51 protein-coding genes (2 of these 51 cut by a window edge) are annotated in these 56,518 nt (G+C 66.4%); 23 read left to right on the top strand and 28 right to left on the bottom strand.

Annotation, left to right across the window (positions count from 1 at the left end; translation table 11 throughout):
• Positions 1–260, bottom strand: partial view of a hypothetical protein gene (locus JHL17_RS25790; protein ID WP_200197543.1) — the beginning only. The gene continues 712 nt to the left of window position 1, outside the view; only the first 260 of its 972 coding nucleotides appear in the window; its start codon is at positions 258–260; the stop codon falls past the left edge of the window.
• 328 nt (positions 261–588) lie between these two features.
• On the opposite strand from JHL17_RS25790, the gene JHL17_RS25785 reads away from it, so the two are divergent.
• Together JHL17_RS25785 and JHL17_RS25780 are read left to right on the top strand one after the other, a co-directional pair.
• On the top strand, positions 589–2,892 hold the full coding sequence (locus tag JHL17_RS25785) for a type I secretion system permease/ATPase (protein ID WP_247893822.1): 2,304 nt from the start codon (positions 589–591) through the stop codon (positions 2,890–2,892).
• Positions 2,893–2,908: 16 nt separating this feature from the next.
• Positions 2,909–4,417, top strand: a complete 1,509-nt coding sequence (locus tag JHL17_RS25780; protein ID WP_200197542.1) for an HlyD family type I secretion periplasmic adaptor subunit — start codon at positions 2,909–2,911, stop codon at positions 4,415–4,417.
• A 124-nt stretch (positions 4,418–4,541) separates the two neighbouring features.
• Here the strand turns inward: JHL17_RS25780 and JHL17_RS37905 are convergent, their stop codons facing one another.
• The 3 genes from JHL17_RS37905 to JHL17_RS25765 form a co-directional block, all read right to left on the bottom strand.
• Positions 4,542–5,987, bottom strand: coding sequence for a carbohydrate-binding domain-containing protein (locus tag JHL17_RS37905; protein ID WP_200197541.1), 1,446 nt, complete (start codon positions 5,985–5,987; stop codon positions 4,542–4,544).
• A gap of 144 nt (positions 5,988–6,131) precedes the next feature.
• Positions 6,132–6,500 carry a helix-turn-helix domain-containing protein gene (locus JHL17_RS25770; RefSeq protein ID WP_200197540.1) on the bottom strand — a complete coding sequence of 123 codons (369 nt, stop codon included), beginning with the start codon at positions 6,498–6,500 and terminating at the stop codon, positions 6,132–6,134.
• On the bottom strand, positions 6,493–6,747 hold the full coding sequence (locus JHL17_RS25765; protein WP_200197539.1) for a type II toxin-antitoxin system RelE family toxin: 255 nt from the start codon (positions 6,745–6,747) through the stop codon (positions 6,493–6,495). Before JHL17_RS25765 ends, JHL17_RS25770 begins: the two co-directional genes overlap by 8 nt.
• Before the next feature lie 146 nt (positions 6,748–6,893).
• Here JHL17_RS25765 and JHL17_RS25760 point away from each other — a divergent pair, with 146 nt between their 5' ends.
• The 4 genes from JHL17_RS25760 to JHL17_RS25745 all read left to right on the top strand — a co-directional run bounded on the left by JHL17_RS25760 (position 6,894) and on the right by JHL17_RS25745 (position 13,612).
• Positions 6,894–7,952, top strand: coding sequence for a M23 family metallopeptidase (locus JHL17_RS25760; protein WP_345773878.1), 1,059 nt, complete (start codon positions 6,894–6,896; stop codon positions 7,950–7,952).
• Positions 7,953–8,133: 181 nt separating this feature from the next.
• Positions 8,134–10,854, top strand: a complete 2,721-nt coding sequence (locus tag JHL17_RS25755; protein ID WP_200197537.1) for a right-handed parallel beta-helix repeat-containing protein — start codon at positions 8,134–8,136, stop codon at positions 10,852–10,854.
• A gap of 131 nt (positions 10,855–10,985) precedes the next feature.
• Entirely contained in the window at positions 10,986–12,089 is a 1,104-nt protein-coding gene (locus JHL17_RS25750; protein ID WP_200197536.1) for a lysylphosphatidylglycerol synthase transmembrane domain-containing protein, read from the top strand.
• Positions 12,086–13,612, top strand: coding sequence for a glycosyltransferase (locus JHL17_RS25745; protein WP_200197535.1), 1,527 nt, complete (start codon positions 12,086–12,088; stop codon positions 13,610–13,612). Before JHL17_RS25750 ends, JHL17_RS25745 begins: the two co-directional genes overlap by 4 nt.
• 129 nt (positions 13,613–13,741) lie before the next feature.
• Here the strand turns inward: JHL17_RS25745 and JHL17_RS25740 are convergent, their stop codons facing one another.
• The 5 genes from JHL17_RS25740 to JHL17_RS25720 all read right to left on the bottom strand — a co-directional run bounded on the left by JHL17_RS25740 (position 13,742) and on the right by JHL17_RS25720 (position 17,561).
• Positions 13,742–13,963: a hypothetical protein gene (locus tag JHL17_RS25740; RefSeq protein ID WP_200197534.1), complete on the bottom strand. Its 222-nt coding sequence runs from the start codon at positions 13,961–13,963 to the stop codon at positions 13,742–13,744.
• A 59-nt stretch (positions 13,964–14,022) separates the two neighbouring features.
• Positions 14,023–14,256, bottom strand: coding sequence for a hypothetical protein (locus JHL17_RS25735; RefSeq protein ID WP_200197533.1), 234 nt, complete (start codon positions 14,254–14,256; stop codon positions 14,023–14,025).
• Positions 14,257–14,514: 258 nt separating this feature from the next.
• Entirely contained in the window at positions 14,515–16,443 is a 1,929-nt protein-coding gene (locus tag JHL17_RS25730; RefSeq protein ID WP_247893820.1) for a PhoX family protein, read from the bottom strand.
• Positions 16,444–16,629: 186 nt separating this feature from the next.
• On the bottom strand, positions 16,630–16,926 hold the full coding sequence (locus JHL17_RS25725; RefSeq protein ID WP_200197531.1) for a hypothetical protein: 297 nt from the start codon (positions 16,924–16,926) through the stop codon (positions 16,630–16,632).
• 11 nt (positions 16,927–16,937) lie between these two features.
• The gene (locus tag JHL17_RS25720) at positions 16,938–17,561 is read right to left on the bottom strand and encodes an NUDIX hydrolase (RefSeq protein WP_200197530.1); all 624 of its coding nucleotides are present in this window, start codon (positions 17,559–17,561) and stop codon (positions 16,938–16,940) included.
• Positions 17,562–17,891: 330 nt separating this feature from the next.
• Between JHL17_RS25720 and JHL17_RS25715 the strand changes: the two genes are divergently transcribed.
• The 6 genes from JHL17_RS25715 to JHL17_RS25690 all read left to right on the top strand — a co-directional run bounded on the left by JHL17_RS25715 (position 17,892) and on the right by JHL17_RS25690 (position 26,716).
• Positions 17,892–20,276, top strand: coding sequence for a glycosyltransferase (locus JHL17_RS25715; protein WP_200197529.1), 2,385 nt, complete (start codon positions 17,892–17,894; stop codon positions 20,274–20,276).
• A complete protein-coding gene (locus tag JHL17_RS25710; RefSeq protein WP_247893819.1) occupies positions 20,263–21,282 on the top strand; it encodes a glycosyltransferase family A protein in 1,020 nt (339 codons plus the stop codon). Before JHL17_RS25715 ends, JHL17_RS25710 begins: the two co-directional genes overlap by 14 nt.
• Before the next feature lie 74 nt (positions 21,283–21,356).
• On the top strand, positions 21,357–22,499 hold the full coding sequence (locus tag JHL17_RS25705) for a sialidase family protein (RefSeq protein WP_247893818.1): 1,143 nt from the start codon (positions 21,357–21,359) through the stop codon (positions 22,497–22,499).
• An 81-nt stretch (positions 22,500–22,580) separates the two neighbouring features.
• The gene (locus tag JHL17_RS25700; protein WP_200197527.1) at positions 22,581–23,699 is read left to right on the top strand and encodes an aromatic ring-hydroxylating oxygenase subunit alpha; all 1,119 of its coding nucleotides are present in this window, start codon (positions 22,581–22,583) and stop codon (positions 23,697–23,699) included.
• 94 nt (positions 23,700–23,793) lie between these two features.
• Positions 23,794–25,410, top strand: a complete 1,617-nt coding sequence (locus JHL17_RS25695) for a DUF1800 domain-containing protein (protein WP_200197526.1) — start codon at positions 23,794–23,796, stop codon at positions 25,408–25,410.
• Between the two features lie 13 nt (positions 25,411–25,423).
• The gene (locus JHL17_RS25690) at positions 25,424–26,716 is read left to right on the top strand and encodes a DUF1501 domain-containing protein (RefSeq protein ID WP_200197525.1); all 1,293 of its coding nucleotides are present in this window, start codon (positions 25,424–25,426) and stop codon (positions 26,714–26,716) included.
• A gap of 51 nt (positions 26,717–26,767) precedes the next feature.
• Here the strand turns inward: JHL17_RS25690 and JHL17_RS25685 are convergent, their stop codons facing one another.
• Genes JHL17_RS25685 through JHL17_RS25670 form a run of 4 tightly spaced genes read right to left on the bottom strand, consistent with a single transcriptional unit; the run spans position 26,768 to position 29,731 of the window.
• A complete protein-coding gene (locus JHL17_RS25685) occupies positions 26,768–27,331 on the bottom strand; it encodes a GNAT family N-acetyltransferase (RefSeq protein WP_200197524.1) in 564 nt (187 codons plus the stop codon).
• Positions 27,328–28,329 carry an RHO alpha subunit C-terminal catalytic domain-containing protein gene (locus tag JHL17_RS25680; RefSeq protein WP_200197523.1) on the bottom strand — a complete coding sequence of 334 codons (1,002 nt, stop codon included), beginning with the start codon at positions 28,327–28,329 and terminating at the stop codon, positions 27,328–27,330. The genes JHL17_RS25685 and JHL17_RS25680 overlap by 4 nt, the downstream gene beginning before the upstream one ends.
• Entirely contained in the window at positions 28,326–28,958 is a 633-nt protein-coding gene (locus JHL17_RS25675; RefSeq protein ID WP_200197522.1) for a Rieske 2Fe-2S domain-containing protein, read from the bottom strand. Before JHL17_RS25675 ends, JHL17_RS25680 begins: the two co-directional genes overlap by 4 nt.
• Positions 28,959–28,966: 8 nt before the next feature.
• On the bottom strand, positions 28,967–29,731 hold the full coding sequence (locus JHL17_RS25670) for an SDR family NAD(P)-dependent oxidoreductase (protein WP_200197521.1): 765 nt from the start codon (positions 29,729–29,731) through the stop codon (positions 28,967–28,969).
• 240 nt (positions 29,732–29,971) lie between these two features.
• Between JHL17_RS25670 and JHL17_RS25665 the strand changes: the two genes are divergently transcribed.
• Positions 29,972–31,066, top strand: a complete 1,095-nt coding sequence (locus JHL17_RS25665) for a 3-oxoacyl-ACP synthase III family protein (RefSeq protein WP_200197520.1) — start codon at positions 29,972–29,974, stop codon at positions 31,064–31,066.
• A 100-nt stretch (positions 31,067–31,166) separates the two neighbouring features.
• Here JHL17_RS25665 and JHL17_RS25660 read toward each other — a convergent pair whose 3' ends face one another.
• A complete protein-coding gene (locus JHL17_RS25660) occupies positions 31,167–32,312 on the bottom strand; it encodes a class I SAM-dependent methyltransferase (RefSeq protein ID WP_200197519.1) in 1,146 nt (381 codons plus the stop codon).
• Between the two features lie 227 nt (positions 32,313–32,539).
• On the opposite strand from JHL17_RS25660, the gene JHL17_RS25655 reads away from it, so the two are divergent.
• The 3 genes from JHL17_RS25655 to JHL17_RS25645 are packed head-to-tail and all read left to right on the top strand — an operon-like array spanning position 32,540 to position 35,374.
• Complete coding sequence (locus JHL17_RS25655; protein WP_200197518.1) at positions 32,540–34,210, top strand: AMP-binding protein; 1,671 nt, start codon at positions 32,540–32,542, stop codon at positions 34,208–34,210.
• Positions 34,188–34,445, top strand: a complete 258-nt coding sequence (locus JHL17_RS25650; protein WP_200197517.1) for an acyl carrier protein — start codon at positions 34,188–34,190, stop codon at positions 34,443–34,445. Before JHL17_RS25655 ends, JHL17_RS25650 begins: the two co-directional genes overlap by 23 nt.
• Before the next feature lie 56 nt (positions 34,446–34,501).
• On the top strand, positions 34,502–35,374 hold the full coding sequence (locus JHL17_RS25645; protein WP_200197516.1) for a WcbI family polysaccharide biosynthesis putative acetyltransferase: 873 nt from the start codon (positions 34,502–34,504) through the stop codon (positions 35,372–35,374).
• A gap of 41 nt (positions 35,375–35,415) precedes the next feature.
• Here the strand turns inward: JHL17_RS25645 and JHL17_RS25640 are convergent, their stop codons facing one another.
• The 14 genes from JHL17_RS25640 to JHL17_RS25580 form a co-directional block, all read right to left on the bottom strand.
• A complete protein-coding gene (locus JHL17_RS25640) occupies positions 35,416–36,774 on the bottom strand; it encodes a class I SAM-dependent methyltransferase (RefSeq protein ID WP_200197515.1) in 1,359 nt (452 codons plus the stop codon).
• Positions 36,775–36,834: 60 nt separating this feature from the next.
• Positions 36,835–38,076 (bottom strand): tetratricopeptide repeat protein, encoded by a 1,242-nt coding sequence (locus JHL17_RS25635; protein WP_200197514.1) that lies wholly within the window; start codon positions 38,074–38,076, stop codon positions 36,835–36,837.
• A 57-nt stretch (positions 38,077–38,133) separates the two neighbouring features.
• Positions 38,134–39,633 (bottom strand): glycosyltransferase, encoded by a 1,500-nt coding sequence (locus JHL17_RS25630; RefSeq protein ID WP_200197513.1) that lies wholly within the window; start codon positions 39,631–39,633, stop codon positions 38,134–38,136.
• Positions 39,630–40,412, bottom strand: a complete 783-nt coding sequence (locus tag JHL17_RS25625; RefSeq protein WP_200197512.1) for a class I SAM-dependent methyltransferase — start codon at positions 40,410–40,412, stop codon at positions 39,630–39,632. Before JHL17_RS25625 ends, JHL17_RS25630 begins: the two co-directional genes overlap by 4 nt.
• A gap of 24 nt (positions 40,413–40,436) precedes the next feature.
• Entirely contained in the window at positions 40,437–41,612 is a 1,176-nt protein-coding gene (locus JHL17_RS25620; protein WP_200197511.1) for a radical SAM protein, read from the bottom strand.
• 14 nt (positions 41,613–41,626) lie between these two features.
• Positions 41,627–42,442: a sulfotransferase family protein gene (locus tag JHL17_RS25615; protein WP_200197510.1), complete on the bottom strand. Its 816-nt coding sequence runs from the start codon at positions 42,440–42,442 to the stop codon at positions 41,627–41,629.
• A gap of 62 nt (positions 42,443–42,504) precedes the next feature.
• Complete coding sequence (locus JHL17_RS25610) at positions 42,505–43,497, bottom strand: GNAT family N-acetyltransferase (RefSeq protein ID WP_200197509.1); 993 nt, start codon at positions 43,495–43,497, stop codon at positions 42,505–42,507.
• A complete protein-coding gene (locus JHL17_RS25605; RefSeq protein WP_200197508.1) occupies positions 43,494–44,216 on the bottom strand; it encodes a class I SAM-dependent methyltransferase in 723 nt (240 codons plus the stop codon). Before JHL17_RS25605 ends, JHL17_RS25610 begins: the two co-directional genes overlap by 4 nt.
• A complete protein-coding gene (locus tag JHL17_RS25600) occupies positions 44,213–44,842 on the bottom strand; it encodes a class I SAM-dependent methyltransferase (protein WP_200197507.1) in 630 nt (209 codons plus the stop codon). Before JHL17_RS25600 ends, JHL17_RS25605 begins: the two co-directional genes overlap by 4 nt.
• A gap of 48 nt (positions 44,843–44,890) precedes the next feature.
• Positions 44,891–45,997, bottom strand: coding sequence for a DegT/DnrJ/EryC1/StrS family aminotransferase (locus tag JHL17_RS25595; RefSeq protein ID WP_200197506.1), 1,107 nt, complete (start codon positions 45,995–45,997; stop codon positions 44,891–44,893).
• Positions 45,994–47,721 (bottom strand): glycosyltransferase family protein, encoded by a 1,728-nt coding sequence (locus JHL17_RS25590; protein WP_200197505.1) that lies wholly within the window; start codon positions 47,719–47,721, stop codon positions 45,994–45,996. Before JHL17_RS25590 ends, JHL17_RS25595 begins: the two co-directional genes overlap by 4 nt.
• An 8-nt stretch (positions 47,722–47,729) precedes the next feature.
• A complete protein-coding gene (locus JHL17_RS37740; protein ID WP_282189363.1) occupies positions 47,730–47,861 on the bottom strand; it encodes a hypothetical protein in 132 nt (43 codons plus the stop codon).
• A gap of 195 nt (positions 47,862–48,056) precedes the next feature.
• Positions 48,057–49,169, bottom strand: a complete 1,113-nt coding sequence (locus JHL17_RS25585; RefSeq protein ID WP_247893817.1) for a radical SAM/SPASM domain-containing protein — start codon at positions 49,167–49,169, stop codon at positions 48,057–48,059.
• Entirely contained in the window at positions 49,136–49,837 is a 702-nt protein-coding gene (locus tag JHL17_RS25580) for a class I SAM-dependent methyltransferase (RefSeq protein ID WP_200197504.1), read from the bottom strand. Before JHL17_RS25580 ends, JHL17_RS25585 begins: the two co-directional genes overlap by 34 nt.
• Before the next feature lie 287 nt (positions 49,838–50,124).
• On the opposite strand from JHL17_RS25580, the gene JHL17_RS25575 reads away from it, so the two are divergent.
• From JHL17_RS25575 to JHL17_RS25545, 7 genes are all read left to right on the top strand, one after another.
• Positions 50,125–51,690, top strand: coding sequence for a PfkB family carbohydrate kinase (locus JHL17_RS25575; protein WP_200197503.1), 1,566 nt, complete (start codon positions 50,125–50,127; stop codon positions 51,688–51,690).
• Positions 51,691–51,820: 130 nt separating this feature from the next.
• Positions 51,821–52,309, top strand: coding sequence for an SIS domain-containing protein (locus tag JHL17_RS25570; protein WP_200197502.1), 489 nt, complete (start codon positions 51,821–51,823; stop codon positions 52,307–52,309).
• A 14-nt stretch (positions 52,310–52,323) separates the two neighbouring features.
• On the top strand, positions 52,324–52,956 hold the full coding sequence (locus tag JHL17_RS25565; RefSeq protein ID WP_200197501.1) for a hypothetical protein: 633 nt from the start codon (positions 52,324–52,326) through the stop codon (positions 52,954–52,956).
• Positions 52,916–54,013: an aminoglycoside phosphotransferase family protein gene (locus JHL17_RS25560; protein ID WP_200197500.1), complete on the top strand. Its 1,098-nt coding sequence runs from the start codon at positions 52,916–52,918 to the stop codon at positions 54,011–54,013. Before JHL17_RS25565 ends, JHL17_RS25560 begins: the two co-directional genes overlap by 41 nt.
• A 28-nt stretch (positions 54,014–54,041) precedes the next feature.
• Positions 54,042–54,848 (top strand): transketolase, encoded by an 807-nt coding sequence (locus JHL17_RS25555; protein WP_247893816.1) that lies wholly within the window; start codon positions 54,042–54,044, stop codon positions 54,846–54,848.
• Complete coding sequence (locus tag JHL17_RS25550) at positions 54,845–55,759, top strand: transketolase family protein (protein ID WP_200197498.1); 915 nt, start codon at positions 54,845–54,847, stop codon at positions 55,757–55,759. Before JHL17_RS25555 ends, JHL17_RS25550 begins: the two co-directional genes overlap by 4 nt.
• A gap of 63 nt (positions 55,760–55,822) precedes the next feature.
• Positions 55,823–56,518: the 5' portion of a sporadic carbohydrate cluster 2OG-Fe(II) oxygenase gene (locus JHL17_RS25545; RefSeq protein ID WP_200197497.1), read on the top strand. 138 nt of this gene lie beyond the right edge of the window; only the first 696 of its 834 coding nucleotides appear in the window; its start codon is at positions 55,823–55,825; its stop codon lies beyond the right edge, outside the window.

Genomic DNA, 56,518 nt, shown 5'->3' with positions numbered 1-56,518 from the left:
TGCCGGACGTAATGGGCATAGCCGCTGGAGATCTGCCCGTTGCGGACGGCGGCGGCGACGTCCGGGTTGGCGGCCAGATAGGCGCGCTCCCGCCAGCCGGTCTGCGGCGTCAGTGTGGCGTCGGCCTCCGGGGTGCGGCGCCAGTTGGACAGCAGCGAGGGCATCGACCCCTGCAGGCCCAGCCCTTCCACCGCCAGAGACAGCCAGAAGGGAGTCAGCAGCAGGAGCAGAAGGCGCAGGAGCTGGGAGATCGGCAACAATGCGGGTGGTGTCCGGCGAAAGGGAAAACGGCACCGGTCCCGGCGGTCCGGCCTTGGTCCCGCATGCCTACTCCCAAGCACCGCACCCGGTCCAGGAAAAGCCGCGGTCCGGGATCGGCCGCAGGGATCGCTTACGGGGATCGGCCATGGGGAGAGGCACTCTCTCCTGTCCACCCCCTTTGCCCACCCCGTTTGGTTGCCTCCTTTGTTCGCCAACGATGCGGGGTACCCCATCGTTCGGGTGGCCGCGGGGAGAGGCGATCCTCACCTTCGGAGTGCCGCAACCGTTCGGCGCCGCCCCTTAGAGTTTCGGAACCGGGAAGCCTTCATGGAACAGATGCGAGACGGATCGCCGGTCGATCCGGCGCGGGACCCCTCTCCCCCCCTCTCCTCCAAAGGTCAGCCGCAGGCCGAAGGCCCCCATCCAGCCCCGCCTCCCCAGGGTCCGCAAAGCGGCCCCAATCCCGGCCCCCGTCTCGATCCCGGCATCGCCGGGCTGGTTTCGGCGCTGCGCATCCTGGGCATTCCGGCCGACTACGACGGCGTGCGCCATGCCTGCGGCGGCGAATCCCCCGACCTGACCGGGCTGGTCCGCCAAGCCCACCGGCTGGGCGCCAAGGCCCGGGTGATGAAGACCAAATGGGAGCGGCTGGAGCGCACGCCGCTGCCGGCCCTGGTCCCCGGTCCCGACGGCGGCTTCCTGGTGCTGGCCAAGGCCGGCAACGACCGCGTCCTGGTGCATGACGCGGCGACCAACCAGACCCGCGTCCTCGACCGCGCCGCCTTCGAGCCGCTGTGGAGCGGCCGGCTGATCTGCCTGGGCCGCAAGGGCACGCTGGGCATGGGCCAGCCGCGCTTCGACGCCCGCTGGTTCGGCGGGGTCGCCTGGAAATACCGCGGCATCCTGGGCGAGGTGCTGCTCGCCTCCTTCTTCATCCAGCTGTTCGCGTTGGTGACGCCGCTGTTCTTCCAGGTGGTGGTCGACAAGGTGGTGGTCCATCGCAGCCTGGGCACGCTCGACGTGCTGATGGCCGGCATGCTGGCCGTCGTCCTGTTCGAGGCGGTGCTGGGGGGGCTGCGCACCTACACCTTCGCCCACACCGCCAACCGGCTGGACGTGGAGCTGGGGGCCAAGCTGTACCAGCGGCTGCTGTCGCTTCCCATGGGCTATTTCGCGACGCGCCGGGTCGGCGACAGCGTCGCCCGGGTGCGCGAGCTGGAGACGATCCGCAACTTCATGACCAGCTCCACCATCACGCTGGTGCTGGACCTGCTGTTCACCGTGGTCTTCCTCGGCGTGATGATGGTCTACAGCCCGATGCTGACGGCGATCGTCGCGGCATCCTTCCCCGTCTATGTCGCCATCAGCCTGGTGGCGACGCCGATCCTGCGCCGCCGGCTGGACGAGAAGTTCGCCCGCGGTTCCGAGAACCACAGCTTCCTGGTCGAGACGGTGTCGAGCATCGAGACGGTCAAGGCGATGGCGGTCGAGCCGCGCATGCAGCGGCGCTGGGAGGACCAGCTGTCCGGCTATGTCCGTGCCGGCTTCCGCGCCGGCAACCTGAACAACGTCGCCAGCCAGTCGGTGCAGTTCGTCTCCAAGATCTCGACCATGCTGGTGCTGTGGCTGGGGGCGAAGCTGGTGATCGAGGGCAGCCTGACGGTGGGCGAGCTGGTGGCCTTCAACATGTTCGCCGGCCGCGTCGTCCAGCCGGTGCTGCGCATCGCCCAGCTATGGCAGGATTTCCAGCAGGTGCGGCTGTCGATGCACCGCATCGGCGACATCCTGAACACCGCGCCGGAACCGCTGCAGAGCGCCGGCCGGGCCGCCATGCCGGCGATCCGGGGCGACCTGACCTTCGAGCACGTCACCTTCCGCTATCGCCATGACGGGCCGGAGACGCTGAGCGACGTGTCGCTGCACGTCCCGGCGGGACAGGTGGTCGGCATCGTCGGCACGTCGGGCTCGGGCAAGAGCACGCTGGCCAAGCTGCTCCAGCGCTTCCATGTGCCGGAGCGCGGCCGGGTGATGGTCGACGGCACCGATCTCTCCACCGCCGACGCGGTGTGGCTGCGCCGGCAGATCGGCGTGGTGCTGCAGGACAACGTGCTGTTCTCGGGATCCATCCGCGAGAACATCGCGCTCACCGACCCGACGATGGAGATGGTCCGCGTCGTCGCCGCGGCGAAGCTGGCCGGCGCCCACGACTTCATCGTCGAGCTGCCCGACGGCTACGACACCGTGGTGGGCGAGCGCGGCGCCAGCCTGTCGGGCGGGCAGCGGCAGCGCATCGCCATCGCCCGCGCGCTGGTCACCAACCCGCGCATCCTGATCTTCGACGAGGCGACCTCGGCGCTCGACCATGAATCCGAACGGATCATCCAGGCCAACATGCGCCGCATCTGCGCCGGCCGCACCGTGCTGATCATCGCCCACCGCCTGTCCACCGTCGCCGTCGCCGACCGCATCGTCACCATCGAGCGCGGCCGCATCGTCGAGGACGGCGCGCCGGACGAGCTTCTGCGCCGCGGCGGCCGCTACGCGACTCTGTTCCGCGGTCAGATGGGGCAGCTGCCGGGCGCGGGCGCCCTGCCCGCGGACGGGCTGATCGAACAGCGGGTCGCGGGCTAAAGGGGGAATGAACGCCATGAGCAAGACGACCGCCGCGGTGAAGACCATCCCCGCCACCCCTCCCGGCATCCAGCCGCCCGCCAACGCGCCGGGCACTCCCGGCGGTCCGCGTCCGCCCACCAAACTCCAGGGGCGGCCGCCGAAGCGCCGCCGCGACGAGATGGATTTTCTGCCCGACGCGCTGGAGATCCTGGAACGTCCGCCCTCGCCCACCGCGCGGACCTTCACCGCGGTCATCATGCTGGCCTTCACCGCGGCCTGCGCCTGGGCCTGGTTCGGCCATGTCGACGTGGTGGCGGTGGCGCAGGGCCGGGTGGTGCCGAGCGGCCGGACCAAGACCATCCAGCCGATGCAGACCGGCGTCGTCCGCGCCATCGACGTGGAGGACGGCCAGCTGGTCAAGGCCGGCCAGACCCTGATCGAGCTGGACCCGACCGAGGCCGCCGCCGACCGCGGCCGCATCCGCTCCGACCTGTCGGCGGCGCGGGCCGAGGCGGCACGGCTGCGGGCGGCGCTGGAGGTGGCGAACGGGACTCCCGGCGCCGCCCCGGACGGCAGCTTCGTCGCCCCGGCCGGGCTGTCGCCCGAACTGGCGCGGATGCAGAGCCAGCTCCTTGCCAGCCAGGTCGCCGAGCAGCGCGCCAAGCTGGCGGCGCTCGACCGCGAGCAGGCCCGGCGCGAGGCCGACCGCGCCACCGTGGTGCAGACCATCGCCAAGCTGAACGCCACCCTGCCGCTGATCCGCGAGCGGGCGGAGGCGCTGTACGACCTGTCGAAGCGCGGCACCTCGTCCCGCTTCCAGTATCTCCAGCTCCAGCAGGACCTGGTCGGGCAGGAGCAGGAGCTTCTGGTCCAGAAGATCAAGCTGACGGAGGCCGACGCCTCGATCGCCGCCACCGCCGAGCAGCGCCGCCAGACCGAGGCGGAGTTCCGCCGCCAGCTCTACACCAGCCTCGCCGAGGCCGAGCGCAAGGCCGCCTCGCTGGAGCAGGAGCTCGCCAAGGCCGAGCAGCAGGTCGATCTCTTGCGGCTGACGGCGCCGGTCGACGGCTATGTCCAGCAGCTGGCCGTGCACACGGTGGGCGGCGTGGTGACCACCGCCCAGCCGCTGATGGTCATCGTGCCGGAGGACAGCCGGCTGGAGGTCGAGGCCTTCATCCCCAACAAGGACATCGGCTTCGTCCAGACTGGACAGGTCGCCGAGGTCAAGGTGGAGGCCTTCTCCTTCACCAAATACGGGCTGATCCCCGGCCGCGTCGCCTCGCTGTCCGGCGACGCCGTGCAACAGCAGCAGCAGGCCGACAAGGGGACGGACAAGTCCGCGGCCAAGACGCCGGAGGCGGGGTCGGTCTATGCCGCCCGCATCGCGCTCGACCGCGACACGCTGGATGTCGACGGCAGGCAGACGCGGCTGCAGCCGGGCATGACGGTGACCGCCGAGATCAAGACCGGCCGCCGCCGCATCGCCGACTACCTGCTCTCCCCCCTCTCGCGCAGCGCCCAGGAGGCCATGCACGAGCGGTGAGGCCGTAATCCGGTAAAATCCCCCTCTCCCCGCTTTCGGCGGACCGGAGGTCCGCCTGTCGCGTCAGCGCAAACAAAGTTTGCGCGTGAGCGGGGAAGAGGGGCTCCCATCCGTATCGGCCTCGTTACGCCGCCATGCCATGCGCCATGTCGTGGCCGTCGTACCAGGCGTGCAGGCCATGGTCGGCATACTGGAAGGCCGGGAGCAGTTCCGGCGTCCAGCCGGCGACATCGGCCACCGCGTTCGATGTCCCATGCGATGCCGCATCGGCCGATACGGCGTGGCCCAGCAGGTCGCTGGCCTGAAGCTCCGCCACCTGCGCCTGGGCGGCGAACAGGCTCTTTTCGGCGGCGACCACCAGCGTGCCGTTCCACCACATCCCGCTTTGGCCCTTGACCACGTCGCGCCCGTCGAGCGCGCCCTTGTCGTAGGTCACCGCGGCGTCGGTGGCGGCATAGCCGTGGCCGTTGACGCTGACGCTGTTGACGAACAGGTTGCGGTCCTGGCCGCCGGCGAAGCCGTCATTGTCGTACTGAACCTGCACCTTGTGGGCGCTGTCGGCCGACACGGTGGCGGTGAAGGCGTAATTCTTGGCCGCGCTGCCCACCGTGGCGCCGCCGACGGCATGGCCGTCGACCAGCAGGGTGAAATGGGCGTTCACCCCGGCCGCCGCCGTGCCCTTGGCGTTCACCAGGATGGAGGCGATGGTGGTCGCCGGGGCGCCGGGATGCGGGGCCGGGTCCGGCGCCGTCGTGCCATAGAGCTGGCCGATCTTGGTCAGCAGCGCCTGGGTGTCGAGGTCGGTGTAGCCGGTGCCGGCGATCGGCGTCCCGGTTTGCCTGGCCAGCGACAGGAACTCGTCCTGGGTCAGGGCGCTGCCGCGCAGGGCCACGGCCTCCTGCTGGGCGAGCGCCACGGCGGCGGTCACCGTCGGGGTGGCGAAGGAGGAGCCGTTGGCCGTCAGCGTCCGCCCGGCCAGATCGGTCAGCCGGATGTCGGTGCCGTCGGCGCAGAGGTCGGTGATGCCCGGATTGCGCTGGGCCCAGCCCGGCATGGTGCCGTCGCCGCCCGACGCGCTGACGCAGATGCTGTTGTGATCGGCGGCGAAATAGGACACGTCGGTCGCCGTCCCGTTCTGCCCGGCATTGCCGGCGGCGGCCGACACCAGCACCCGCTTGGCGGCGAGGCTCGCCAGTTCGTCCGACAGGATCGTCGTCGTCTCCGACGAGGCGGAGCCGCCGGCCAGCGACAGGTTGACGCCGACGACGTTGTAGTCCGACGCATGGGCGACGACCCATTGCAGCGCCTGCTCGATCGCCGTCCCCGACGCGGTGGTGGCGCCGTCCGGCATCACCTTCAGCGCGATGATGTCGACGTCCGGCGCCTGCGACAGGATGCGGGACGTCACCAGCCCGCCATGGGTGTCGGCGTTGGGATTGCGCGCGTCGGCGTCGTTGTCGGCATAGTCGTGCTGGTAGACCACGCGCGCGGCATTCTCCCAGGTCGGCGACCAGCCGCTGTCGATGACGACGACCGTCTGGCCCCGGCCGGTGTAGGTGCTGTTCGCCATGCTGTCGGTCCCGTCCTGCTGCCGTCGGTGATGAAGATGCGGAGCGGAGTATGGCGGCTGGCGATGTGGCCTTGGGATGATAAGGACGGGGCGGATTTCGGACGCGGTGCCTCTTATGCGCCGTCGCATAAGAGGTGCAAGAGATCAGATCAGGTCGTCCAACTCCACGCGCAGAGCTTCGGCGATGCGCTTTAAGGCGTCTACCGAGCCATTCCGCGTGCCGGCCTCGATCTGCGAGACGTAGGACTGCTTGAGGCCGGCGGCTTCGGCGAGTTGGGTCTGCGTCAGGGCGCGGTGGTCGCGGAACACTTTCACAGGATGCTCTCCCTCCAGCAGCCGTGCTGCGACCTCGTCGGGAAAGGTTTCCGGAGAGGAACTTCGGTAGGCATCGTAAGCCTGGATTGCGGCGGCTTCGTCGGCGGCCTCCAGCAGGCGTTCATATTCGGCAATAGGCAGCACGGCGAAGGCGGCTTTGCCGTTGCCGTCGCGGATGATCTGCGCCGGACTAGTCATAAATGCCTCCTCTCGGTCCAACATCGATCACGATCAACACCAGAGCCCCATCTTCGATGTCGTAGACGACCCGCCAGTCTCCGACACGGAGCCGATAGCCGTCGCGGCCCTTGAGCTTCTTTACGCTTCGGGTCGTTGCTGATTCTGCTGCTACTTCCTGCATTTTTTGACGGATCAGATCCGCGACATTGCGTGGTATCCGACGCAAAGCCTTCAAAACGGCGGCGGTGTATCTGATCGTGTGCATAGCAAAATTATTGCTCTTTGCAATGTCTATTGCAAAAGGGAGCCGTTAGAGATTGGCCCATGTCCTTCGGCATCCCACCTGTTGGGGGCGATCAAGCAAAATGGAGCCGCATTGTGCGAGGGGTTTGGCAAGGATTTTGGTTGAGGGTGCCGGTCCGATATCACTGGGGTCTCGCTACCCTGGCCTTCCTACCGTCTACGGCCTTTGCCGATCCTGCCGCCACCCTTCCCGTCGGTGCGCCGGTGCTGGAAGTGCCGGTGCGCTGCCGGATCGGGGCGGACTGCTTCGTCCAGAACTATGTCGATGCCGATCCGGGGCCGGGAATGCGGGACTTCGCCTGCGGACGGCTGACCTATGACGGGCACAAGGGCACCGATTTCCGCTTGACCGATTTGGAGGCGATGCGGCGCGGGGTGGCGGTGGTGGCCGCCGCCGCCGGCACGGTGGCCCGCGTGCGCGACGGGATGGAAGATGTCAGCATCCGCCAGAGCGGCGGGGCGCCGGCCGGGCGGGAGGCCGGCAATGCGGTGGTGGTCGACCATGGCAATGGCTGGGAAACCCAGTACAGCCACTTGAAGCGCGGCAGCATCGCAGTCAGCCTGGGCGACCGGGTGGAGGCGGGAACGCCGCTGGCCCAGGTCGGGCTGTCGGGCAGGACCGAGTTCCCCCATGTCGATTTCGGCATCCGCCATGACGGCCGTACCCTCGACCCCTATACCGGCAAGGAGACCGGGACCGGCGAGGCGCCGGCCTGCCCCACCGATCAGGGGGCCGCACCGGTTCCACCGGGCACGCTGTGGAGCGCCGAGGCGCGTCGTACCCTCGCCTACCGGCCCAGCGCCCTGCTCGGCGCCGGTCTCGCGCCCGAGGCACCGAGGGCGGAGGTGGCGCGGGATGGCGGCTATGGCGGGAGCCATGATGGCCGGTCCTTGCCGGCCGATACTCCGGTGCTGGGAGTATGGGCGGAGTTGATGGGCGGGCGGCAGGGCGACCGGGTGACCCTGGAGGTGAGCGGCCCCGACGGCCGCCGCCTGTTCCGCAACGAGGGCGCCGTGCCGCGTCCGCTGGCCGTGCTGTTCTTCGGCTCGGAGGTGAAGAAGTCCGCTTCCGGTCCCTGGACGTCGGGGGCCTACCGGGTGACGGTGACCGTCCGCCATGGCGACGAGACAATGCTGCGGGAGGAGCGGCGGGTGGAGCTGCGCTGACCGGGTTGAGCGGGATAGGAACGTACAGGGTGAGCAAGTGACAACTGCAGAGGCGTAAGCATTTGTCACGAAATGAACACCGCATTTCCGCGCGAAAGTGTACCTTCGAAAGGATAGTTGTACCTCTTTATTAAGTGTCGATGGCGTGAGATTGCCGGCATATCGGCAAGGCAATCCGGCAATGACAGACACGCAGCAGGCATTCTACGTCGCGACCAACGGCAACGATTCCTGGTCGGGACGTCTGGCGGCACCCAATGCCGACGGCACCGACGGTCCCTTCGCCACGCTGGAGCGCGCCCAGGGCGCGATGCGGGCGACCGGCATCCGCGACACCTATGTGCGCGGCGGCACCTATGCCATGGCGCGCACGGTCACGCTGACCGGGGCCGACAACGGCGTGCGCATCATGGCCTTTCCGGGCGAGACGCCGGTCTTCAGCGGCGGCGAGCGGGTCGGCGGCTTCACCGCCATCGGCGGCGGTCTCTATGCCGCGGCGACCTCCGCGACGGGGCTCGACCTCTCCATCGGCGGGGTGCGGCAGAAGGTGGCGCAGACCGGCGACTGGAACGCCGGCGACGCCAAGTCGGGGTGGTCGGTCCTGGAGGCGGCGGCCGGCGGCGCCAGCAAGACCAGCCTGCGCGTCGGCGCCGGCGACGGGGCGATGGCGGCGGTGCTGGCCGCTGGGATCCAGCCCGGCACGATGGTCCAGACCTTCGACACCGAGCGGCTGTCCGACAACATCGTCGGCGTTGCCGCCGCCGATGCCGGCAGCCGGACGATCACCTTCACGCAAGGGGTGAAATACGCTCTGCGCGGCGGCGGCACCTATCGCCTGCTCAACGACGACGCCTTCATTCGCGACGCCGGCGAATTCGCTTGGCAGGCCGAGACCGGCCGGCTGGTGGTGAAGCCGCAGGACCCCGGCACCCTCCTGGCCCAAGGGGCGGTGGTGGCGCGGCTGGGCACGCTGCTGGCGCTGAACGGGGCGAGCGGCGTCACCCTGCAGGGGCTGACCTTCGCCGATACAACCTGGGACGGCTCGGCCCTGACGCTGACCAATGCGTCGGGCAACAGCATCGCCGGCAACCGCTTCGTCAATGCCGGCACCGCGATGACGCTGACCGGCTCGTCCGGCAATGTCATCGAGGCCAACCGGATGGAGCATCTGGGGGCCGGCGGAATCAAGGTCACCTACGGCAGCAACGGCAACCGCATCAGCGCCAACATCCTCTCCGACATCGGCGAGGTGCTGAAGGACGTCGCCGGCATCCAGCTCTACGGCACCAGCGGTACGCTGATCTCCGGCAACGACATCCGCAACAGCACGCGCTACGGCATCTCGATCAAGAACTGGGACGGCGCCACCGTCAACACCGATACGGTGGTGGAATACAACCGCCTCTACAACACGATGACTGAGACCGCGGACGGCGGCGCCATCGAGATGCTGGGCCGGTCCAACGTCGATACCCGCACGATCATCCGCGGCAACGACATCCGCGATGTCGGCGGGCTGGCGACCGACGGGTCGGGCTGGCTCGACCGCCAGAAGAGCTTCGGCATCTATCTGGACGACATGGCCAACGGTGTCACCGTCCAGGACAACTTCATCCAGAACACCGGCTGGGCCAGTGTCTTCATCCATGGCGGCGATTCCAACACCGTCACCAACAATTTCGCCACCCTGACCAACCCACGCGAACGCTTCATCCGGCTGGAATGGGTGCCGAGCGCCGGCACCATCGGGCTTCTCGCCAACAACAGGGTGACCGGCAACGCCATTTCCTCCTCCACCGGCGTGGATTACTGGGAATTCTGGACCCCCGGCTCCTACAGCGTCACCGGCAACCTGCTGCAGGGGATCCGCGGGCTGACCGGCGGCGACACGGTGTCGTCGGGACTGTTCGCCAATCCGGCGGCCGGCGATTTCCGGCTCGGCGCCGGGGCGGCCGCGGCGCTGGGCATCCATGACCTGGACTGGGCGCGGATGGGATACGCGCCGCTGACGGTGCCCGGGATCCCCAACCCCGGGATGGGCGGAGGATCGGGGGGCGGGGCTACTTCGGCGGTCGGCACGGGCGGCGCGCCCGTCGCCCCGTCCGGGCCGGCCTTCTCGCCGCTGGCCTACATCGCCTCCTATGCCGACCTGTCGGCCATCTTCGGTGCCAACGCCGCCGCCGGCGCTGCCCATTACACCGCCAGCGGCCGGGCGGAGGGGCGGACGGTCAATTTCGACCCTCTGGCCTACATCGCGTCCTACGGCGATCTCGCCAACGCCTTCGGAACCAACGGCGATGCCGCTGCCGCCCATTACATCACCAGCGGCCGGGCGGAAGGACGGGCGGCCAGTTTCGATCCGCTGGCCTATCTCGCGTCCTACGGCGACCTCGCCGCGGCTTTCGGCACCGACCGGACGAGCGCCGAGATCCACTACATCACCAGCGGCCGGGCGGAAGGACGGGCGGCCAGTTTCGATCCGCTGGCCTACATCGCGTCCTACGGCGATCTGGCCGCCGCCTTCGGCACCGACCGGACGGCGGCGGAGATGCATTACCTCACCAGCGGCCGGGCGGAGGGGCGGACGGTCACCTTCAATCCCACGGCCTATCTGGCCGCCAACGGCGACCTGGCCGCCGCCTTCGGCACCGACCGGACGGCGGCGGAGATGCATTACCTTACCAGCGGCCGGGCAGAGGGACGGACGACCGGCTTCAACGCCTCGGCCTATCTGGCCGCCAACGGCGACGTCGCGGCGGCCACCGGCGGCGACCTGACTGCGGCGATGTGGCATTACATCCAGCATGGACGGCAGGAGGGCCGGGCGCTGAGTCCCGTCCCTGCCCGTGCGGCCGGGCTGCAGCCGGAGAGTGCCATGCTGGCCGCCGCCGGGATGGGGTGAGCCGGATTCCTTTTCCCGCTGCCCTCTGCCGCCTGCCCTCTGCCGCCTGATCGGGTGACAAGCTGGGCGTGAGCCGTTACAACGGCCCGTTCGGCGCCGCTGTCCCGCGGCACCCGGATTTCCATGCGGGGATGATGGCTCAGGCTCTTCTCGACACCCCCTTCGCCCAGCCGGCGAAGCCCGATCCTGCCCCCGGCCCGGAGCCGGGTCCGGAACCGGGCAAAACCGGTCCGGGGAAGTCGGCCGGACGGCGGTGGCCGATGCTGGCCAAGCTGGCGGTGACGGTCGCGGTCCTGGGCGCGCTCGCCGCCGGGGCCGATTGGCCGGGCATCGCCTCCCGCCTGTCGGCCGCCGATCCGTGGCTGTTCGCCGCCGGCTTCGCCATGAAGGCGCTGACGCTGCCCTTCGCCTCGCAGCGGTGGCGGGCGGTCGGCCGGGCCGCCGGCTTCTCCCTGACCCGCTGGACCGCCTTCCGCCTGCAGATGGCGAGCGGCTTCCTCGGCCAGATCCTGCCGGGATCGGTCGGGGCCGACCTGCTGCGCGGCTGGTTCACCTGGCGGCTCGGCCATCCGGCCGGCCCGGTGATGCTGGCCTTGCTGGTCGACCGGCTGATGGCGCTCCTGGGCGTGGTGCTGATCGGGCTGATCGGGCTGCCGCATCTGGCCGCCGTGGCGCCGCCCGCCGTCGCCGGCACCGTGCTGGCCGGGGCGCTGGTCCTGGCCGTGGGCATGGGGCTGCTTCTGCTGGCCGGGCGCATCCCGCGCGACCGGCTGCCTCTTCCGAAGCGGCTGCGCGATGGAGCCCTGGGCCGGACCGCATGGGGCGCGGTGGCGCAACTGCGCGCCATGGCCGGCACCTCCGCCGCCTGGGCGGCGCTGGGCCACAGCATCGGCGTCCATCTCGCCACCATCGCCGCCACCGTCCTCTTCGCCCGCTCGGTCGGCCTGCCGCTCGGCTGGCTGGACGGGCTTGCCATCGTGCCGGCCGCCATCGTCGCCGCCGCCCTGCCCGTCTCGCTCGGCGGCTGGGGCGTGCGCGAGGGGGCAATGGTCGCCGGTTTCGCGCTGCTCGGCTTCGATGCCGACGCGGCCCTTCTGGTCTCGTTGCTGATCGGGTTGTCGATCGCCGTCCTGTCGCTGCCCGGCGGCCTGTTCTGGCTGCTGTTGCGCAACGAGACCGCCGCCCGGACCTCCCCTGGCGGAGCCGACGCCTTTCCCACGGATTTCCCGCGATGACCGACCAGTCCACCCCGACGCTTCCGCAATCAGATTCTCTGGCCGCTCCCGTGGCCGCCGCTTTCGCTGCCGAGACGCGCGGCCTCTCCCCCCGCCAGCAGCGGATTCGCGGGCTGTTCGACGCCATGGCCCCGTTGCGCGACCGCTGGGCCGGGCGCAACCGTGCCTTCCATGAGGCCGACCGCGCCTATCTGCGTTTCCTGATCCCGGAGGGGGCGACGGTGCTGGAGATCGGCTGCGGCGTCGGCGACACGCTGGCGGCGTTGAAGCCGGCGCGCGGCGTCGGCATCGACCTCAGCCCGGCGACCATCGCCGTGGCGAAGGCGCGCCACCCGCAGCTGGAGCTGGTCGCCGCCGACGCCGAGGATCCGGCGACCATCGACGCCGTGAAAGGGCCGTTCAGCCATATCCTGCTGTCAGGCACCATCGGCTTCCTCGACGACATCGAGGAGACGCTGCGCCTGCTGCGCCGGGTCGCGACCCCGAAGACCCGGATCATCGTCAGCTATCACTCCCGCGTCTGGGAGCCGATCCTGTGGGCGGCGGAGAAGCTGGGAATGCGCATGCCGCAGGGCCAGCAGAACTGGCTATCCACCAGCGACATCGTCAACCTGCTGGATCTGGCTGGCTGGGAGCCGGTGCGCCGCGAATGGCGCCAGCTGATCCCGAAGCGGCTGTTCGGGCTGGGCACGCTGGTCAACCGCTATGTCGCGCCGCTGCCGGGCATCCGCCGGCTTTGCGTGCGCAATTATGTCGTCGCCCGCCCGCAGCCCACCGTCGAGGCGGTGACGGTGGACGGCCGGCCCGCCTCGGTCACCGTGCTGATCCCCTGCCGCAACGAGCGCGGCAACATCGAGAACGCCATCCGCCGCCTGCCCCGCTTCGCCCCCGACATCGAGGTGATCTATGTCGAGGGCAACAGCCAGGACAACACCTACGAGGAGTGCCTGCGCGTCCGCGACGCCTATTCCGACTGGGACATCAAGGTGATGAAGCAGCCCGGCAAGGGCAAGGGCGACGCGGTGCGCGCCGGCTTCGCCGTGGCGCGCGGCGACATCCTGATCATCCTGGATGCCGACCTGACGGTTCCGCCGGAGACGATGGGGAAATTCTACCAGGCGATGGTGTCGGGACGCGGCGAGTTCGTGAACGGCACGCGGCTGGTCTACCCGATGGCGCCGGAGGCGATGCGCTTCCTGAACTTCCTGGCCAACCGGGCCTTTGCGCGCATCTTCTCCTTCCTGCTGAACCAGCGCTTCACCGACACGCTGTGCGGCACCAAGGTTCTGTGGCGCGAGGATTACGAGACCATCGTCGCCAACCGCCATTACTTCGGCGACTTCGATCCTTTCGGCGATTTCGACCTGATCTTCGGCGGTGCCAAGCAGAACCTGAAGATCGTCGAGGTGCCGGTGCGCTATGCCGACCGCAGCTATGGCGAGACCCAGATCTCCCGCTTCACCCATGGCTGGCTGCTGGCCCGCATGGTGGTGTTCGCCTGGAAGAAGCTGAAGGCGTTTTGAGGCATCAAGTCGACAGCTTCTGATCCCGACCTGTCAGGATCGGAAGCTTCGGCGGCATGTGCCGCCGCGCCGGTCGCCGCGGATACCGGCGGTCACCGTCAGGGATCGCCGGATCGAGGATTGCCGGCATCACACCGGTTCGACGGCGACGAGCGGGAGGAAGGCTTGGTAGCTGTCGCGCTGTTCGGTCAGGCTCAGCAGCAGGTCGGTCAGGCTGTCGCGGGCGAAGGCGTCTTCGGCGGCGGCCATCCGGCGGCGGACGACCGCAATGAACTCCTCCAGAACCTCCAGATGCAGGGTGGCGGAAGCGAGGACGTCCTTGGCGATGGGGGCGGCGATGGGAGCGGTCATGATGGCGGTCTTTCGCGGAAGAGGGGGGCGGCAGTCGGAGCGGCTTGAGAGCGGTCGGATCAGGCGGCGAGCGCTGTGACGGGCTGGTCGGCCGGCTGGGAGAGGGCGAGCGCGGCGCGGTAGGTCTCGCGCTGCTCGGCCAAGCCCGACAGCAGGTCGTTCAGGCTGTCGCGGGTGAAATCGCTGCCGGCGCCGTTCAGCTTCGACTGGGTGATCGCGATGAACTCATCGACCACATCCAGGTGCAGGGAAGCAGAGGCGAAGACGTTGGCGGCGCAATCGGTCTTGGACATGGCGGCGATCCCTGTATTCGTGGTGGAGGCTTCTGCCCGTTCTGATGAGCTTATTGAGCCATCCACCCAGTTAACGAGGTGTTAAGATCACCGATTGGTCTCAGGTCGCTTGGTGATTACCACTTCCAAGAAGAACGTCGCTTCGCGATTTGGCGGTAGTATTACTTCTTTCGATGCGGGCATGAAAAAACGCGGCCGGGCGACCGGCCGCGTTCTTCATCGTCCGTCCGGCGTCGGCCAGGCGTCAAATGGCCCCCATCAGACGGCCTGCGGCAGCCCGTGGATGTAGCCGACGCCGCCGCTGCGGCGGTTGCGGTAGGCATCGTCGATCAGGGCGGCGACGCTGTCCTTGATCTTGTCGTGCAGGCCCTTCTCCCAGTCGCCGGGGTGCTGGAAGTTGCTCATGATGTAGGAGAAGCCATTGACGTCGTCGACCGCCTGCAGGCCGGTCGATTCCGCGCCGGCCGGGCAGGACAGGATGCGGGTCAGCGCCTTGCTGTCGGCGTTGTAGGCCCACAGGAAGTTGTTGACGTGGCAGCCGCTGTCCTCGCCGATGAACAGCGTGCGCAGCTTCTCGGAGAACTTCAGGTTGTCCGGGTTGGCGATCCGGTCGGCGTCGGCGGTGTTGCCGAGCGCGTCCGGGGTGGCGAGGTCGCGGCCGACCAGGGCGGGAACCGGGCTGAAATGCACCGGCACCCAGTCGCTGGCGATGGCGGATCCTGCCATGTCGGTCTGGCCGGCCTTCATCGGCAGCTGGTAGACGGCGCCGGCGTTGATGGTGTCGACCTTGATGCCGCTCTTGCCGTCGCTCATCGACTTGTACATGTAGGACACCGCCATGTAGGCGGTCTTGTCCTTGGCGTTGACGGTGACGCCTTCCAGCTTGGTCAGGGCCAGCGTGGCGCCGACGGTGGGGGCGTAGCGGTGGGTCTCCAGGAAGGCGGCGGCCTTCACCATGCCCGGCTTGAACTTCACCCACTGGGTCTTGCCGCTGAAGCCGATGGCGGTGAAGGACGGGTCCTTCGGATCCTCCTTCTTCACCTCGACGATGTCGGCGGCCTTCAGGCTGTCGGCGAGCGTCTTGATCTCGTCGCTGGTGGCGTGTCCCAGCTTGACCCACTTGAGCGCGAAGGCGCCGCCCTTGTCGATGTCCTTGCCCGGCTCCTGCTCCATCTTCGCGGCATAGAGGGTGCCGGCGGAGAGGTCCTTGGCCTTGTCGGCGATGAACATGAACAGGCCGCCGTTGGTGGCGTCGTCGCCCATCAGCACGGTGCGCTCGTCCGGCATCACCTGCACCAGCTCGTGCGAGATGCGGCCCAGGCAGTAATGCTTCTTGATGCTGCCGGTGCCGTCCAGGTTCACCGTCACTTCCGGCAAATGGCCGTAGTGGTAGGGGTTGGCCTTGGTCTCATCGCCGAACAGGTTCTTGCTGTAGGCGCGGAACTGGTCGTCGAGTGCCGCGGCGTCCGGCTCGTACTCCTCGCTCGACAGGTGGGTGTTCCAGGGCGACAGGCTGGCGCCGCAGGTGATCCACAGGCCGTGCACCGGGCTGGTGTCGACATTGTGGTACTGCACCAGCTTGAGCGCGCCGGTCTCCTTGTTCTGGTCCAGCGTCAGGACGGCGATCGGCGACGGCAGCTTGCCGTACATCGAGGCGTCCTTGGAATCGCGGGTGGTGTATTCGAACTGGACGACGGCGAACAGGGTGTTGCCGGTCACACCAGCCACCTTGGCGCCGGGGATCGGGGCCAGCAGGTTGCAGCCGTCCGGGCAGTCGGAGAAGAACTGCGCCGGGGTCGCCAGCGAGCCGTCCATGATCGGCTTGCCGTTGATGTCGACATAGCCGCCGGCCAGGATGGTGCCGCCCTTGCCGTCCGGAACGTGATCGCCGGTGATGAACAGCGGCTGGTAGCCGAGCGCGAAGCTCTGCTTGGAGCCGTCGGCCCAGGTCACGACCATGCTGGAGTCGACCGTGGTCTTGGCCTGCGCCGCGGCGGTGGTGGGGGCGGCCATGCCGACGAACTCGACGGCGACCGGCGCGCCCTTGGCGGCGGCGGCTTCGGCGCCTGAGGCGAACAGCAGCTCGCCGGCACCGATGCCGGCGACCGGCAGCAGCGGCAGCCCGGCGAGGGCACGGAGCACCGAACGGCGCGACGTTTCAGGCAGGTGGACGGACAGATCGGTCATGGCGGATGTCTCCCGAACCCTCATCAGGGCAAGCGGCTGGCGTGCGCCGTGCCGTCGGGCCGGTGGGGTCCGTTCGGCGCGGCCTTGGTCTTGGCGAGCGTCGGGAAGCTACAGCGGGGATGTTACAGTTTGACGGTCGGTTCCCCGTTCGATTGGGCCTCTTCGGTGGGGTGCCGCCGTCGTGGATCAGCGCGCGCTGAGCATGCAGGTGCGGTCGGACGGCATGGGCAGCGTCACCGGCTTGCCGTCGGTCCCGGTGCCGCGCACCACGCGCCCGGCGGCTTTCCCCGCCGTGGCGGACGGGTCGACGATCTCCGGATCGGTCACCTGCCCGGCGACGGTCCATTGCCGGGTCTGCGGGTCTTGGCAGCGCAATTCGTAGCGGCCCTTCATCGGCTCGGCGGCGGCCGGGGACGCGGCCGTGAGTGCCGAAGCCGGCAGGATCAGGGCGGCGATGAGCGTCAGGGGGATGAATCGGGTCATTGGGCTTTTCCTCAACGGGCCGTATCCGGCGAGACCGTGTCCGGCGATTGCGGGCGGGACACCGCCTGGGCGATGTCGGCCTGCCAGATCATGCTGACAAGCGCGATCTGGGTCAGCAGGTGCATCTCGCCGCGGCCGATGGCCTCCAGCAGTTCCGCGCGCGTCAGGAACAGGATCTCGGTGTCCTCCAGGTCGTCGGCCACCGGTTCGGCGACGTGGCGGCAGCCGGTGGCGCGGAACATGTGCGACCAAGCCCCGCCCTGGTTGGCGTTGACGATGTAGGCGCCGAGGTCGGTCCAGCCGTCGGCCTCCATCCCCGTCTCCTCCATCAATTCGCGCTTCGCCGCGGCCAAAGGCTCCTCGCCGGGCGACAGGTGGCCGCCGGGGAAGACCAGCCCGACCTTGCGCGGCCCATGGCGGTACTGGCGGTAGGTGACGATCCGCCCGTCCGCCGTCTCGGCGAAGATGCAGGCGAAGGAGGGCTGGTCGAACTGGTAGTAATCGTCGATCCGCCGGCCGTCCGGCAGTTCCACCGTCTCCACCCGCACCTTCAGGAAGGGGTCGGCGTCGAGCAGCTCCCGGCTGCCGAGCACGGTCCAGGGGCGGTGAAGGCGGAAGGGACGGTGTCCGGGCATATGCTGGCCTACGTTCTTGCAGGTGCCGCAGGGGGGCAGGGGGACGTACCGGAGATGGCCTACCAGCAGCCGTCCGTCCGCGTCCAGTCATCCGCAAGGAGGAAAGGATGCCTTTTCGGCAGGAGGCCTGCAGCTTTGACCGGATGAAATCGGACGGAACCTCATAGTCCGGGCGCGTCATGAATTACGGGTGTGATACACCTTTGATTGAGTCATCATAGGCGTTTGTCGAATGAAACGAGATGTGACCGATTTCCGCCGGGCGACCATTCTCATTGAGCCGCTTCCGCAAAATGCTTATCGGTTCATGCGCCATAACCGTCGGACTCCATGCGCACCGCTTCCTGCTCCCCCATTCCGCGCCTGATCCACCAGACCTGGAAGACACGCGACATCCCACCGGGATTCCAACCGCTGCGGCGTAGCTGGATCGAGCGCAATCCCGGCTTCGCCTACCGGTTCTGGACCGACGAGGACATCGAAGGCTTCATCGCCGAGGAGCATCCGGCGCTGCTGCCGGTCTTCCGGGGCTATGCCAACCCCATCTCGCGGATCGATCTGGCGCGCTACCTGATCCTGCGCCGTTTCGGCGGGGTCTATGCTGACCTCGATTTCGAATGCCTGCGCCCGATCGACGGGCTGCTGGACAGTCTGCCGGGCGGGGCGGGCTTCGTCGTCGGGCTGGAGCCGGAGGAGCATGGCAGGCTGGCGAAGGCGGTGGAGCGCGGTCTGCCCCGCATCCTGTGCCCGTCCTTCCTCGCGTCGGTGCCCGACCATCCCTTCCTGGACCATCTGCTGGCCCGGCTGGTCGAGGCGCGCCACTGCGCCGATGTGCTGGACGCCACCGGCCCCTTCCTGCTGACCCGCGCCCATGCCGAGTATGAAGCGGCGCATGGGACGGAGGGAACTGCCGCGGTGGCGGTGCTGCCGCCGGAACTGCTCTATCCCGTGACCAAGGAGGAGTGCTGGAGCGGCCGCCTGTTCGACCCCGTCTTCTGGGAGCAGGCGACCCGCCGGGCCTACGCCATCCATTATTGGGAGGGCACCTGGTTCCGGGAGGGCGCCGGGCATGGCGTGGACCTGCCGCGGCAGGTCGCGGCGGTGGTGACCGACGGGCGGCCGGAAAACGCCCGGTCGCCGGTGGCCAAGGCCGAGGGGTTGCCGCTGATCTCCTGCCTGATGGTCACCAGGGGACGGGCGGGGCCGCTGGAGTTCGCCATCGACGGCTTCGCGCGCCAGACCTATCCCAACCGCGAACTGGTCATCGTCTGCGACAGCCCGGCATTGCCGCAGGACGACCCGCTGGAGCGCGCCATCGGCGCCGCGGGTTGCCCGAACATCCGCTTGGTCCGGGTGGAGGCGGTCCGGGTGGAGGCGGGGAAGCGGCTTGGCGATCAGCCCGGCGGGCTGACGCTGGGCGAGCTGCGCAACATCGCCGTCGACCATGCGGCCGGCCGCTATGTCTGCCAGTGGGACGACGACGACCTGTACGACCCCTGCCGGCTCGAGATGCAGCAGCTGGTGCTGGCCGCCGCCGGTGCCCATGCCTGCCTGCTCGGCCGCTGGATGATCTGGTGGCCGGCGCAAGCCCGGCTGGCGGTGTCCGCCGAACGGGACTGGGAGGGCTCGCTGCTGTGCGAGAAGGCGGTGATGCCCCGCTATCCGGCGCTTCGCCAGGGCGAGGACACGCCGGTGGTCAAAGAGCTGCGCCGCAGCGCCCGGGTCGTCCGGATGGATATGCCGCGGCTCTACACCTACGTCGTCCATGGCGGCAACACCTTCGCCGCTTCGCATTTCGAAACGCAATGGCAGCTCTCCACCGCCCGCTTCGGCGGTGAGCGCTGCCGGGCCCTGCTGGAGGAGATGGGCAAGCGCCTGCCGGTGGAGGGCTATCGGCAGGCGGTGGCGGCCTTCGCTTCGGCCGCTCCGGCGATTGCCGGGGCACTGCCGGAAAAAGTGCTGGTGCTGACCCCGGTGAAGGATGCCGTCGCCCACCTGCCGCGCTACCTGGAACTGCTCGGCCGGCTCGATCACGATCGGTCCCGCCTGTCTCTGGGCTTCCTGGAAGGGGACAGCGGCGACGGCACGCATGACTGGCTGGCCGAGCGGCTGCCGGAACTGCGGCAGCGCTACCGCCGCGTGACCCTGCTGCGCCATGGGTACGGCTTCCGGCCTGAAATTCCCCGCTGGAGGCCGGAAATCCAGCGGCGCCGCCGCGAACTGCTGGCACGGTCGCGCAACCGGCTGCTGTCCGGCGCGCTGGGGGACGAGGACTGGGTGCTGTGGCTCGACGCCGACTTGGTCGATTATCCGCCGGAGCTGCTGGCCCGCCTGCTCGCCGCCGGGCGCGACATCGTCGTTCCCCACTGCGTCCGGCCCGACGGCCGGACCTTCGACCTCAACAGCTTCCGGGTGGCTGGGAAAGAAGGAGGCGAAGAGGATCCGCGCCATCTGGTCGACGGCATCTTCCAGCCGCCGCGCGGTGCCGGCCGGCTCTATCTGGACGCCTTCGCCGGCGAAGCGATCGTGCCGCTGGACGGAGTGGGCGGCACGGCATTGCTGGTGCGCGCGGATCTGCACCGGGAGGGCTTGTGTTTCCCTTCCTACAGCCACCGCGGTTACATTGAGACGGAAGGACTGGCGATGATGGCCAGGGATATGGGCGTGACCGCCTGGGGCCTGCCGGACCTGCGCATCGTCCATGCCGATCATTGACAAGCGGACCACCATGTCGACCACCCAGTGCCTCGGCGCCGACGATCCTAACGCCAGTGGCCCTAACGCCAAGAACCCGAACGCCGGCGGCCCGGCGGTCGCCGCCAGCATCGTCATCTGCACCCATCGGCGTCCCGGACTGCTCGATGCCTGCCTGGAAAGCCTGATCGGCCAGCGGGTGGGTGGCTCTCCGGGCATTGCCCATGAAATCCTCGTGATCGACAACTCCGTCCTGGCGGAAGGACGGCCGGTCGTCGAGCGGCGGCAGGCCGCCTTCGCCCTGCGGGGTGTGCCGCTGCGCTATGTCCTGGAGGAGCGGCCGGGGGTCAGCTTCGCCCGCAACCGCGGCGTGGCCGAGGCGGCGGGCGAGCTGATCGTCTTCATCGACGACGACGAGCGGGCCTGCGAAGGATGGCTGGAGCGGATGCTGGAACCGTTCCACCGCCTGGGCGATGCCGTCGACATCGTCGCCGGCGAGGTCGAACCGGATTTCGGGGCGCTGTCCAGGCCGGACTGGCTGGCCGACGACATGCTGCACTTTTTCTCGTGCCGCTGGGGATGGGACAGCGAATCCCGCTTTTTGCGTGAGAAGGAGTGGTTCGGTGAAGGGAACTGCGCCTTCCGCAAGCGGCTGATGGATGGTCGCGCCTTCCCCACCGGCCTCGGCCGAAAGGGGGACGGACTGCTGACGAACGAAGGCGTCGTCTTCAACGAGATCCGCGCGGCTGGTGCCGCGACCTACTATGTTCCATCCGCCGCAGTGTTCCATTTCATCCATCCCGACCGGCTGAGCCGGCGCTGGATGATGCGGCGGATGTTCTACCAGGGTGTTTCCAACCGCCTGACGCAACGGCAATACGGGCTGCCGGAACAGCGCTGGGACTTCAACGTCAATCTGGCCAAGCTGGCCGATCTCGACGTCGAAAGCCTGGAAGGGGAAGGTTTGCGGGCGGTGATCCGGCTGTATTACCAGCTCGGCTATGCCTCGATTTCCGGTATGGAATAATGAGGCCGCCGGGAGGCCGGTGCCGTCGTTAAAGAGGCCGTTGTTGAAGAGGAAGCAGGGGGAACCCGATGGCCATGACCGGTGCCGAGCATCGCGTGCTGTATCGCGACCCGCGTTTCTATGCGTCCTTCCCGTCGCTCGCCCCGACGCGGGACGGATCGGTGCTGTTGGCCTTCCGCCAGGCGCGCGACCATCGCTGGCTGCGCGGGGCGGAGTACCGGGCGGGGGAGACCGGGTTCAACCATGTCGACCATCTCGATTCCCGCTCGCAGACCGTCCTGCTGCGGCTCGGCCCCGATGCGGAGGTGCTGGGGGAGGAGACGGTGCTGCCCCCCGACCCGCAGGCGGCCGACCAGGACGCCAGCCTGCTCAGCTTAAGCGACGGCCGCATCCTGCTGACCGGCTTCCGCTGGTATCCGGTGCCGGCGGCCGACGGGGAGGCCTTGCGCGCGCTGGGCTTCGGGTTGGCGGGGAGCCCGCTCAAGACCGGCGACCTCTACCTGTTCTGGGGCGGCTACAGCCGGCACAGCGACGATGGCGGGCGGAGCTGGACCGCGCACCGCGACCTGCCTCCCCTGCCCGGCCATCCCGACATCGTGCCGGGCCAGCGGCCTTTTTACGGCGGTGCGGTGCGCGGCCGGGCGGTGGAGGCGCCGGACGGCACGATCCTGCAGACCGGCTACACCCACCACCCCACTACCGGCACCTATGCCAGCCATCTCTTCGCCTCCACCGACCGGGGGGAAAGCTGGGTCCATCGGGCGGTCATCGCCCTCGACCCCGAGGCCAGGGCCGGCTTCTGCGAGACGGCGTTGCACCTGGATTCCGACGGCGTGCTGCACGCCTTCCACCGCACCACCGGGCTGGACGACCATCTGGCGACCTCGCGTTCCACCGACCTGGGCCACAGCTGGGAGCCGTGGCGGCGCCATGCGGTGGTCGGCCATCCCTATGACGCCTGCCCATTGCCCGATGGCCGGTTGCTGCTGGTCGGCGGTTATCGTCATGCGCCCTACGGCGTGCGCGCCCGCCTCTACGACCCGCGCCGCCAGCAGCCCGACGAGGTGCCGGAACTTGTGCTGCGCGACGACGGGCCGGCGCCGGATTTGGGCTATCCCTGGGCGGCGGTGCTGCCGGACGGCCGCGCCATGGTCGCCTATTACATCTGCGACGCCACCGGCCTGCGCGGCATCGAGGCGACGCTGTTCCGCCCCTGAGAAGAGAGCCTGGGAAGAGGGGGCCTGCGACCCGCTGTGCCCTGGACCGGCCGGCGGGGAGCGGGATACCCTTCGCGCATCATGGAAAGCCCCCTCCCCTTCGTCGCCGCCAAGGCCGTCCCCGGCATCGCCCCCGCCGCCTACCACGACCCGGAAATTTTCCGGATTGAGGAGGAGCGGGTCTTCCGCCATGCCTGGGTCTTCGCCGGCTTCACCGACGACCTTGCCCGGCCCAACGACTATCTGACCCGGCGGATCGGCGGGCTGGACGTGCTGGTGCAGAATTTCGACGGGGATCTGCGGGGCTTCCGCAACGTCTGCACCCACCGCTTCGCCCTGATCCACCGGGCGCCGCGCGGCAACGGCATGCTGCGCTGCGGCTATCACGGCTGGACCTTCGACCGCGACGGCGTGCCCTACGGCATTCCCGGTAACGAGGCGAATTTCGGTCTCGATCGCGAGGGCCGCTGCGGCCGTGCCCTGACGCCGGTGGCGGTTGGGGTGTGCGGCCGCTTCGTCTTCCTGCGGGTGGCGGCGGAGGGGCCGGATCTCGACGGCTGGCTGGGCGTCTACGCCGATGTGCTGCGCCACGCCTCGGAGATCTTCGTCAGCCCCTTCGACGAGCGATCGATGGAATGGGCCGCCAACTGGAAGATGGGGGTGGAGAGCGTGCTGGAGGTCTACCATGCCGACCTCACCCACCCCACCACCTTCCGCAAACTGGTGAAGGGCGATTGGCGTTGCGACTATGACGGCGCCCATTCCCGCGGCGTGACGTCAGTGTCGGACAAGAGCGCGCGTTGGTGGGACGGGGTGTCGGAGCGGCTGGGCTTCCGCCCCAGCCCGATCCTGCGCGACTACGACCACCTGCACATCTTCCCCAACTTGGAGATCGGCTTCACCCGTGGCGCGGTGATGAGCGTCCAGACCTATGACCCGCTTGGCCCCGACCGCTGCGCGCTGACGCTGCGCCTGTTCCTGGCCGATCCGGAGGGCGATACCGGCAGGGGCGGCCCCGCCGCCCGCCGCCTGATCGAGGACGGCGCCCGCGACCTCAACGTCGCCCTGCTGCGCGAGGACCAGGAGGCGTCGGAACTGGCTTTCCGGGGCTGCCGCCAGACGGACCGCCCGGCGGCGCTCGGCCTGAACGAGGAGCGCCTCCAGCAGTTCCACGCGGTGTGGCGGGGGATGATGGGCTGACGCGGGCGGCGATCCCGCTTTTTGTCACTGTCCGGCGGTCCGGTGGTCTGTCACCATCGCGTGGGGGGCTTTGGTCGTCGGAGGTTCATCCACCATGGGCGGCGCCGTCCCGAATCCGTCTTCCGCTCTTCCTGCCGTCATTGCCCTCAACCGGCTCGCCTTCGGTCCGCGACCCGCGGATCTCGAAGCCGGAAGTTCCCAGCCGGATCGCCCGGATCATCGAGACTGGCTGGCCCGCTGGCTCGACCGGCAGCTTTCCCCCAACGACACTGACGATCCCGAGGTCGAGCGCCATCTCGCCGCGGCGAAGCTGCGCATCCGCTATCCGGCCGGCGACGGCTGGGAGGCGGTGGACGAGGACCGGCCGCTGGCCTGCCTGGGCCAGCCGATCGAGTCGCTGTGGTCGCTGGCCGCCAACCGTCCGGCGGTCGCCGGGCCGGAGCGGCAGAGGCCGCGGCTGGAGGTGGCCGCCGCCACCCTGATCCGTGCCGTCCACAGCCACTGGCAGCTGCGGGAGGTTCTGGTCGATTTCTGGCACAACCATTTCAACGTCAACGCGGCGGGCGAGCCGGCGGTGGCGGCCGCCCTGCCGGTCTATGACCGTGACGTCATCCGCCGGCATGCGCTGGGCAACTTCCGCGCCTTCCTGGAGGCGGTGGCGACCAGCAGCGCCATGCAGGTCTATCTGAACAACCGCTCGTCCCGCGCCGGCAGCGCCAACGAGAATTACGCCCGCGAGCTGTTCGAGCTGCACACGCTGGGCAGCGGCGCCTATCTGAACGCGCTGTACAACCGCTGGCGCGACGTGCCGGGGGCCGTGCGCGGCACGCCCGACGGCTATATCGACCAGGATGTCTACGAGGCCGCCCGCGCCTTCACCGGCTGGACGCTGGAGGACGGCGCCGGGCTGGGCGGCGACGCCAAGCTGCCGGTGACCGGCCGCTTCACCTATGTCGAGGGCTGGCACGACGGCTACCAGAAGCGGGTGCTGGGACGGGAGTTCGATCCCTTCCAGTCGCCGATGGCTGACGGACACCGCGTGCTCGACCTCGTCGCCGACCATCCGGCGACCGCCCGCCATGTCTGCACCGCGCTGTGCCGCCGGCTGGTGGCCGACGACCCGCCGGCCGGGCTGGTCGCCCTGGCGGCGCGGGTGTGGACGGAGAACCGCAGCAAGCCGGACCAGATCGCCCGCGTCGTCCGCGCCATCGCGCTGTCGGCCGATTTCGCCGGGATCCGCGACGCCAAGGTGAAGCGCCCGCTGGAACTGGTCGCCTCCTTCGCCCGCGGCGCCGGCATCGACCTCGTCCCGACCAATCCGCTGCTGGGCGAATTGGACGGCAGCGGCCAGCGGCTGTTCGGCTGGCCCGCCCCGACTGGCCATCCCGACCGGATGGAGGCGTGGCTGGGAGCCGCCGCCATGCGCCGCCGCTGGGGGCTGCTGCTCGGGCTGGCGGAGAACCGGTGGGAGACCGGGGCCATCGACCTCGCCGCCCGCTTCCCGGCTCCACTGCCGGCGGCGGCGGCAGTCGACCGCTGGCAAGGCATCCTGCAGGACGGCCAGCCGGAGGCGGCGACCACCGCCGCCATCCTGTCCGGCATGGGACTGGCGGCCGACGTCCTGCTGGCGCCCGGCACCAAGGCCGGCGACGACCGGCTGCGCCGCGTCGCCGCCTTTGTGGCGATGGCGCCGCGCTTCAATCAGCGTTGACGGAGGACATGCCATGACGATCTCACGCCGCAGCATGATGCGGGGCGGGTTGGCGGCCGGTCTCGGTCTGGCCGGCTGCGGGTTGACGGGACTGCCTGGAATCCGCAGCCTCGCCTTTGCCGCCGATGCTTCGGCCGGAGTCGGTGCCGAAGCGCCGGCCGGCACGCTGGTGGTGGTGTTCCTGCGCGGCGGGGCGGATATGCTGGCGCTGGTGGCGCCGGCCGACGACCCCGACTATCACGCCGCCCGGACGCCGGACTTGCGGGTGATGGCCGAGGGGCAAAAGGCCGGCATCCGGCTGGAGCAGACGCTGGCCCCGGCCCTCGACTTCCGCCTGCATCCGGACGCCGCCCCGCTGGCCGACCTGTATGCTGGTCGTCAGCTCGCCATCGTCCATGCAGTGGGGCTGACCGACGGCACCCGCAGCCATTTCGTCGCCCAGGACCTGATGGAGCGCGGCATCGCCCGCGAGGAGGACCTCGCCCGTACCGGCAGCGGCTGGGTCGCCCGCTGGCTGGGCGAGGAGGGGCGTGGTGAGGGAGAGCCGGGACGTGTTCCGGCCATCGGCACCGCCTCGGCGCCGGCCGCCGCCCTGGCCGGGATGGGCGGCGCGCTCGCCGTGCCCGACCTGCGCGGCGGGCTGGCCCCTCCCGGCGGGCCGCAGGCGGCGGCGGTGCTGGCGGCGCTGTATCGGCAGGGCGACGGCTCCTACGAGCGGACGGCGCGGGCGGCGCTCGACGGGTTGACGACGGTCGACGGGCGGCTGCCGCGGGAGGCCGGCGGCAAGGTCGCCGCCTATGATGCGGAAGGCGGTGCCGTCTATGAGGAGACCGAGGCCGGGCGCGCCCTGCAGACGGTGGCGCGCGTGCTGAAGATGGACATCGGCCTGCGGGCGGCCTGTGTCGATGTCGGCGGCTGGGACACCCATGAGAACCAGCAGGGGCGTTTCGCCAACGCCGTCGGCCAGCTGTCGCGCGCCATCGCCGCCTTCCATGCCGATACCCAGCGCTACGACCGCGACCTGACAATGGTGGTGATGAGCGAGTTCGGCCGGCGCCTGCGCGGCAACCGCAGCCAGGGCACCGATCACGGCCATGGCGGCGCCATGATGGTGCTGGGCGGCCGGGTGGCGGGCGGGCGCCTGCTGGGCCGCTGGCCGGGACTGGCCAGCCACCAGCTCGACCGCGGCGTCGATCTGGCGGTCACCACCGACTACCGGACGGTGCTGTCGGAACTGATCGGCCCGCCGGCGGCGCGCAGCTTTCCGGGCTTCCAGGGCGCGCCGCTGGGGGTTCTGCGGGGGTGAGGCAGTCCTGCGGGCGGGGGTGGCATCAGGGACGCCGGGCGGCTCTTTTCCCTACCGCCATTCCCGCCCGTCCATGTCCTGGTAGATTCTGAACCGGTCGCGCACCGCCAGCCAGTCCTCGGCCAGCATTTCGAAGATGTGCAGGTCGATCTCCTGGCCGTCCTTCACCACTTGGCGCTTCAGCACGCCGACCGGGCGGTAGCCGATCATCGGCTGGCCTTTCAGCAGGCGGGGGCTGTTGGTGCCCAGGATGTGGTTCACCACCTTGCGCAGCCCCATGGCGAAGAAGACATGATTCAGCATGTAGGCGAAGTTCAGCGGGGCGGCTCCCATCCGCCCCGCCCGTTCGCCCATCAGCACGCCGATGGTGGCGATTCGCCACTCTGGTTCGGTCACGGTGATGGAGACATGGCCGGCCGGCACGCCGTCGACGCACAGGATGCGGTGGACATAGTCGTCACGCTCCGCACAGCGGCGCAGCCACGCCTTCTGCCGCTCCACGTCATAGGGGACTTTGGTCAGCATCTGGCCGGCGATGTCTGGCCGGGTGCGCCAGTCGAGCAGCAGTTCGGCATGCTCCTCGGCCGGCTCGATGAAGGTCAGCGTTCCGCTCATGCCCGCTCTCCCAGTTGCCGCAGCATCGCCTGGTGGAAGTCGAGGATGCGGCGCTCGCGCCGGCCATAGATGCCGGTGAAGCCGGGGAGATCGGCGATGCCCGGCCGCCCCTGCTGCACCGCCTCGCAGACCGGGCGGTCCTCGGCGATCACCCTGCCGGCGGACTCGATGAGATAGGCGGCGGTGGAGCGGTGGAAGGCTTGCTCGCGCGCCGTCTCCAATCGGGTGGTGGGCAGGAACAGCTGCCACCGCAGGACCGAGGCGTCGGGGGCGACGGGATCGACCCGGTGCGGGATCACCGTGGCGCCGTAGAAGCTCGCCAGATAGAAGTTCGGGAAGATGAAGATGTGGCGGTAGACGGACTCTTCGGCGAAGCGGCGCATGCGCAGCTTGGCGTCCAGCTTCGCCCACCAGCCGGCGGTGCCGTCGGCCAACAGCCAGCGGGAGTCGCTGTTGGCACCGTGGCGCTCGGTGACGAGATGGCTCTGCCAGTCGGGATGGACGGCAGGGTGGATGGTGTCGGGATGGACGGTGGAGCCGTGGAAATCGTCCATCGTGTTCTCGACCAGCGCCTTCCAGTTGGCCTGGAACGGAATGCCGACGGGCGGCTGCGGGTTCAGGCAATTGGTCGACATCAGCGCCAGCCGCTCGCCATAGGGGGCCAGATGCTCAGCCAGGGTCGGACCGCTCTTCCTGCCCTCCTCCGGCGCCACGCGGGCGAAGACCAGGCCGCCGCAGTGGTCGACCTGCAGCGGCCGCACCCGCTCGCCATCGCGGCAGACGCCCTCCATCGCCGCGCCACGGCGCTGCAGCTCGAAGCGCAGCCCGGCCATCTCGGCGGTCAGGACGTCGGTGTCGTCGAACACGCCCATGTAGAGCCAGCAGCGGCCGAAGACCCGTTCGCGCTCCAGGGCGAAGGCCTCTCCGGTCCAGAAATGGCTGTGGGGCAGGAAGGCACCGGGCTCGGGGATGATGCCGGGGTGCAGGGCGGTGCTCATACCGGCAGCTCCGCATCGGCGATGGCGGGATGGCGGGTGGCGGTGCGGGAGAAGCGCCGGTCGGCGCCGGGCGGGGCGGCGCTGTGCAGGACAAGTGCCGCCCCGCCCGGCGCCAGATGAAGGCGCAGGTTGGCGACCTCGATGCGCTCCCAATCCTCGGCCGGCTCCAGCGCGTCGCCGCGGTGGGGGAAGTTTTCGGACAGGGCGGCCAGCCGGGCGAACAGGTCCGTGCCCAGCTCCTCCTCCAGCGATGGGCCGTCGAGGGCCACCCGGACGAAGACCAAGCGGCCGCAGCGGGCCAGCGACGCCGGGTGCAGGGCCAGGCGTCGGCGCCCCTCGGCCTCAAGCTGGAAGTCGGTCGGGTTGAAGGGCAGCCCCACCGGCACGCCGTCGGCGTCGAAGCTCCAGCCGTGATAGGGGCAGCGCAGCGGGCCGCAGCCTGACGGCTCGCCATGGATCACGGCGAAGCGGTGGGTGCAGACGTTGCGGAAGGCGACCACCCGCCCCTTGATGGTCTGCGCCACCAGCGGCACCGCCCCCACCCGCGTGGTGACGAAGGCGTTGGGACCGGCGAGGTCGTCGGTGGTGCAGAGGTGGAACCAGCGGTTTTCGGGCGTCCGGTCATCCATTGCGGAGCTCAGGCGGTGCGGCCGCCGTCCACCGTGACGATGGACCCGGTCATCCAGCGGCTGGTGTCGGCGAGTAGATAGGCGATCATGTGGGCGATGTCGTCGGGATGGCCGAATCCCAGCGGCTGCAGCGTCCGCAGGTGCTCGTACTGCTCGGCGGTCAGCTTCTGCTTGCCGCGCTCGATCAGCTCGGTCTCGACGATGGAGGGGACCACGCAGTTGACGCGGATGCCGTCGCCCAACAGTTCCACGGCCAGCCCCTTGGTGGCGGCGATGATGCCGCCCTTGCTGGCGGCATAGACGACGTTGCCCGGCGAGGCCGCCGTGGCGGCGGTGGAGGAGATCAGCGCCATCGCCGCCCGTTCGGCATGGCAGCCCTTCTGCCGCAGCCCGCGGGCGAGCGCCAACGCGCTGCCCAGGTTGGCCCGCATCACCTCGTCGAAGAAGGCGGCGGAGAAGATGCGGATCGGCCGCAGGGTCTGGATGCCGGCGCAGTGCGCGATGCCGTCGAAGGAGGCGTCGTCGGCGCACAGCCCCTTCATCCAGCCGGGCACGGCTTCGAGGTCCGACAGGTCGAAGGGGGCGATGGCGTGGCTGTCGCCGTCCAGTCGGTCGGCGGTCTCGGCCAGCCGTTCCTCGTCGCGGCCGTTCAGCACCAGCCGCGCTCCCAGCTTCGCCAGCACCACCGCCGTCGCCCGGCCGATTCCGGCCGACGCTCCGGTCACCAGGATGCGGCGGCCGGTCAGGTCCATCGGGTTGTAGGCGGCGGTCATCGCGGGGAAATCCGGTTCGGTGGCGGGAAAGTGGGGACCATAGCATAAGCGCGGCGCCCTCCCCGCTGCGGCTTTTTCGATTGCGCGGCGGATGGGGCTTGGACGGGGATGCTCCGCGCCGTAATTGTCCGCAATCAAGGATCCGGAAACCAATCCGGCCCCACTCTGCGCTATGGTGCCGGCCACCGGTTTCCGAAGAGGCCCCCGCCGGGCCGCGAACACGCGAAGGACAGGACTGTCATGAAAGCCATCATCGAGGGCATCCGGATCGCCGGCCTGCGCGCGGTGGTGCCGCTCCAGCGCCATTCCTTCGTCGAGGACCCCGGCATGTTCACGGTGGAGGAGGCGAGGAAGCTGGCCGCCACCATCGGCGTCCAGGAACGCCGCGTGCTGCCGCCGCCCTATTGCGCCTCCGACCTCTGCATGGCCGCGGCGGAGGGGCTGATGGCGCAGCTGGGCTGGGACCCGGCGACGGTGGAGGTGCTGGTCTTCGTCTCGCAGGATGCCGACTATGTGCTGCCGGCGACCGCCTGCATCATGCAGCACCGGCTCGGGCTGCCGACCAGTGCGGCGGCCTTCGACGTGCCGCTGGGCTGCTCGGGCTATGTCTACGGCCTGTGGATCGCGGCGAAGCTGCTGGGCGGGTCGACGGCCCGCCGTGCGCTGGTGCTGTGCGGCGACAACGCCACACGCCACCTGCATCCGGAGGACCGCGCCACCCTGCCGCTGTTCGGCGACGCCGGATCGGCGACGGCGCTGGAGGTCGACGCGGCGGCCCCGCCCATCCCGGTGGTGATCGGCACCGACGGCGCCGGCGCGCCGCACATCTTCGTCAAGGCCGGCGGCAAGCGCCATAGCCTGATCCCGACGGTCGGCACCGCCGGCCGGGTCGCCGATGAGGAAGCTGCCGCCCAGTTGGAGCGCGACTCGCGCCTGACCCTGAACGGGGCGGAGGTCTTCTCCTTCACGCTGCGCGCCGTGCCGCCGCTGCTGCGCGAGGCGATGGAGCATGCCGGTACCGACATTGACGGCATCGACCGCTTCGTGCTGCACCAAGCCAATGCCTTCATGCTGGAGCATCTGCGGAAAAAGGTGAAGGCGCCGGCCGACAGGTTCGTCATCGATATGCAGGGCTTCGGCAACACCAGCTCGGCCTCGATTCCGCTGGCGATCTGCCACAGCATGGGGGGGCTGCTGGCGGCCGGGCCGGTGAAGACGCTGATGGCCGGATTCGGGGTCGGGTGGTCCTGGGGGGCGATGGTGGCGGAGCTGGGGCCGATGCCGGAGCCGCAGGTGGTCGATCTGCCGGAGGGCTATCCGGTGTTGGCGGTGTGAGGTTTCTTGGAAGGAAGGTACCGGACGATCAAAGCCGACAGCGCGGGTAAGATCAAAGTATTCAGGAAGTGTCGGGAGTGAACGTCCGCATCTCCTGATTCTAGCGTGGCCATTCAGGACGACGGATTAGGCTGAGATACTGCTGTCCGCGTCCCCACAGCGATGGGAACAACCTCATCTCCGACAAGGGGATGTGACCGGCAAAACAGGCGCTGGCCTCGTCCAGGGCTTCGGCGGTCTTCGGAAGAAGTGGCCGCAGAAGCCGGCTCAAGCGCTCCAGGATGGGCAAGGCTGGTATTGCCGGGGCGACGCAGTCTTCTGTCTCGATCGCGTTCATGCAGGTCCACAGTGCCATGCACTCGGTCTCGATGGCGCGACCGGTCGCCTCGTCATGGTCGGCCGGGTCGCAGCGGTAGTCGATCAAGGCCGCGACACGGCGTTCGCAACATGCGGTTACCCTGGCATTGAAGCCGCGTTCGTCACCATGCACATCCTTATACCAGCGAGGATCGGTGGCGATGGCCGGGGAAAGGCCATAGGCGTCGAACTCATCGGCAAGTGCGGCGATTGCTTGCGGGATCGGCAAAAGCTTGGCGTGGCGGACCGGTTGGACGATGTTGTCCATCAGCCAATCCTCGTGCGAGCGGCTCATTCCCTTCAGTGTCGCCAGATGCGGACCGAGAACCGGCAGAAGCGTTGCGATCTGCTCGGCAGGCTCGGCATTCGGCGCGACAATGCCGGTTCGGATCAGACGACGTAGATTTTCCGACAGGATCGAGGCCGGACTGACCGTGGTGATGACAAGGACGCCCCCCGGAGCAACGAAGCGCGCCAACCGGCGGAGCAGCGCCAGCGGATCGGACACATGCGGCAAAAACCCCTCGGCCAGGACGAGGTCGAACCGCTCGTCCGTCATGAATTCCTCGAAGGTGCTTTCGATGACCGTCAGGCTTGGATCATCGCCGAAATGCCGAGCGAGATTCTGGCGAGTCTCCGTCACTCCCCGTGGGTTGCCGTCGACCAGGACATAGTGGCTGGGCCGCAGGCTGGCAGTGAACAGAGCGTTGTGACCCGAGCCGGGACCGAATTCTATGACGCGGCGGTTGGCGACGAAGGCAGGGGGGATGCCGAGAAATCGGTAAAGAGAATCTCGTCGCTGGAAATGGGTTGCCAGATTGCTGATGTCTTGGACGACTGGCGATACGTCATGTTTGCGGTAGAAATTGAGATAGGGAATGTCGGTCATTGTTAGTCCATGAACTTGCCCAGCCGATGGCAACCGCAACAGGCGCCCAGCCGGTTTGCCATCAAAGTATCTGAAGGCTCGGGCGAACGGTAGCGCCGTGAATCGGGAGCTTCAACCGGGATCCTAACGGCAAAGCGCTTGTGCGGAACCACCGGGTATGGCACTTCCAAACATCAAGCCGAACGTTCACCATACCGAACGAATACCACCTTAAGGAGCTTTTCGGCATGGACACCGTGCTGGATCATCTGCGCGCCCATGGCACGCGCTCCGACACTGTGTTCTGTCATTTCGTTCGCAATGGCATGGCGACCGTCCTGAGGTTCGGGGACGTCTTGGACGGCGGGACCGCCTACGCCCACCACTTCCGGCGTTGCGGCCTTCAGCCCGGCGATATCGTGCTGATTGTGCTGCGCCATACACCCGATCTGCTCCAAGCCTTTGTCGGCGCGCTGATTGCCGGTTGCGTGCCGTCCATTCTGGCGCCGCTGACCGAAAAACAAAGCCCGGACGTTTATTGGCCCGGTCTGCGCCGTATGTTCGACCGGGTCGGTGCCCGCGCCCTGGTGGTTGCCGCCGCCGATCAGGGCGGGGTGATCGCCGCCGCCGGCTCCAAAGAGCTTGTCATCGTCGACCCTGACCAAGTGCCGGCCGACACCCGGCCCTTCGAATGGCCGGATGTCAGACCGGACGACGTGGCGTTCCTCCAATTCAGTTCGGGCACCACCGGCCTGCGTAAGGGAGTGATGCTGACGCATCGGGCGGTTCTCGAACAGGTCGAGGCGTATCGAGCCGCCATCGGCCTTGGTGTCGCCGACCGGATCGCCAGTTGGCTGCCGCTCTACCACGACATGGGGCTGGTCGCTTGTTTCGTCATGCCGCTGGTGCTGGGGATCCCGATCGTCCTGCTCGACCCAATGGAATGGGCGCGGCAGCCGGGAATCCTGTTCCGATGGATCGAAGAGACCAAGGCAACCCATGTCTGGCTGCCCAATTTCGCCTTCAACCACCTGAGATTGGCGGTCGGCTCGGATGAGCGGTACGATCTTGGCTCGGTCAAGGCTTTCATCAACTGCTCCGAACCCTGCAAGGCGGCGACCTTCGATCAGTTTCTCCAGCGCTTTGGTTCCTGGGGAGTTGGGTCGGATCGGCTGACGACCTGCTACGCCATGGCCGAAGCGGTCTTTGCAGTGACCCAGTCGCCCCTGGGCGCCCCACCTGTCCGCCTGATGGCCTCCGCCAAGGCGCTTGCGTTCGGCAGGATCGAGCCGGGCGACGAGGACGATTCCCTTGTGCTTCTGTCGGTCGGCAAGCCGATTGACGGGATGGCGGTGCATATTCTTGACGACGCGCGGCAGCCTTTGGCGGCCGGGCGGGTCGGGGAGATCGCCTTGAGCGCGTCCTTCTTGTTCACCGGCTATCATTCCGCCCCGGAGGACACGGCGGCGGCCTTTCAGGACGGCTTGTACCTGACCGGCGATCTTGGCTTCATCCAGGATGGCGAGCTGTTCATTACCGGACGGCGCAAGGATGTCATCATCGTCAACGGACGCAATTACTATGCCCATGACATCGAGGCGCTTGCCGCCACGGTGGAGGGGGTCATCCCTGGCCGCCTTGTCGCCCTCGGGTTGATGAGCCAGGCGACGATGAGCGAAGAGGTGGTGGTGTTGGCTGAATGCGCGGACCCCGATCCTGCCGCTCGCCGCGCTGTTGTGCGTGCTCTGAAATCGACGCTGCTGCGGGGGCTTAATCTTTCCGTACGTGCCGAGCTCGTCGCTCCGCGTTGGCTCATCAAGACCACCAGCGGAAAAATCGCGCGCGGGGAAAATCTTGAGCGTTATCTGACAATGAACCAAAATATCAGGATATCTCATGGACAAGTCTATGGAACGTGAAAATGTGTCCACTCTTTTGCTGGAGGTGATGCAGTCCGTATTTTTCGATCCGGGTATCACGATCGACGATGAGACGGTCGCCGAGGATGTCAATGGTTGGGATTCTTTGTCTCATGTTCGTTTGCTTCTTGCGATCGAGAAGAAATTTTCCATTACCATCGGCCCATTAGAAGCGGATCGTCTGAAGAATGTCGGAGAGTTGATCGACCTTATCCAGAAGAAGATGGCAGGCTGAAGCGGTTTGAATCTGCTTTAGTGCCCATTTAAGAATTTTGACAACGGACTTCCACTATGCTCCGGAACGAAACGCAAGACACCCGCCCTTTGTGCATTCTCGTTGGGACGTGCATCAGCTTTGGCATCCAATATCTGCTTTTGCAATCCGATGAGTTTAAGAAAACCTATCGGATGAAGGCCTATCGGACTCATCGAAATCAGAAAATCATGTCCGATTTCAACATTTCCGATGAAGAACTCAACGAGGCATCCGTCTTTATCTACCACCCTCCCGGCTGGGCTGACTGGGGCAATGACGAAGGATACCGTGAACTTCTCCGGCGTATACCGGATCATGTGCAGAAGATTTCCTACCCTTATCCTGTGTTCCACGCTCTTTGGCCGTTGCACGCCCATGAGAAGAGGCTCGAGGATCCGAGCCGGGAAGCTGGTTTCGGTCAGTCGGACGCTATCTACGCCTATGGCGACAGCTTCGTGCTCAGCCAGATGCGCCAGGGGCTATCGACCGAGGAAATTATCCGACGCTATCTGGACCTGAACATTCCGGACATCGTTGATGTCGACGGCATTCTCAAGCGAAGCATCGATACCCAGATCGCCAAGGAAGAGTCGACTGATGTCAAAATCATTGACTTCGTCGTTGATAATTTCAAGACAAAGAGAACCTTTGTTACGATGAATCATGTTGGTAATGTGTCCCTCATCCACATGACCAACCAGATGCTGCAGATGATGGGATTCGCTCCGCTGCCGGATTCTCTTCATGATTCGCTGTTCGAGATGATCGATCCGCAAATGCCGATTCATTCCAGTGTAATCAAGCATTTTGGCCTGACTTTCGTAACGCCGGATACGCGTTATAGAATTGACCCACGGCGCAACCTGACTTTTTCGGAATACCTCACTCACTACATCGAGTTTCGATAAAGTTTTGCGGGAAGCTCCACTTCCCGCAAAAACTCCCCGTTTCAGACGGATGCGGGAGCCGGATGCACCAGATCGATGGGGTGGACATCAAATGGAAAGATGTCGGCCCCATGGTCGCGGATCGGCAGGAAGGCCTTGGTGAAAACCCGCTTCCCGTTCTCGACATCCGCGTAATAGCCGTATTGTCCCTCTTTCCATGGCGCAACGCAGGCGGCGGCATGGGCGTGACGGGCAGCGGCGTTGAATTTGCCGACGCCGATCGCCACCGGGCTGGAGTTGAGCAGAACCACGCCGGGTTCGTCCCTCACGCCGTCCGGAATGCCGGAGTTGGCCGGATCGAGCCGGTGCGTCTCGACCGGCACCCCATGCGGGCGCAGGATGTCGAGCACCCAGTCACGGTAGATGGCATCGTCATAGACGAGGTGAATGCGGTTGATCGGGCGGCTTTGGAACAGCAAGGCCACGGATTTTTCTGAGGCGCGCCGGCAAAAATCCAGCACAAAGGACCGCGACCATGCCACATGCTCCGGGGCTGACAGCGGTTGGGCCGGCGGGTCGTCCGGCTTCCGGCGGCGGGCGATCAGATAGTATTCCTGGCGGCCGTTATGTTCCGATTCGGTCGGCAACTGGTCGACCAGCGTCTCCAGCACATGGAAGCCTGCGGTTTCGACCATGCGGGCCAAACTGTGCCGTGAATAATAGACCAGTGGGGCGCCCCGGACGAAAAACTCCATGTCGACCCAGGGAACGACACGGCCATGCCCCCAGATTTTCGTCTCCAGCAGCACATGCGAGATACAGATGACCAGCCGCCCCTCTTCAGACAGCAGATCATGGCAGCGGCGCAGCGTTTCCAAAGGATCGCTGAGCATGTAAAGCGAATAGAAGAAGGTAATCAGATCGCAGGTACCGACCGGGTCCCGGTATGTCTCGATGATGGCGTGATGCGCCTCCACTTCCGGATATTCCGCGCGGCACCAAGCGATCGCCTCGGCCGACGGTTCGACCAGGACGCTGCTTGCAGACGGATGCTGCTGCTTTACCCAGGCGGACCAGGCCCCGCTGGCTCCCACGTCGATTGCGCGATTGATGCTTGACCATGGAAGCCGGGATTGCAGAACTTCCCAGCGCAGCGGGTTGAGCCGGCGCTGCATGGCGTCATGATCGGCAATGCGGTTGGTTTGGTTGTAGTAATGCTTTTCCGTGTAGTCCTTTGATTCCACTAGGTTAACCTGTGGAAATTCATGGATCAGTCCGCAATTCAGACAGACGGAAACCGACACGGCGGGAAGCACCGTTGCGTAACCATGGTCGCTGAACTTGACCGTAGGGACGAGAGGCTCGCGATCGTGATGCCCACACAACGGGCAGGCCGGCTCGTGAAGGAGGTAGGTTACCATCAGCATCTCGTGCAAAAAGGGCTTCGAAACAAAGGCTTGGCTTGAAAGGATACCGCCGGATCAAGAGGCCTTGTAGGGAAAGCCGAGCGATGCAAAGCGCTCCTTTAGAAGCTCTGCTCCAAACGGCCGCTGGTCGAGCGTGGCGAAGCAGAAAGGTGCACCGGTTTCCAATGCCGTGCAGTAGGCATCGTGGCTGCCGCTCACATCCCCAAGGGCGTCCAACGCCAAGCCCAGGTTGAGGCGCGCCCAAACATCATCAGGTGCAAGCTTCAACGCCGCTTTGTGGATTTGCACGGCATCGGCAAACCGACCTTGGGCGTGCAGCGCCAACCCGTAGCACGACAGCACGAAGGCATCATCCGGAGCCTGGAATCGGGCTGCGTCCAGCTTTGCCAAGGCGCGGTCGTTCCCTCCGGTCGCCAAGGCAATCAGCCCCAGGTAGGCGATCGGCCTTGCTTCGTTCGGATTGAGCGCGCTGCACGCCTCGAAGGCGGTCGTCGCCTCCTCATATCGTCCGAGTGAGAAGAGCGCGATTCCGGCCAGCATGCGGTTGCCGTTTTCGGCTGCCTGCTCCACCGGCAGTTCGATAAACTCCTGCATCACATCCGCATAGCGGCCCAGCCGCAACAGGCAGCGGATGATCAGACCGCGCAGTGCAGTCATTCGGGGATCAAGGCGCAGGACGGTACGGGCGGCGGCCAGGGCGAACACGGTTTTGTCCGGCTGCGGCGGCGACCAATCCTGGAAGCGGTGACGTGCCATCAACTCCAGCGAGTCGACCAGTTCGCCCGCCAGTTCGTCCGTCTCGACGCCGGCGACTGCCGTCACCCGGTCCAGGTTGGCACAGGCCGGCAGCCACGCATTCTGACGGGCCTGGAGCAGACCGCTGCATGCCAGCAGAAGCGGGTCATCCGGCGTCACCGTCCGGGCCTGCTCAAGCCATGGTTCGGCCTGATCGAACGCGCCGTCGCGGGCATGGCACAAGGCCAGGGCGACGCAGCCCCGGCTCCATAGCAATGGGTCGCGGTTCAGCACCGCGCCCTTGCGCTGTTGTGCCGCGGTGCCGTGTCCTTGCGCTTCTTCGATGCGGGCCAGCAGCGGGGCGACCTTGGCCAGATCGGGCTGAATCTCCAAGGCGCGCTCAAGGGCAGCGGCCGCCACGTCGAGACTGCCGGTGCGCCACAACGCGAACCCCATCTCGAAATGGTAATTGGCGAAGGTGGTCTGCCGGATCCGCTCGCGCCATTGGACGATCAGGTCTTCGGTCGGCGGCGTATCTGCCATATGGGTCGTCATGGCCATGGATGTTCCTGAATTTTCTGGCCCAGCTTAGCGCATTCGCAAGCGTCGGGGCGACCGTCAAGTCATGGTGGCGCCCGCCATCCGGCGCCAGCGGCCCGAGGGCAAGCTGCCGTAGAAGGCCATCAGCCGGCCGATGGCGCGCTCCATCGACTGATCGCGGTTGAAGCGGCGGATGTTCTCCACCGCCGCAGCCCGGTCGAATCGTCGGAGGCGGTTAGCCAGGCTGTCGAGTTCGGAAATGCCGACCGCCAGCCCGATGCCGTGGCGCTCGACGAGATCGGCCATGAATGCGAACTCCGCGTTGACGATGACCGGCAGGCCGGCTTCCAGATAGGCAAAGAATTTGGTCGAAATCTGGAACCGGAGCTTGCTCGGGCGGACCAGCAGCCGTGCCGGATCATAGGCGGCCATTTGCAGGCCGAAATCGGCGGTGGAGAGGCGGCGGCTGAGCTGCGCCGGCGCAACCCCCGCCTCCAGCCGGAAATGGCCGTATTGCCGCAACTCCGTGTAAATCGACCAAGGCGGTGTTTCAAAGGCCGTGGCGCGGCCGGGATCGATGACGATCTCGCAGCCGATCCCGGCATCAAGCAGCTTTCTCAGCACCCTGGGCAGCCCGGCGGAGGGAAACAGCTCCTCCGGGAAGCCGGGGGTGGGAAGCCAGACATTGCCGGCCCAGACCACACGCAGGCGGCCATCCGCTGCCGATTCCTTGCCGCTGCCAAAATCCGTAAAGGACAAGCTGGGGTAGCATGGGAGGTCGAGGCCGGCGAAGCGGGTGCCGTGCCGCTCCTCCAGTTCCGTCTGCACGCCGGCGGCAAAAGGATAGACGACGCCGTCGCAATGCCGGCAGGCATAACCCTCCATGGCATAGGCGAAGTCCACCTTGTCCGGTGACCAAACCCGGTGCATGACGCCGCGCTCGGCGTAGACGGTGAAGATATCCTCCAACTCGACGACACAGGCGGCGCCGCGCTTGGCATCGTTGACGGTGCGCACCATTGCCTGGGTCCAGGGTTCGCCGTGAACATGGAAGACCGCCGGCCGCAACTGCCGCAGTAAGCCCAACAGAATCAGCGCGTTGCGCCGAACCTCATGGATGCCGTCGAAGGCATGGCGGAATTCCTGCCGTTCAAGGATTTCCGTGATGACATGGTCATGGCGCAAGGCGATCAGATAGCAGGCCACCCCGCGGGCGCGCAGCGCTTGTGCCTCCCGCAGGAATTTGTAGTTGGGCCAGGGGGCCACGAAGACCACGGTTGGGCGTTCTTGCGCCTGACGGTTGACCGTGTTGATGAAGGCCCGCCCACGTCGTCCGCAATAACCGTAAACCAGCCGGTACAGCCGCCGCCATATCGGCCGTTCGACTGTGCGGGCTTCGGCTCCGCTATGAGGGTCCTGATAGAGCGCCTCCAAACGGCCGCGCAGAGCAGCGATCTCCGGCGAGACCATCGACAGCGATCCATTCGGATCGTCGAGCAGATGCAGCGCGTAGCGCCGTTCGATTTCCGCATCGGTGGGAAAGTCAGGGGCGAGCGGGTCGGCATAGGGATGGGTCATGCGGGGGTGCCCGTGTCCGCAAGACGGGCGATGCGCGTGCCGAAGATCGGACCGCCGTCACCAGGCTGAAGAAGCTGCCGGTCGGTGCCTTCCGGCCAACGCCGCCTTCCCAGCACGAAATAGGTCCCCATGACATGACGCAACTGCAACCGCCCGCCGCCGTTCCATCCGTTCAGGAACGGGAACACCCCGCGCAAACCCGACCTGTCGGCCACATAGTCCGGGAAGCTGTAGAAGTCGTGCCAGATGAACAGCGCATCCTCCGTCGCGACCTTCAGCGCCAGTTCGGTATCGGCTTTTACGGCTTCGAAGCTGTGGTTGCCGTCGATCAGGATCAGATCCATGGCGCCGTAACGGTCACGCAACGCAGCCGGATCGAGCGTGGTGGAATCGGCGAGCACGAGGTCAATGCGCGGCTCGTAGGCTGTGCCGCGATAGAGCCGGCTGACGTCGTTGTCGCCATTCAGGCACGCCTGCGTATAGTCGTCCCGCTGCTCCGGCGGCAGGTCGATGGTGACGATCCGCGTGGTGTCGGGGGTGTTGGCGGCCAGCAGAAAGGTCCCGCGGCCCTGTGCCGTTCCGATCTCTAGAATCCGCTCTGGCGCTATATGGCGGGCCAAGGCCGCCAGGGTGAGGTGTTCGTAGGGAACCAGGACGGGCAGTTGTTCCGGCCGGAAATCCAGCAGATGGGCATTGAGGACGAGTGGTCCCACCGCGCCGACCGCCGGAAAAAGATCGGCGATGGCGGCAGTCGGGATCCGGTTGAGTGGAGTTTCCATTGAATGCGCTCGGTCGCCGTGAGGTCAGATCAGCATGGGGTGGAGATGTGGATCGGGATCGGCGATCTGATCCAGAATGTGGTTGGCTTCGTCCAGGAAGCAGCCGGCCGGGCATTTCCCCTTCAGATCAATGCGGCTGATCACCTCGCGGCGCTGCTGCGAAGCCCAGATCGTCGCAATGTCGTCGTCGTAGATGTTGCCGATCACAAAGTCGTCGTTGCCGCCGTGGTCGATGCAGAGATAGACCTTACCATCCGGCTCGATCATCGGGACCAGGGGGTGGGCGCGGCAACGGCTGTAGCGTTCCGCTCCGTTGAATTCCTTCACATAGGCCGAGGCAATCTGCTCGACCTTCACATGGACCTCGAAGCCGGGACGTTCGAAGCGGGCCTTGATGGCCAGCAGGCGGTCCAGCATTCGCCGCGCCTGTTCGGCACGCTCCTCCTCGGTTTCGTGCAGGTCGAGCGAGGAGACGCTGATCCCCTGGTTGCTGATGTTCCGCTGCAGGGATTTGTAGGCGATGTAGTCAACGCCGATGTCCGAAAACAGCTCTGCGAAAGCTTCAAAATCGGATTCGGTCAATTTGGAGGAGATCATCTGGCAACCGATGTCAGGGAACCGGGCGCCACGCTTCCGCTTTTCCGTGACCAGGGCACGGATGTTGTCGATCATCTGGTTGAAGTCCGCGCGCCCCCGGCCGTTGGCGTTCTCCGCCGCATGCCAGCGTGTATGGGTCGCCTCCGTTCCGGCATCGACGCTGAAACGGATCGCCGCCGCTCCCCGGAAAAAGGTTTCGTACAGCTTCGGATTAAGACGCTGCCCGTTGCTGAACAGCATATAACGAAGTCCGGCGTCGGCAGCGGCCTCCAGCATGTCGTTCGCTGCCGGATGCAGCAGCGGCTCACCCTGCCCGGCGATGATCAAGCCGCTGGTTCCCCGCTCGGCGAGGATGCGGATGTTGCGGATCCAGACGTCGGGCTGGATGATCAGCTTATCGCGCCCCTTCAGCGACGGCGCCACACGGGTCGTGTAGGCCGAACTGCACCAGACGCAGCTGTGGTTGCAATAGGTGGTGAAGCCGGTGTTGACCGTGATCGGCCAAGCATCCCCTGTTTCCAGCAGCGCGCCGATGCGCTTCGGATGCAGCAATAGCTTCCGGCGATCATATTTGCTGTCGCAGATGGTGTTGGACCGTGCCATCGTTTCCGCTCCGCTCATGACGGCCGGTTGTCCGGCGCGCCGATGTAACCATAGGCCAATGCCTCACCCGCCGTGATGCGGCGGATGATGTCGGTTTCCGCCTGGGTCACGCCGGACAGAACCTCCGCTCCCTCGTTGCGCCCGTGATACTCGCCCCTGCCGTCCAGCATCGTTTCGTCGAAAGGCAGGCCGAGCCAGTTGCACACCCGTCGCAATTCGCCCTCGGTGTCGTTCGCCAGATCCTCCATCCGCACGACGCGGTGGTGCGCCGCCCGTTCCGGTGCCTCGAAGAAGGTCCGCATGGCAGCGTTCAGCTGAACCCAACTCGCTCCCGCGTGATAGGGGTCGCCGTCCAGTTCGCGCCGTGTCTTCAGCGACCCGAAGCAGCCCACCGGATCGCGGATGAGTTGGATGATCCGCAGCTTCGGCAGGATGTCGAGCAGCAGGGCGAAATCCGGCACACCGACATGACTGCCGACCGGAAGGGCGCCGGCGGCCAGCCGTCCGGGCGCGTCGCGGGTAACCATCGCCCGCTTGTCGGTGAAATACTGGACCAGACCGGCGCGCCGCGCGGCTTCGACCGATCGGACGACGATGTCGAACTCTTCACGCAGCCCCTTCATTGACCGCGTCTTGTGGACCTGTGTGGTCTTGTCGAGGCCAAGAATGGCATCCACCGAATGGTTCAGCCAAGGCGTGAAGTATTCATTAAGAACGATGCCGGGATGGCGCGACAATAGTCCACGATTGAACCAGCGGCCGCCCGAGTGGGGGTACCAGCACACCAGAACCACGTCCCAATCGGCGAGAGTCGGGAGTTCTTCTATCATCCTTGCACTCCTTACGGCTTGTCCGTTCCGCTGGGCCGGCTGGGGTTTGGCGGGGGCGTTCATCAGGATCGACGATAGGTGGGAAAGAAGCGGCTATCGTCGCCGTCGGCCAAGTCGCGGTAGACGGTGGGCAGAAAGACGCGCCTGGCCTGACGGTAGGGAATGGTATCGGGGCCGAAGCTTTGCTTGTAGCGGAACAGTTCCTCGGCACCACCGCCAAGATGCAGGGTGCGAAAGCCATGTTCAACCGCCCAGCCGATGACGGCGTCATACGCGAAGTCGTTCGGGCGCAGCCCCCAGCTTTCGGCATCGGCGTGGCATAAAAAGGCGAACAGGACATCACCGTCCACAATGTACATATGCGCGCCGATCACCGACCCATCCGGCCCCAGGACATGGAAGACCACGGAGACAGGCATGAGGGCGCGCAGGAACTCGATGGGGAAGAAATAGAAGGGCTTGGCCGAAAGCCGCGTCAGGTTGGCATGAAGCAGCCGGCACAGCATTGTCGGGTCGTCCACCCGTTCCAGGGTGAGTCCGTTGCGCTGCCCCTGGCGCACCTGTTTGCCGCGTGCCCGGTTGTATCGTTGTCGCAGCGTGTCGATGGGGCCGTCCAGCTGCAGGACAACGTGATCCTGATGCCAGCGCAGTTGGTAGCCGCCCTTCTCGATCCCATCATCAGGCAGAAACGGGTTCAACCGAATGAATTCCGTCACGATCCCTTCGGCGCTGGCCCAATCACCGAAACGCAGGGCGAAGCGGTGCAGCAACTCTGCCCGAAGCACCGGATCCTCGGCGCTACACCAAAATCCCCCGAACTCGAAGGCCGATACGAGATCGCTCCGATGCGGCGATTGAGGGATCGGACGCCGCAGATAGGGATGAAGGACGATGTGCCCCTCCTCCTCCAGCACCGCGGCTTCCGCCCAGGTGCCGTTGCCGTACAACAGGGCGGATGCCTGTGCATAGGCGAAGGATGCCAGGGCTTTCGGTTCACGGACGCGGCGCAGGTTCTGCTCCCAGGAAACGGCGTCGCTAAAAACCGTGAGTGTCATGGAGCCGAACGTTCGGCAACAGCGAGAATGAAGTTGCAAAGATCCGGATACTGGCGGCCGACCTCATAGAAGGCAGCGATCTGCTCCGGCGAGAATTGCTTGGCCATCTGGGCGGAGTTGAGAGGTTTCAGGAACCCCCCCCACATGGAGCGGATATCGAGCCCTGCGGCCACGATGTCGGTGCGCAAGCTGTCCCAGGAATAGACGCGCCGGTGCCCGATCTTGTGATCGCTCTCGGTCAGCGCATCGCAACGGGGCAGCATGTTCATGGCGACACCGATCTGGCGATGCAGGGACCGGGCGTTCGGCACGCCGATCATCAGGCGTCCGCCCGGCTTCAGCAACTCCCGGCACTTCGTCAGGACGCCGACCGGATCGATCACATGCTCCAGGAAGCCGATCATGATCGCGCAATCGAACCGCTCCTCCGTGTCGTACTCCTCAATCAGGCTGACGATCGTGCGGATTTGCGGGAAGCGATGACGGAGGTCCAGCAGATGCTCCTCAACCGCATCGATGGCAACGACGGACGGGAAATGGCGAACCACATGCTCTGTCTGGCAGCCACCGCGCGAGCCGATGTCGAGGCAAGACTCGCCCCGGAACCATGTCGCCAGTTCTCCGGCGTAACGGTCGAGGATCATGCGGTCGAGTTCAATCGGCTGGTGGCGTTCGGCCACATCGGCCAAACGCTGACGCTCGGCGGGCAGGTCGGTCATTTGAAGCACAGCACGTAAAAGAACCACGACATTTTTGCGAATCCCGTGTGAACGACTTCATCGTTCATGCTGAACATTAATGTTCTCTTAAAATACTTATCGCACAGCGCCCGCAACTCGTCCGGTTCATATTCGTGAAAATGCGCCGCCCGGCTCTGTTCCGAACGATAGGCCGAGGACAGCCGGTTTGGCGTGCCGAGGATCATCATGCCCCGCTCGGTCAACCGATCAGCATAGCGTGCGACGATCCGTTCACCATCATCCTTATGGAAATGCTCGATGACGTCGATGGAGACGATGGCGTCGAACATGTCCTCGCCGAGTTCCTCGGGCGGATCGAGGATATCGCCCTGGACGAAGCGGAGATTGGGCGCCTGCATCTCTCCCGACACCCGCTCGATGTCGGCGAACAGATCCATGCCGACCACCTCGCGGGCGTGCGAGGCGAAGAACATGCTGCTTAGGCCGTTGCCGCAGCCCAGATCCAGCACGCGATCCTGAGGCGAAAGCATCTTGGCCGGGAACTTGTAGCGCGCCAGCTTGATTGCAGCCATCAGCGGGTTTCGCCGAAAATCCCGGTCGAGGCTGAATTGGTCGATCGGGAAATACGGCCGACGTTCGTTCATGGGCGTCTCGCTGTCCACATCGGGGTTGCGGAATTCGATAAGAGCGGCTCATGCACCAAAGAATGCATTGATCGCGTCGGCCACCGTGGCGATGTCGTCCTCCGACAGGTGCTGGTGAATGGGAAGGGTCAGGATCCGGTCGGCCTGCCGTTCCGCCTTTGGCAGCGCTCCCCACCGATAGCCCAAACCACTTGCCGCCGGCTGCAAGTGGATCGGCGTCGGGTAATGGATCTGGGTGCCGATCCCCTTGCGCTCCAGATGCGCACGCAACGCATCGCGGCTGTCCGTCTGGATGATGAAGGTGTGGAAGACGTTGTATTCCTGCGGCCGGCAGACCGGGAGTTCGACTTCATGCGCACGAATCATCCGGCGGTAGAGCTGGGCGTTGCGACGCCGCCGTTCATGAATGGTGTCGAGCGTCTTCAACCGCTCGATTAGGATCACGGCCTGCAACACGTCCATCCGCGCGTTGACCCCGAATTCCATGATGGTGTCGCGGTCGACTTGGCCATGACTGCGGAGACGGCGGACTCGCGCCGCCAGTTCAGCGTCGTCCGTGGTCAGGAACCCTGCATCGCCGGCGGCGCTGAGGTTCTTCAGCGGATGGGCGGAAAAGGCGCCGACGCGGCCCCAGGTGCCGGCCATCCGTCCCTGGTAGCGCGCGCCGAAGGCCTGGGCGCCGTCCTCGACGATCTCCAGCCCATGCCGGTGGGCGATATCCTGCAGCACGTCCATTCGGCACATGCGGCCGGTCAGATGAACCGGCAGGATGGCGCGGGTGCGCGGGGTGATGGCGGCCTCGACGGCATCCGGATCGATGTTCAGGTCGTCGTCGACATCGACTAGGATCGGGCGGGCACCGACATGGACGATGGCGCCGACCGATGCGACAAAGGAATTTGGAACGGTGATCACCTCATCGCCCGGCCGGATGCCGATGCCGAGCAGGGCCAGCAGCAAAGCGTCGGTCCCTGAACCGAGAGCCACTGCCTCCCGGCTTCCGGCATAGGCGGCGAGATCAGCCTCCAGTTCGAAGATCTTCGGTCCGCCGATGAACTGGCCGGACGAGAAGACCTCGTCGACGCAAGCCATGATCATGTCGCGTTCTTCGGCATATTGCCGGGGAAAATCGACGAAGCGGATGCGACGGTTCATGGAGCGGCCTCCGCGTACGTTGACACTGGTGCCAAGGACGGCCCGACTAGGGCGGACAAATCGTCGAAGACCCGTCGGTTGCATTCGATCATGTGGGCGAGGAGACGCTGTGCGCCGTGCCGATGCCGCGCACGGTCGGCGTTGCGCAGCATCTCCGGCAGCTGGGAAATGTCGGCGGGATCCACGACGATGCCGGCTTCGAATTCGCTCACCAGCGCCTGGGCGAATTCATAGCGGTTGTCGATGATCACCGGCAGTCCGGCCGAGAGATAGCCGACGAACTTGTTGCCAAGACCGACGCGCGTGACATTTTCGATGCGGTCCTCGGCATAATGGGACGCGGCAAGCCCGTAATCCCACTCCCCAGCCCGGACCGCGATTTCGGAAAAAGGCGTCAGCCGATGATAGCGCACGCCGAGAGCAACCAGCCGGTCGCGAAGATAAGTGAAACGGCCATCGGTCAGCGTGTCGAAATGCCCGCTGTTGAACACATCCAGCGACACCCCTGCCGCACTGCCGAGCGTCCGCAGGTAACGCAGGAAGTTACCGCCCTGAGTCGGCCTGGGGTCTTCCTCCCGCTCCTCCGCTCCGATGCTGCCGGCGAACAGCACCCGGACCTCGTCCCGGAGCGGGCGCGGTGTCGCTGTCGCTACCGGATAGGGGGTGGCGGGCAGCGTCGGGAAATAGGTCCGGCATGGCCGGTCGAATTCAGCCGCCAGGGATTCCCAGCGCGCACCGCCGCTCTTGCAGATGACGAAGTCGGCTTGCTGGCCGGCGCAGTAGTTGGCGAAGCGTGCGGCCCGTGCGGCTTCGGATGAATAAGCAAGGGGGCCATGGATCAGGAAATCGTCGGAAAACAGCGCCGACCAGTCGTTCAGATCGTTGATCTGGAGAGTGTCGGGAAACTCCCGCTTCAGAATGAGCGTCAGGGCTTCGGTGTGCGAGTGGGTGGAGGCCTTGAGGTAGATGACCCGTGGCTGCAACCGACGCAGCGCCGTCAGAAGAGCGTCGAGCGACCGGCGGCAATCGATGACGGGAAACACGTCGTCCTTGAAGGTCGCGGTGTGCCCCTCGTTGCCATAGAACAGGTTGATCGTCCGTGTCGGATCGAACAGTCGGGCCAGGACGGAATGCGGCACCACTGACCACTGCCGGGCCAGCGTCGACACGATGCAAGCGTCCATCCGCCCTAGGCGGTCGATGTCGTGACGGGCCATCAATCCGGCGACGGCGAATCGCCGGTAGCCGGGATCAGACTGGATCCGCAGGATCTTGTCGGCAGGAATCCCGGATGTCCGGAGACGCCCGACCATCTCCGCCTCGTCGAGCAGATGGACCGGCAGGACATAATCGAAGCTCCGTGACGACAGGTCGTCGGGCACGATCACTTCGGCCCCCGCGAAATGGACGATCGCCGGAGCGTTGCGGTCAAGGAATCCAGCCACGGTCACGCCCGGCTTGGCCGCCAGATGGGGCAGGATCGCCCGGGTCAGCTGCCCGGTGCCATACAGGTAATAGCGCCCTGGAGGGAGCGCCATCGCCTGGACATAGGCGACTGTCATGTCAAAGTCGCAAGGTGGTGTTTCGCAAGCGAAGGCGTCGGCAACGATGCGGTCGGACAGCTCGTCCATCGAGATCGAAGCATCGTGCCCGCCGAATTCCAGGAGCGATGCCGGGAAGGGCGGAAACGGGATGGACCGGGTTGCGGATCGCGGCTGATTCATGTCGGACCTCAATATGCAGCCTTCCGCTTTGAACGCCCGGTGGCGGGAAGATCAAGAGTCATGGGAAAGGATCCGGTATGAACGACCGCATGATTCATCGAGAGCATGAAGGTCATATGAAAATCGCGCATCATGGCCATCCACAGCTCCCCTCCCGTCCTGCAGTCGGCGTACCCGGCTTGGAGCCATGAATCAAGCGACGGCATAGCGAAGATTGAGTGCGCCATATCCGGCCGGCGGCGCCGTCATTGGCCGAGCATCCGAAGCCTGCGCCTTCGGATCGATGCACTCCAAGAACACCCAGGGTGAAGGAGCTTCTCTGAAAGGGCCGGCACTCAGACAAATTCGGCGTGTCGCTCATCGAGTGACAGATAGTCGTGCAGAATCAGATTTTTGCGATGGGCGACGCAATGGTGCCGGCATTGGATGGACGGATCGATGGCGCGCAGCCGCTGCCGGTTTTCCTCGGAGAACCAGAAGTCCTTGAAGCGGCGGCCGTTCAGAAGGCCCAGCCGTCCGCCGGTGGTGTACGCCTTGTCCTGGCAGGTGTAGACACCGCCGTCTGCGCCGATGACCGTCAGGAACTGCAGGAACGGACAGCTCCCATAGCTCTTCTCGAAGCGGTCCTCGAGTTCGTGGTAATGGTCGACGATGCGGAATCCGTCGGTCTCCAGCCGTCTGGCCTGATCGATCTGCCCGGAAACCATGGCGCGAATCCGCCGGTGATAAGCATTGTTCTCGTCCCGGTCGTTGGAGACGACCGCACCGCTGATCTTGACGTGGTTGACGCCGACATCGCGGAGGCGGGCGCAGACCGCCGCCAGATGGGGCGCATTGCGCTTGCTGATGATGAAGCTGACCCCCAGCACACAGGACGATCCGCGTGCGGCAAAGGCCTCCAGATTGGTCATCAGCCGGGTGAAGGCGTCACCGTGTGCCCCCCGAGCCTCGGCGTAGCTGGCGTCGTCCCAGGCGTCGAGCGACACCCGCGCCCAGGACCCGTATGCGGCCAGGGCATCGGCCATCGCACCCTTCAGATTCGATCCGTTGGTCAGTGTCGCAACCTTGACGCCGCCGGCGGACAGGCGCCGCATGACTTCGGGCAGTCCTTTGTAGAGCAGCGGCTCCCCGCCACCCGAGAAGGTCACCGCCCGCACCTTCATTGCGACGATGTCCTCGACGATACCATACATCACATCGAGGGGAATCGAGGCGCCGACATCCATCTCCTCGCCCAGCGCCAGATTGTCCACCCGGTAGGCGCAGTACCAGCAGTTGTGATTGCAGCGGTTTGTCGGCTTGATGCGGATGTGCACGGGCGCCGCCAGCCGGTCGCCGGCAAGCGCATCGAGCTGTTCGCGGAATCGCAGGAATTTCAGGTTGCTGTAGAGGTGTGCCATCGCCGACGCAGGGGTCAGAAGTCCCCAGCCTCCTTCTTTGAACAGCAAACGGCCAGAAGATAATGCGCCATCGGATAGAAGCCGGTGTGCACGACCTCGTCGTTCATCGAGAAGACGAAGACGTTGTGGAAATGCTGCTCCATCACGGTCTTCAGCGTATCGCCGGACTTGCAGTTGATGTGGCCGGCCTTGCTGGCGGAGGAGGCGTACGCCTGGGATTCCAGTGATGGGATTCCGACGATCAACACGCCATGCGGCTGCAGCGAGGCCGTGATGTTGGCGATGAACTGGTCCTCTTCGCTTTCCGGGATGTGCTCCAGGACATCGAGGCTATAGGCGGCATCGAAGTTCCCCTCCACCGGACCGGCCAGGATGTCGTGCACCCGCGCCTCGTATTCCCAAGGAGGGATCATGCGGGCCTGCGCATCGGCGATGAACAGGGGATCGTAGTCGACCACCAGCAGGTTCCGCACCTCCTGCCGGACGAGGCGCGACCCGAAGGCATCGCCGCAGCCGATCTCCACCGCCCGTTCTTTCCCCCGCAGCATCTTCGAAACGAACTTGTAGCGGGCCAGGGTGAAAACGAGACGCCGCGGATCCTCGTGCCAAACCTGATTGTTCATGATGCCCAGCCGGGCAAACCCGATTCGGTCGCGCAGGTCGATCAGGGGCTGGTTGACCGGATCGCGCGTGCAATCCTCGGGGGAATAGGCCATGATTTGGGAGCATCGGCAGTTTGGCAATGGCGGGCATCATAGGACCCGTCTCCCTCCGAAACCAATAGATTTCATCGGCGTCCGGATTTCGCGTCTGGCGCGCGTCTCCTGTGAGACCGCCTTTCCTTTCCAAGGCCGGGGCGGATGAATTAACAGATTGTTAGCGAGCAGGCGGAGAAAGTTAAAACGCCTGAATTCTGGCTTGCGCCGATGGCCGGACACCGCCACCTTGCCGGACTTCGACAGCCGGATGGCCTTATCGATCGCACGCGGAGACCTTTGCAAGCATGACCGCCGACACCCTGCCGTTCAGCGGAGCCGACCGGCGCACCTCGCGTGACAAGATTCGCTCCCTGGCCGATCTGGCCCGCATCGCCGAGCAGGCCAGGGCTGCCGGCCGCCGGGTCGTCCTCGCCCACGGCGTCTTCGATCTGGTGCATCTGGGACATGTGCGCCACCTGGAAGAGGCGCGGCGGCACGGCGACATGCTGATCGTGACCACCACGGCCGACCGCCACGTTAACAAGGGACCGGGGCGCCCAGTCTTCACCGACAGTTTGCGCGCCCAGATGCTGGCGGCGCTGGAGCAGGTGGACTGGGTCGGCGTCAACGAAGAGCCCACCGCAGAACCCGTGCTGAATCTGCTTCGCCCCGACATCTATGTGAAGGGGTCGGATTACGCAAATGCCGAAGAGGACGTCACCGGCGGAATCGTCCAGGAGCGCATGACGGTCGAGGCCTATGGCGGCAGGATCATCTTCACCGACGACATCACATTCAGTTCGTCCAGCCTCATCAATCGCTATCTCGGTGTCTACAATCCCGAGCTGAACAGCTATCTGGCGGAGATGCGTCACCAGGACAAGCTGCCACAGATCCTGGAGTTGATCGAGCGGATCAAGGACTATCGGGTGCTGCTGGTTGGCGACACCATCATCGACGACTACCAGTATGTCGAAGGGATGGCAAAGTCGCCCAAGGAGAATATCCTCGTCACCCGGTTTCGCGATCGCGAGCTTTTCGCCGGCGGGATCATCGCCGCGGCCAATCATGTCGCCGGCATGTGCCGTTCGGTCGACGTGGTGACCTGCATCGGCGACCAGGACAGCCATGAGGAACTGATCCGCCGCAGCGTCAAACCGAACGTCGGATTGAATCTGCTGGCGCGCCGGGGCAAACCTACGACGCGCAAGACCCGTTTCGTCGAGAACGGGTACATGCGCAAGATGTTCGAAGTCTACAACATGGACGACACAACGGTGGCTGGGGCGGAGGAGGACTGGATCGCCCGCCACATCGAGGCGGCCGGCGACTACGACCTCGTCATCGTCACCGACTTCGGCCACGGCATGATCACGCCCCGCCTCATCGATCTGTTGAGCCGGCACGCCCGTTTTCTTGCGGTCAACGCCCAGACCAACAGCGGCAATCTCGGCTATAACCTGATCGTCCGCTATCCACGTGCCGACTATGTCTGCATCGATGCGCCGGAGGCCCGGCTGGCGGTCATGGACCGTTTCAGCGACATCATGGACATTGCCAGCGAGGTTCTGCCATCGCGCGTCGACTGTTCGCGCCTGATCATTACCCACGGCAAGCACGGCTGCGTCACCTTCGACAAGGCGGAAGGCCTGCACCGTATTCCTGCCTTCACCAGCACGGTGGTCGATACGATGGGGGCGGGAGACGCCTTCCTGAGCGTAACGGCACCGCTGGTGGCGGCGGGCGGTCCAATGTCGCTCATCGGCTTCATCGGCAATGCCGCCGGAGCGATGAAGGTCAACATCATCGGCCACCGCAGTGCCGTCGAGAAGCCGGCGCTGCTCAAGTTCATCACCGCCTTGCTGAAATGAGGGTTCGACTGTGCAGGAGCGCATAAACGCCTATTTCGAGGTTCTCGGCGCCCTACCGGCGGCCACCGAAGCGACTGAAATTTCCGGGACCCCCATCCCTCTGGCGGCTGCGTTCGGCTGGGCAATCGACATGGCCCGCTCCACACATGCCGCGGGCGGCAAGCTGATGATCGTCGGGAACGGTGGCAGCGCCGGTATCGCCAGCCACCTCGCCATCGACTTTTCGAAGAATGGCGGCATGCGCGCCATGGCCTTCAACGATGCCGCGGCGCTGACCTGCCTCGGCAACGACCTCGGTTACGAAAACGTGTTCGCCATGCAGGTCGGCCTTCATGCCCGACCCGGCGACCTGCTGGTGGCGATCAGCAGTTCGGGTCGTTCGCCCAACATCCTGAAGGCGGTGGAAGCAGCGCGGGCGCAAGACTGCGCGGTCCTCACGCTCAGCGGTTTCGGCTCCGACAACCCATTGCGCCGCAGCGGCGACATCAACCTGTATGTGCCGTCTTCGGCCTACGGCTTCGTCGAGATCACGCATCTGAGCCTTTGCCATGCGCTGCTCGACCTCGCCATGGGATGGAAGGCGGCCGATGGGCGGGGCATGCCGGGGAGGATGGGGTGAACCGGGGGAAGGCCTTGGGACGACTGATCGGCCTTGACTTCGACAACACCATCATTCTCTACGACCGCGTCTTCGCCCGGATCGGCCAGTCCATGGGGCTGCTTCCCCCGAATTTTTCAGGCGGAAAACCGCACGTGCGCGAACATGTCCGCGCGATGGAGGACGGCGAGGCCAAATGGAGCCTTCTCCAGGCCCGGGTTTACGGTCCTGGCATCGATGGAGCCGAACTGGCGCCCGGTACCTTCGCCTTCCTGGAGTGCTGCCGGGCAGCCGGATTTGGGATTGTCGTGGTCAGCCACAAGACGGAAACCGCCTTCGCCGATCCGCAGGGCACCAACCTGCGCGATGCCGCGCGTGCCTGGATGCTGCGCCACGGCCTGACCGGAGGGGGCCCCGGCGGCATCGGGACAGATGATGTTTATTTCGAGTCCACCCGCGCCGACAAGATCGCGCGGATAGCGTCGCTCGGATGCTTCGCATTCGTCGACGATCTGGAGGAGGTGTTTCGAGAGCCAGGGTTTCCGGAGCCGGTCAGCCGTCATCTTCTGCTTCACGGCGCCGACCGGCTGCCGTCGGGTCCCTTTCACGCCCACCGTTCGTGGTCCGATGTCGCTGCCGCCTTGCTTCCCGCACCATCCCGGCGCTGATCCCTCTGGTCTGGCGCAGATCGCCGCCCGTCTGGCCAGTGGCCCGGTCCTTGCCCTTCGCCAGGCCGGCAACGGCGGCAACAGTCGGCTTTACCGGGTGGAGACGGAGACGGGGCCCTGCGCCCTGAAACTCTATCCGCCCCGCGGCATCGGCGGCCCGGATCGGCTCGGACATGAACGGGCGGCCCTGTCCTTCCTGCACACGCATGGAGCGGCGGTGCCGCGGCTGCTGGGGTCCGATCCGGACGCCGATGCCGCCCTGCTCGAATGGATCGACGGCGTCCGACCGACGGCCAATGTCCTGGGCCCCCCTCTCACCGCCATGATCGCATTCCTGGAGCGGCTGCACGGGCTGCGCCATGCTTCCGGAGCCGCGGAACTGCCCCAGGCGGTGGAGGCATGTCCGTCCGCTGCCGAACTGCTTCGCCAGATCGAAGTCCGGCGTCCGCGCTTGGCCCAGGTGGCGGAGGCCCCGGGCAACGGCGGGCTCGCCCGCCTGCTGGGCGAAGCCCTCACCCCGGCTTTCGCACGGCTGCGGACCCGGTTGGACACGCTGTACGACCGGGCCGGGCTCGCCCCCGACCGAACGGTGCCGCTCCATGGGCTTACGCTGTCGCCGTCAGACTTCGGCCTGCACAACGCGCTGTGCAGGCCGGACGGCACCATCGTCTTCCTCGACTTCGAGTATTTCGGCTGGGACGACCCCGTCAAGCTGGTGGCCGACACCCTGTGGCACCCTGGCATGCAGTTGTCCGGCGACGGGCGCGGCCGGTTCCTGACGGCGGCGGAAGCCATTTACGGCACCGATCCTGCCTTCCCCGTCCGGCTGGCGGCTCAAGTGGGGTTTTTCGGCTTGCGCTGGTGTCTGATCGTGCTTAGTGACTTCCTGCCCGAACGCTGGGCACACCGTGTCCATGCCGGTGCCGGCGGATCCTGGGAGGATGCCAAGCGCATCCAGATGGCAAAGGCGGAGGCGCTTTTGGACCGGGTCGTCCATATCCTGGACGTCGATCCGATGGACTGGCCGGCAGCCTTCAACAGCGCCGGCAATGATTGAGAATTGGAAAAGGGAGGCGCGAAGGCCCATGGATGCCCGTTCCCGCTATCTGCGCAGCTTGGTCATCGACGCCTTGGAAGGCGGTGGCCGGGGGCATGTCGGCTCCACGCTCTCCCTGATCGAGATCGTGCGCGTGCTGTACGACGACGTCCTTCGTGTGCGTCCGGACGACCCGGCTTGGCCGGACCGCGACCGCTTCATCCTCAGCAAGGGGCACGGCTGCCTCGCCCTCTACGCGGTGCTGGCGGACAAGGGCTTCTTCCCGGTCGAGGCGCTGAAGGAACAGTGCCGGCCGGGCGCCATGCTGGGCGGACATCCGCAGCGCGGCCACACGCCCGGCGTCGAAGCGTCGACTGGCGCACTCGGCCACGGGCTGGCGCTGGGGGTGGGCATGGCATTGGCCGCAAGGCTGCAGCGCCGCCCCAGCCGTACCTTCGTCGTCATGGGGGATGGCGAACTGGACGAGGGGTCTGTGTGGGAGGCCGCCATGGCGGCCTCCAAGCACCGGCTGGACAACCTCGTCGCCCTCGTCGACTACAACAAGCTCCAGTCCTACGGCTCCGTCGCCGAAGTGCTCGATCTGGAGCCCCTGGCCGACAAATGGCGCAGCTTCGGCTTCGCCGTCGCCGAGGTGGATGGGCACGACGTCAACGGACTGCGTAACCGGCTGACCGCGCTGCCCTTCGAATCCGGCCGGCCGTCCATGCTGATCTGCCACACGGTCAAGGGCAAGGGCCTGGACTTCGCCGAAGGGCAGGCGTTGTGGCACCACAAGGCCAGGATCGAGGCCCCCGACGTGGCCCGGATGCGCCAAGCCCTGGAGACCGCCCGATGAGACAGACCGCCCTTGCCATGGTTCATGAACTGGCGCGCCGCGATCCGCGCGTGCTGTTCATCGGTTCGGACCTCTCCCCTGGCGTGCTCAAGGGCATGAAGGAGGAGATGCCAGAACGCTTCTTCATGGAAGGCGTCAGCGAGGCCTACGTGATCGGGATGGCGGCTGGAATGGCCATGGACGGGTTCATCCCGTACATCAACACCATCGCCACTTTCCTGACCCGCCGCTGCCTGGAGCAGATCTGCATCGACGCCTGCCTGGAGAACCTGCCGCTCCGCCTGATCGCCAGCGGCGGTGGTCTGGTCTACGCCCCGCTCGGCCCGACCCATCTGGCAACCGACGACATCGCGTTGCTCCGCCCCCTGCCCAACATGGCGATCGTCGCCCCGTCCGACGCCGAGGAGATGCGGCGCCTGATGGAAGCATCCCTGACCTGGGACGGACCGCTCTATATCCGCCTGGGTAAGGGCGGCGATCCCGTCGTTTCGCGGGCGGACGCCGGCTTTGCCATCGGCCGCGCGATCCTCATGCGCCCGGCCAACCGGGTATTGATCGTCTCGACGGGCGTGATGACGAGCCGCGCCCTGGCGGCGGCCGACCTGCTGGACACGATCGGCTGCGGCGTGCTGCACATGCACACGATCAAGCCGCTCGACACCGAAGGGCTGCTTACCGCGGCCGCCGGGGCCGAACTGGTGGTGACGCTGGAAGAGCACACGCGGATCGGCGGCCTGGGCAGCGCCGTGGTCGAAGCCCTGTCCGATGCCGGCTGCCTGAAGCCGGTCCTGCGCCTCGGGCTTCCCGATCGCTTTCCGGAAGGCTACGGCTCGCAGGACCATCTGCTCGAACTTGCGGGCCTGCAACCCCCTCAGGTCGCCGACGCCATCCACAAAGCCCTGAACCGGTGAGGTCTAGACCGTAAGGTCCCGCTTCATGACGTCATGGTCGATCAAGCGCCGGGAGAGCACAGGATGAGTGGATCAGAGTTTCCGGCAGGAGAGTTCCTGACGCCGGAGGAGCGGAATCTCTCAGAGCGCTTCGCCGCACAGGGGTACCTGATCGCCCCGGTGGAGAATCGCGGCGCACTCGACCAAATCCGCACCCATGTGGCGGCGGCGGCCTGCAGCGCTCTCGGCATCGCCCCTCCGCCGGATGGGAAGGAAGGTGCTCTGCTCGACCGCATCCACGAGCATGTCGGGCCCGACCGCCTCAACGGCTTGCGCCTGTCCGTCATCGAGGCCATGGCCGCCGCGCCATGGCTCCGACCGGCCTATTTCTCCCTGGCCCGGCAGGCGCTGTCGACGGTGGTGGGCAATGAACTGGCGATGCAGCGGCGCGTCAACCTGTCGGTCCAGCTTCCCGGCGATACAGCATCCCTGCTACCGATCCACGCCGACGTCTGGTCGGGCGATTCACCGTTCGAAGCCGTCTTGTGGGTGCCGCTGGTCGACTGTCATGGAACCAAGGCCATGTATCTGCTGCCGCTGGGCCCGAACGCGGACCTGAGCGAGCGGCTGCACAGCTTCGCCGAACGCAGCGCCGAAGACATCTACCGATCCGTCGAGCCTGAGATCGCATGGATGGAAGTTCCCTACGGCCATTACCTTCTGTTCAACCAGAACCTGGCCCACGGCAATCGGGAGAACGGCGAAGCGGAGACCCGGTGG

It is taken from the genome of Azospirillum endophyticum (assembly GCF_016595245.1).
Taxonomy (GTDB): domain Bacteria; phylum Pseudomonadota; class Alphaproteobacteria; order Azospirillales; family Azospirillaceae; genus Azospirillum; species Azospirillum endophyticum.
Note: the sequence above shows the minus strand (reverse complement) of the source record. Positions and strands in the feature narration are given on the sequence as shown.

Excerpts from the sequence above, each read along its gene's own strand:
- JHL17_RS25630 (WP_200197513.1), bottom strand. The coding sequence starts at position 39,633 with ATGACCCATCCCTATGCCGACCCGCTCGCCCCTGACTTTCCCACCGAT.
- JHL17_RS25740 (WP_200197534.1), bottom strand. The coding sequence starts at position 13,963 with ATGACCGCTCCCATCGCCGCCCCCATCGCCAAGGACGTCCTCGCTTCC.
- JHL17_RS25625 (WP_200197512.1), bottom strand. The coding sequence starts at position 40,412 with ATGGAAACTCCACTCAACCGGATCCCGACTGCCGCCATCGCCGATCTT.
- JHL17_RS37905 (WP_200197541.1), bottom strand. The coding sequence starts at position 5,987 with ATGGCGAACAGCACCTACACCGGCCGGGGCCAGACGGTCGTCGTCATC.
- JHL17_RS25635 (WP_200197514.1), bottom strand. The coding sequence starts at position 38,076 with ATGGCCATGACGACCCATATGGCAGATACGCCGCCGACCGAAGACCTG.
- JHL17_RS25680 (WP_200197523.1), bottom strand. The coding sequence starts at position 28,329 with ATGAGCACCGCCCTGCACCCCGGCATCATCCCCGAGCCCGGTGCCTTC.
- JHL17_RS25765 (WP_200197539.1), bottom strand. The coding sequence starts at position 6,747 with ATGCACACGATCAGATACACCGCCGCCGTTTTGAAGGCTTTGCGTCGG.
- JHL17_RS25725 (WP_200197531.1), bottom strand. The coding sequence starts at position 16,926 with ATGACCCGATTCATCCCCCTGACGCTCATCGCCGCCCTGATCCTGCCG.
- JHL17_RS25720 (WP_200197530.1), bottom strand. The coding sequence starts at position 17,561 with ATGCCCGGACACCGTCCCTTCCGCCTTCACCGCCCCTGGACCGTGCTC.
- JHL17_RS37740 (WP_282189363.1), bottom strand. The coding sequence starts at position 47,861 with ATGGCCATGATGCGCGATTTTCATATGACCTTCATGCTCTCGATGAAT.
- JHL17_RS25590 (WP_200197505.1), bottom strand. The coding sequence starts at position 47,721 with ATGAATCAGCCGCGATCCGCAACCCGGTCCATCCCGTTTCCGCCCTTC.
- JHL17_RS25750 (WP_200197536.1), top strand. The coding sequence starts at position 10,986 with ATGATGGCTCAGGCTCTTCTCGACACCCCCTTCGCCCAGCCGGCGAAG.
- JHL17_RS25780 (WP_200197542.1), top strand. The coding sequence starts at position 2,909 with ATGAGCAAGACGACCGCCGCGGTGAAGACCATCCCCGCCACCCCTCCC.
- JHL17_RS25670 (WP_200197521.1), bottom strand. The coding sequence starts at position 29,731 with ATGACCGCCGCCTACAACCCGATGGACCTGACCGGCCGCCGCATCCTG.
- JHL17_RS25665 (WP_200197520.1), top strand. The coding sequence starts at position 29,972 with ATGAAAGCCATCATCGAGGGCATCCGGATCGCCGGCCTGCGCGCGGTG.
- JHL17_RS25700 (WP_200197527.1), top strand. The coding sequence starts at position 22,581 with ATGGAAAGCCCCCTCCCCTTCGTCGCCGCCAAGGCCGTCCCCGGCATC.
- JHL17_RS25770 (WP_200197540.1), bottom strand. The coding sequence starts at position 6,500 with ATGACTAGTCCGGCGCAGATCATCCGCGACGGCAACGGCAAAGCCGCC.
- JHL17_RS25595 (WP_200197506.1), bottom strand. The coding sequence starts at position 45,997 with ATGAACCGTCGCATCCGCTTCGTCGATTTTCCCCGGCAATATGCCGAA.
- JHL17_RS25705 (WP_247893818.1), top strand. The coding sequence starts at position 21,357 with ATGACCGGTGCCGAGCATCGCGTGCTGTATCGCGACCCGCGTTTCTAT.
- JHL17_RS25580 (WP_200197504.1), bottom strand. The coding sequence starts at position 49,837 with ATGGCCTATTCCCCCGAGGATTGCACGCGCGATCCGGTCAACCAGCCC.
- JHL17_RS25640 (WP_200197515.1), bottom strand. The coding sequence starts at position 36,774 with ATGGTAACCTACCTCCTTCACGAGCCGGCCTGCCCGTTGTGTGGGCAT.
- JHL17_RS25660 (WP_200197519.1), bottom strand. The coding sequence starts at position 32,312 with ATGACCGACATTCCCTATCTCAATTTCTACCGCAAACATGACGTATCG.
- JHL17_RS25755 (WP_200197537.1), top strand. The coding sequence starts at position 8,134 with ATGACAGACACGCAGCAGGCATTCTACGTCGCGACCAACGGCAACGAT.
- JHL17_RS25690 (WP_200197525.1), top strand. The coding sequence starts at position 25,424 with ATGACGATCTCACGCCGCAGCATGATGCGGGGCGGGTTGGCGGCCGGT.
- JHL17_RS25685 (WP_200197524.1), bottom strand. The coding sequence starts at position 27,331 with ATGAGCGGAACGCTGACCTTCATCGAGCCGGCCGAGGAGCATGCCGAA.
- JHL17_RS25550 (WP_200197498.1), top strand. The coding sequence starts at position 54,845 with ATGAGACAGACCGCCCTTGCCATGGTTCATGAACTGGCGCGCCGCGAT.
- JHL17_RS25655 (WP_200197518.1), top strand. The coding sequence starts at position 32,540 with ATGGACACCGTGCTGGATCATCTGCGCGCCCATGGCACGCGCTCCGAC.
- JHL17_RS25610 (WP_200197509.1), bottom strand. The coding sequence starts at position 43,497 with ATGACACTCACGGTTTTTAGCGACGCCGTTTCCTGGGAGCAGAACCTG.
- JHL17_RS25715 (WP_200197529.1), top strand. The coding sequence starts at position 17,892 with ATGCGCACCGCTTCCTGCTCCCCCATTCCGCGCCTGATCCACCAGACC.
- JHL17_RS25730 (WP_247893820.1), bottom strand. The coding sequence starts at position 16,443 with ATGACCGATCTGTCCGTCCACCTGCCTGAAACGTCGCGCCGTTCGGTG.
- JHL17_RS25745 (WP_200197535.1), top strand. The coding sequence starts at position 12,086 with ATGACCGACCAGTCCACCCCGACGCTTCCGCAATCAGATTCTCTGGCC.
- JHL17_RS25560 (WP_200197500.1), top strand. The coding sequence starts at position 52,916 with ATGTCGCTGCCGCCTTGCTTCCCGCACCATCCCGGCGCTGATCCCTCT.
- JHL17_RS25695 (WP_200197526.1), top strand. The coding sequence starts at position 23,794 with ATGGGCGGCGCCGTCCCGAATCCGTCTTCCGCTCTTCCTGCCGTCATT.
- JHL17_RS25645 (WP_200197516.1), top strand. The coding sequence starts at position 34,502 with ATGCTCCGGAACGAAACGCAAGACACCCGCCCTTTGTGCATTCTCGTT.
- JHL17_RS25600 (WP_200197507.1), bottom strand. The coding sequence starts at position 44,842 with ATGAACGAACGTCGGCCGTATTTCCCGATCGACCAATTCAGCCTCGAC.
- JHL17_RS25615 (WP_200197510.1), bottom strand. The coding sequence starts at position 42,442 with ATGATAGAAGAACTCCCGACTCTCGCCGATTGGGACGTGGTTCTGGTG.
- JHL17_RS25735 (WP_200197533.1), bottom strand. The coding sequence starts at position 14,256 with ATGTCCAAGACCGATTGCGCCGCCAACGTCTTCGCCTCTGCTTCCCTG.
- JHL17_RS25605 (WP_200197508.1), bottom strand. The coding sequence starts at position 44,216 with ATGACCGACCTGCCCGCCGAGCGTCAGCGTTTGGCCGATGTGGCCGAA.
- JHL17_RS25555 (WP_247893816.1), top strand. The coding sequence starts at position 54,042 with ATGGATGCCCGTTCCCGCTATCTGCGCAGCTTGGTCATCGACGCCTTG.
- JHL17_RS25620 (WP_200197511.1), bottom strand. The coding sequence starts at position 41,612 with ATGGCACGGTCCAACACCATCTGCGACAGCAAATATGATCGCCGGAAG.
- JHL17_RS25575 (WP_200197503.1), top strand. The coding sequence starts at position 50,125 with ATGACCGCCGACACCCTGCCGTTCAGCGGAGCCGACCGGCGCACCTCG.
- JHL17_RS25785 (WP_247893822.1), top strand. The coding sequence starts at position 589 with ATGGAACAGATGCGAGACGGATCGCCGGTCGATCCGGCGCGGGACCCC.
- JHL17_RS25650 (WP_200197517.1), top strand. The coding sequence starts at position 34,188 with ATGGACAAGTCTATGGAACGTGAAAATGTGTCCACTCTTTTGCTGGAG.
- JHL17_RS25710 (WP_247893819.1), top strand. The coding sequence starts at position 20,263 with ATGCCGATCATTGACAAGCGGACCACCATGTCGACCACCCAGTGCCTC.
- JHL17_RS25570 (WP_200197502.1), top strand. The coding sequence starts at position 51,821 with ATGGCCCGCTCCACACATGCCGCGGGCGGCAAGCTGATGATCGTCGGG.
- JHL17_RS25675 (WP_200197522.1), bottom strand. The coding sequence starts at position 28,958 with ATGGATGACCGGACGCCCGAAAACCGCTGGTTCCACCTCTGCACCACC.